This is a genomic window from Pseudomonas sp. R37(2017), from assembly GCF_002113375.1.
Classification (GTDB): Bacteria; Pseudomonadota; Gammaproteobacteria; order Pseudomonadales; family Pseudomonadaceae; genus Aquipseudomonas.
Genome location: NZ_NEHO01000005.1, coordinates 1 through 57,671, shown reverse-complemented (window position 1 = coordinate 57,671; position 57,671 = coordinate 1). Strand labels below are relative to the sequence as shown.

Sequence of the window (57,671 nt, the reverse complement as noted above, 5' to 3'; positions counted from 1 at the left end):
CGCTCCTACAGGGATTTGTGGCGAGACATGGATCCGAGACTCAACGCTTCTCCTGATTGCGCGGCCAGCTCAGGCTGAAGCACGCCCCGCCCAGGCTCTTGCTCTTGCCGATCAACGCGCGCCCGTCATGCCAATGGATGATGCGCCGCACAATGGACAGGCCTAACCCATGGCCTCCAGACGCGCGGGTACGGCTGTCGTCGAGACGCAGGAACGGCGTGAAGATCTTCTCCCACGCCGACTCCGGCACTCCAGGCCCGTCATCCTCGATATCCACTCGGCATCGTTGCTGCCCCACCTGATAGCTGATGGTCACCCGTGATTGCGCATGGCGCATGGCGTTGCTCACCAGGTTCTGGATCGCCCGATGCAGAAAGCGCGGCTCAGCCTCGACCCAAGCGTCGTCGTTATCGGCCGCCGACAGGCAGAGCCCGCGCTGCACCGTGACGTCGGCGCGCAACGGCGCCAGTTCCTCAATCACCTGATTGACCAAGGCATCCAGGTCGATTCGCTGAAAGTTCAGCGCCGGCGAGCCCTGCTCCAGCCGCGCATAGGTCAGCATCTCGTCCACCAGCCGGTCGAGGTCCTCGATGTCGTGGTCCATGCCCTGGCAGTATTTTTCCAGGGCTTGCGGCGTGGTCGCCGAACCTATCATTTCCAGGCCAAAGCGCAGGCGCGCCACCGGCGTGCGCAATTCATGGGACACCGCGCGCACCAGTTCGCGCTGGATCGCCAGCAACTGTTGCAAGTGCTCGGCCATGCCATTGAACGCCGAGGCCAACCGCCCCACCGAGTCCGCGCCACGCGCCGGCACGCGGGTCTCCAGGCTGCCCTTGGCAATGCGCGTGGCGGCGGCCTCGAGGCCACGCAAGCGGCGCTCCAGTTGACGCACCAACAGGTAAACGATCAATCCGATCAGCGTCAGGCCCAGCGCGGCGATCAGCACCAGCCACTCCGGTGGATACGGATTCATCTGATACAAGGGGCCGATTTCCAGGACCCACGGAGTGCCGACCATGCCGGCAAACACCCGGATCGAATCGCCCCCCTTGCCCAATGCCATCACGGTGTCGCCCTCGGACACCCGGCGGCTTTGGTCTTCGTCCATGTCGGCCTCGTCCACCGTGACCAGGCGCAGATCGAAGCCGAACCCCTTGTTTTCTTTCAATTGCGCCAGGCGCAATGGCTGATCGGCGACCGGGGCGCGTACCAGCTCATCGGTCAACAGGTAGATGGTCGCGCGAGCCAGTTGCTCACTGATCTGCTGCACCTCCCCGGTGAGCATCAGTTGTTCCTTGTCGCTGACCAGCTTGTAGACCTTCGCCGCGTGCGGTCCGGTCTGCTCCACCAATGCCTGGCCGTGCAACACACGGGTGCGCTGGGTCAGGTCGAGGTCAGTCTCGGCAAAGGTTTTCAGCGCCAGCGGAATGCCCAGCAACCGCTCCCACACCAGCAAGGCACGGTGGCGTTCGGTCTGGTTCATCGGTTGCAGGTTGTCGGCCATCAGCGAAAACGTGCCGTGGGCCAGGCGCTCGCGGTATTGCTCGCTGCGCACCTGATTGAGCATGTGCAACGCCAGCACGCCGAGCACCGCCACCAGAATCAACGCGGCGCACATGCCGCCATAGATACGCAGGAAGATCGAGTTCACAGGGTCTGGTCTACGCAAGCCTCGGGAACGAACAGATAGCCTTTGCTGCGCACGGTCTTGATCAGCCGTGGATGTTCCGGGTCATCGCCGATTTTCGGGCGGATGCGCGAGATGCGCACATCGATGGAGCGGTCCTGACCGTCATAACCGATACCCCGCAGCGCGGTGAAGATCTCCTCCCGGGACAGAATGCGCCCGGCATTGGCCACCAATAGCCAGAGCAAGTCGAACTCGGCGCTGGTCAGTTCGATGCCGGCCCCCTGCAACCAGGCTTCACGCAGGGCGTTGTCGACGATCAGCGGGCCGAACTGTAGACGCCGCTGTTTTTCCGGGGCGACTTCCGGTGTTTCACTGCGACGCAACAGGGCCTGGATGCGTGCCAGCAGCAAGCGCGGCCGCACCGGCTTGCACACGTAGTCGTCAGCGCCCAGGTCCAGGCCGAGAATCTGGTCAGTGTCATCGGTACGGGCGGTGAGCATCAGGATCGGGCCGTCGTAGCGTGAGCGGACCTTGCGGCAAATGCTCAGGCCGTCTTCGCCGGGGAGCATCAGGTCGAGAATCACCAGATCCGGTTGCTCCTTGATGATGCGGTTCGCAGCGAGGGCGCCATCCCCTTCGATCGATACGCGCAGGCCATTGGCTTCCAGGTAATCGCGGGTCAGTTCGGCCAGTCGCTGGTCGTCCTCCACTATCAATACCTGCCAGGCTTCTTGCTCCACGGGTGACCTCTGCTTGCCAAGAACACTAATAAAGAAGGATCCACCCGTCTTTTTGTAATGATTCGGGAGGATAAACATGTATACACGCTGGGCCGATTGTATAAACGCCGCCCGTCGAGAACACAAGCGGGTAAATGCGTTCGGACGACACGGTTTTTTGTGATAGGGTTCGCGCCCTTGAAAATCCGATCGAGCGTTTTCAATCGTAGAAAATCGCTGAAAAAAGGTCCGGTCCAGCAGCGTCGCGGCCTACACGCCGGTTCCCTCTTTCACACACAATTTACGCACAGGTTTATCCACAGGCAGTACGTTGCACCCCTACCTAAAACGCATTATCTTGTAGCTCTGCGCTAAAAAAACCCTAGATATAGGGTTTTGCGCGAAAAACCAAACACAAACCAGACACCAATTTCAAGCGCTTTTATTGCCTCTGTCCGGTTGAATCAAACGTATTTTCGAAAGACCAAACCGCCCATGCGGATGGCTACCGTGTTTCGGCCCCGAGTGGTGAAAACGGTACGGGTGTTGCAGTCCAAACTGTCACCTGCAAAGGACCCCGGTTTCAGGCCCAAGGCGTGAAACCAAAGACTTCGGCATGGAAGCGGCGCCCGATAAAGCCCCCTTCCTACTGTCCCGAAGTTGTTATGCCCGGCGTTCGCCGGTTGTAGTGCTTCTGGACGGAACGGTGGGCGCCGTGATGGTGCCCAAACAAACATAGAGAATGTGGAGACACTCCCCCATGCAAACCGACACAACTCGCGAGAACCCGCAGGGCACCTTGCCGCAGGCCGCTGATTCGAATTCGGATCTGTCCGCCACCGCGCCTGGCCAACTGCGCGTGATCAAGCGTAACGGCACTGTCGTTCCCTACACCGATGACAAAATCACCGTCGCCATCACCAAAGCGTTTCTCGCAGTTGAGGGCGGCACCGCTGCCGCCTCGTCGCGAATCCACGACACCGTTGCCCGCCTGACCGAACAGGTCACCGCGACCTTCAAGCGTCGCATGCCATCGGGCGGCACCATCCACATCGAAGAAATCCAGGACCAGGTCGAACTGGCCCTGATGCGTGCCGGCGAGCAGAAAGTGGCGCGCGACTACGTGATCTACCGTGATTCCCGTGCCAAGGAGCGCGCCGCGCACACCCCGGCCGAGGAAGCGGTCAACGCTCACCCGTCGATCCGCATCACCCGTGCCGACGGCAGCCTGGCGCCGCTGGACATGGGCCGCCTGAACACCATCGTCACCGAAGCGTGCGAAGGCCTGGAAGAAGTCGACGGCGACCTGATCCAGCGCGAGACCCTGAAGAACCTGTACGACGGCGTGGCCCTGAATGACGTCAACACCGCCCTGGTGATGACTGCCCGTACCCTGGTTGAACGCGAGCCGAACTACTCGTTCGTGACCGCGCGCCTGCTGATGGACACCCTGCGTGCCGAAGGCCTGGGTTTCCTCGGCGTTGCCGAGAGCGCCACTCACCACGAAATGGCCGACCTGTACGCCAAGGCCCTGCCTGCCTACATCGCCAAGGGTGTGGAGTACGAGCTGCTGAACCCTGAGCTGGCCAGCTTCGACCTGGAAAAACTGGGCAAGGCGATCAACCACGAGCGCGACCAGCAGTTCACCTACCTGGGCCTGCAGACCCTGTACGACCGTTACTTCATCCACAAGGATGGCGTGCGTTTCGAACTGCCGCAGATCTTCTTCATGCGCGTGGCCATGGGCCTGGCGATCGAAGAAAAAGACCGCGAAGCCCGCGCGATCGAGTTCTACAACCTGCTGTCGTCCTTCGACTACATGGCTTCGACCCCGACCCTGTTCAACGCCGGTACCCTGCGTCCACAACTGTCGAGCTGCTACCTGACCACCGTGCCGGATGACCTGTCGGGCATCTACCACGCGATCCACGACAACGCCATGCTGTCGAAATTCGCTGGCGGCCTGGGCAACGACTGGACGCCGGTTCGTGCGCTGGGTTCGTACATCAAGGGCACCAACGGCAAGTCCCAGGGCGTCGTGCCGTTCCTGAAAGTAGTGAACGACACCGCCGTTGCCGTTAACCAGGGCGGCAAGCGCAAAGGCGCTGTCTGTGCCTACCTGGAAACCTGGCACATGGACATCGAAGAGTTCATCGAACTGCGCAAGAACACCGGTGACGACCGCCGTCGTACCCACGACATGAACACCGCCAACTGGATCCCTGACCTGTTCATGAAGCGCGTCTTCGATGACGGCAAGTGGACCCTGTTCTCGCCATCCGAAGTACCGGACCTGCACGACCTGACCGGCAAGGCCTTCGAAGAGCGCTACGAGTACTACGAAGCCCTGACCGAGTACCCGGGCAAGGTCAAGCTGTTCAAGACCATCCAGGCCAAAGACCTGTGGCGCAAAATGCTGTCCATGCTGTTCGAAACCGGCCACCCATGGCTGACTTTCAAAGACCCGTGCAACCTGCGCAGCCCGCAGCAGCACGTCGGCGTGGTCCACAGCTCGAACCTGTGCACCGAGATCACCTTGAACACCAACAAGGACGAGATCGCCGTTTGCAACCTGGGCTCGATCAACCTGCCGAACCACATCGTCGACGGCAAGCTGGACAGCGCCAAGCTGCAACGCACCGTGAACACCGCCGTGCGCATGCTCGATAACGTGATCGACATCAACTACTACTCGGTGCCGCAAGCGAAGAACTCCAACTTCAAGCACCGTCCGGTCGGCCTGGGCATCATGGGCTTCCAGGACGCGCTGTACCTGCAGCACATCCCTTACGGTTCCGACGCCGCCGTCGAGTTCGCCGACAAGTCGATGGAAGCGGTCAGCTACTACGCAATCCAGGCGTCCTGCGACCTGGCCGATGAGCGTGGCGCCTACGACACCTTCCAGGGTTCGCTGTGGTCCAAGGGCATCCTGCCGCTGGATTCGCAACAGATCCTGATCGAAGCCCGTGGCCAGAAGTACATCGATGTCGACCTGAACGAATCCCTGGACTGGGCACCGGTTCGCGCCCGGGTACAGAAAGGCATCCGTAACTCGAACATCATGGCCATCGCACCGACCGCGACCATCGCCAACATCACCGGCGTCTCGCAGTCGATCGAACCGACCTACCAGAACCTGTATGTGAAATCGAACCTGTCGGGCGAATTCACCGTGATCAACCCGTACCTGGTTCGCGACCTGAAGGCTCGCGGTCTGTGGGACTCGGTCATGATCAACGACCTGAAGTACTACGACGGTTCGGTGCAGCAGATCGAGCGCATCCCACAAGAACTCAAGGCCCTCTACGCCACTGCGTTCGAAGTGGACACCAAGTGGATCGTTGACGCGGCCAGCCGTCGTCAGAAGTGGATCGACCAGGCACAGTCGCTGAACCTGTACATCGCCGGCGCATCGGGCAAGAAGCTCGACGTGACCTACCGCATGGCCTGGTACCGTGGCCTGAAAACCACTTACTACCTCCGCGCCCTGGCCGCGACCAGCACCGAGAAGTCGACCATCAACACCGGCAAGCTGAACGCTGTTTCCAGCGGCGGCAACCACGGTGAAGATTCGGTCCTGGCAGCGCCCGCCGGCCCTGCTCCAGTGCCGAAGGCTTGCGCCATCGACGAGCCGGATTGCGAAGCTTGCCAATAAGCTGAGCCGGTAAGCGTCGCAAGGCGCTTACTCGAAACCCCCGATCAGCCTCTGGCGGGTCGGGGGTTTTCTTTTGCCTGCCTGCAGGAGCGAGCATGCTCGCGATGGCGGCACAGGCACCGCGGGGTGTCAGACAGCCAGCGTCATCGTTGACGACCATCACGAGCATGCTCGCACCTACAGGTTTTCGGCGAACACAAAAAAGCCCCTCTTTCGAGGGGCTCCTTGCACAGCGCTGTCCAGCATCAAGTCATCTGAATGATGGTCTGCATGATGGTGCTCTCGGTGGAGATAGTCTTGGCGTTCGCCTGGTAGTTGCTCTGCCCCTTGATCAAATCGACCAGTTCGTTGGTCAGGTTGACGTTGGACTCTTCCAGAGAGTTGGAAACGATCGAACCCAGGGTGCCAGTCTCTGGCGCGTCGTAACCCGGGATGCCCGACGTGTAGGTCTCTTTCCAGCTCGTGCCGCCTACCGGCTGCAGGCCTTGCTCGTTGGTGAAGCTGGCCAGGGAAATCTGGCCGATCGGCTTGGTCTGGTTGTTGCTGAAGTTGGCCAACAGCACACCGCTGCCGTCGATGGTCAGGTTGGTGATCTGGCCAGTGGCATAACCGTTCTGCGATGGAATCGAACGCGCACTGTCGGCGTTGAACTGGGTGGTATTGGCCATGGCGATGGTCAATCCAGCCGGATCGGCGGAAGCGCCGTTGGCGGTCCAGACGCCATTGGTGACACTGCCCGGGGTCCAGTTGGTGATTTTCAGGTCACTGCTGACCACCGAAGTCGGAGGCGTGGTTGGCGGCGTCACGGGTGTACTGACCGAAGTCAGTTTGCCGGTGGAGTCGAACGACATGGTCGATGCAATTGGATCGGTAACGGTAGGATCACTGCCATCGGGGTTGCGACCATCGATCAGCGTGTAGGTATCCCAGGTGTTCGCTCCCGTCTTGACCATGTATTGATCCATGGTGTGCTGGTTACCCTGGGTATCGAAAACCGGGGTACTGAACGACTTGGTAAAGGTCGCGGTCTTGGACGGATCGAACTTGTTGGCCGCAACCGTCTGGTCGATCACCGGCGACGTGGAGTTCAGGTTGATCGTCGAGGACACGCTGCTGGTGGACTTCGGCGCCAGGTTGGAGGTGTCGATCCGCAGGTCGGTCAACACGCCGTTGACGATCTTGCCGCTGGAGTCCACACCGTAACCTTGCAGACGGGAAGTACCGTCGCTATTGGTGACGTAGCCGTCCTTGTCGGTCTTGAACGTACCGGCACGGGTGTAGGTCAGCGAACCGTTGTTGCTCAGGACAAAGAAACCGTTGCCCTGGATACCCATGTCGAGCACGTTGCCGGTGTTGTTCACGTCACCCTGGCCGAACTGCTGGGAAACGTTGGCCAGGCGCACGCCGTTGCCGACGGTCTTGCTGCCGGTACCCAGGCGGGTCGCCGAGTACACGTCTTCGAATTCTGCACGGGACGACTTGAAACCGGTGGTCGCGACGTTGGCGATGTTGTTGCCGGTAACGTCCAGTTGTTTGTTGGCTGCAAAGAGACCGCTAAGGCCGATATTGAAAGACATCATCCACTCCTTTATGCCGGGTTAGTCGGCTTTACATACCAATGGTTTGTACTTTGGACAGGGCAACGCTGCCCAGCCCGGCCAGATTGAGCATCAACTCACCACCGGTCTGGCTGATGGTCACGCTGTTGACGGTCGCGGGCAGATTGGTGATCAACGCGACGGACTTGCCATCGATGGTGGTCGTGGCGCCGAAGGTGTAGGTGCCGGCAGGCACCGTCTCACCCGCATCGTTCTTGCCGTCCCAGATGAAGCTGGCGTTGCCGGCCTTCTGCGAACCGAGGTCGATGGTGCGCACGGTCTTGCCGCTCGAATCGGTGATCTTCAGGGTGGCGGACGCCACCGAAGACGGAACCACCACCGTCCCGCTGAGGCTCTTGGTGGTATCGACCACGGCCTTGTCACCTGGCGCGATGACCGAACGCCCCACCAGCGACGACGCTTGCAAGGCCTGGGACGAGTTGTAGTTGCTGGCCAGGCCGCTCACGGTGTCGTTGAGCGTGGTAATGCCTTCCAGGCTGCTGAACTGCGCCAGCTGTGCCACGAATGCACCGTTGTCCTGAGGCTCCAGCGGGTTCTGGTTTTTCAACTGGGTCACCAGCAACTGCAGGAACGCATCCTTGCCCAGGGCCTGGTTGCCCGAGGCGCTGCCGGCTGCCGACGCGAGGCCGTCAGTGGTGGTATTGGTCTTGATCGACGAGTTGGCCAGGATGTCGTTGAGGCTCAAGCCACTGGTGGAATCGGTAACACTCATCTGAGTCGCCCCTTATCACTGACCGAGGGTCAGAACCTTTTGCATCATGGTTTTGGCGGTGTTCATCATTTCGGCGTTGGTCTGGAACGAACGGCTCGCGGAAATCATGTCGGCCATTTCTTCGACCACGTTGACGTTCGGGTAGTAGACGTAGCCTTTGGCATCGGCCGCCGGATGGTTCGGCTCGTAGCGCGCCTCGAGGTTGCTCTGGTCTTCGACCACGCCCAGCACCTGCACGCCCTGACCGGCAGCGTCCTGACTCTGGAACAGCGAATCGCTGCCGCCGCTCTGACCGCCCTGGAACATGGTGGCGAATACCGGATGGCGCGCGCGGTAGGTCTGATCGATGCTCGACGAGACCGTCTCGGCGTTGGCGATGTTCGAAGCGACGGTGTTCAAACGCGTGGTCTGCGCACTCATGCCGCTACCGGCAATGTTGAAAACACTGGATAGAGACATGGCTTACTCTCCGCGCAGGGCTGATACCAGCCCTTTGAATTTGCTGTTGAGCAGGGTGAAGCTGGCCTGGAAGCCGATTGCGTTTTCCGCGTAGTTCGACTGTTCCAACTGAGCGTCCACGGTGTTCTGGTCGATCGACGGTTGCATCGGCGTGCGATACAGCAACGACTCGTCGCCATTGCCCAGGCCTTCAGCCTCGATATGACGGCTGTTGGTCATGTTCAAGGCGAAGGTGCCGCTCCTGGTTTTCTCGTTCTGCTCGGCGAGCACTTTCGAGAAGTCCAGATCCCGAGCCTTGTAGTTCGGGGTATCGGCGTTGGCGATGTTGTTGGCCAGGACTTCGGCACGCTGGGCGCGGAAGCCCAGGGCTTGTTCGTGGATACCGAGCGCTTTATCGAAGCTGATGCTCATGTCGGGAAACCTTCGGGTGACCTGATTTTCGTAGGATCAAGTTAGCAAGCCCCATGCCAATTCAGAAAACCCCGGAAACCGGGGCTTTGCCGGCCATGGCAACGGGGCAATGCCAGAAAAGCGGCAACGGTTTTCCGCCGCCTGCCGCTTTTCTGCCGCTTGCCAGGCTTTCCGGGACACCACCAACCCCTGTGGGAGCGGGCTTGCCCGCGAAGGCGTCGTGTCAGTCGGCAACTACTTTTCTGATCCACCGCTTTCGCGGGCAAGCCCGCTCCCACAGTGAATACAGTGCCGGCAAGAAATCATCAGGCAGAAAAAAACGGGAGCCCCCGAGGGCTCCCGTTCTTGATGACGCCGGAAAAATCACTTCGCCTGGTAAATGATTCCCGGGCTGCACTGGACCATCTGGTAATGATCAGGCAAACCGTTCAGTGCCTCGGAAGCACCAAGGAACAGGTAACCGCCCGGTTTCAACGTGCTGTGGATGCGCAACAGGATGTCCTTCTTCACCTCGGCGGAGAAGTAGATCAACACGTTGCGGCAGAACACGATGTCGAACTTGCCGAGGCTCGCGTAGCTGTCCAGCAGGTTGAAGGAGCGGAATTCCACCCGGCTCTTGATCGGCGCCTTGATCGCCCAGCGCCCCGGCCCTTTCGGATCGAAATAACGCTGCAGGCGCTCGGGCGACAGGCCGCGACCGATGGCCAGGCTGTCGTACTCGCCGGTCTTGCAGTTGTTCAGCATGGTGCCGGACAGGTCGGTGGCAACGATCTGCACGCCCATCCTCAACTGGCCCATGTTGACCCGCTCGAACTCGTCGATGGACATCGACAGAGAATAGGGTTCCTGGCCCGACGAGCACGCCGCCGACCAGATGCGCAGGCGCTGGCCGGGACTGGCCTTGATCGCTTCGGGCAGTACCTTGTTCTTCAAGACTTCAAACGGGTAGGTATCACGAAACCACAGGGTTTCGTTGGTGGTCATGGCGTCCACCACCTGCTCGCGCAAACCGCTGCGCGGCTGGGTCTGCATGCGCTGAACCAGCTCGCCCAAAGACTTGATACCTTGCTGTTCCATCAGTTTGTTGAGACGGCTGGAGACCAGGTACTGCTTGTTTTCACCGAGCAAAATGCCACAGGCTTTTTCCAGGAATACCCGGAACTGTTCGAAATCCAAATTACCCGTAGACAATGATGCCGCCTCTATAAATCGTGTTGACTGCCAGGGCGCAGGCCCCTAGCTGATATCTGCAGCCTTGATCCGGTCGACTACCCGGGATGCCAGGTCATCAGGACGGAATTTGGCCAGGAAGTCATCGGCACCGACCTTCTTGACCATCGCCTGATTGAATACCCCCGACAACGAAGTATGCAGGATGATATGAAGCTTTTGCATGCGCGGGTCGTTGCGGATTTCCGCCGTCAGGGTGTACCCGTCCATCTCCGGCATCTCGATGTCGGAGATCATCATCAGGAACTCTTCTTCCGGCTTCTTGCCCTCGTCGACCAGTTTGCGCAGGTAGTCCAGCGCTTGCCGACCGTCGTTCAACGCCACCACTTCGACGCCCACCGTTTGCAGGCAGCGCGTGACCTGCTTGCGCGCCACCGACGAGTCATCGACCGTCAGCACACGCAACGAAAGCGCCTTGTGCTGGGTTTCGACATCCACCACGCCGACGGAAATCGCCTCCGGCGTCGGCGCCACTTCCGCCAGCACCTTCTCGACGTCGATGATTTCGACCAACTGATTGTCGACCCGCGTCACCGCCGTCAGGTAGTGATCGCGTCCGGTCCCCTTGGGTGGCGGATGGATCTCCTCCCAGTTCATGTTGACGATGCGCTCCACCGAGCGGACCAGGAAACCCTGGGTCTTGGTGTTGTACTCCGTGATGATCACGAAGGGATTGTTCTTGTCCTTCAAAGCACCGGAGCCGGTCGCCATCGCCAGATCAAGGATCGGAATGGTCGCCCCCCGGATGTTCGCCACGCCGCACACGACTGGACTGGACTTGGGCATCAGCGTCAGTTGGGGGCATTGCAGCACCTCCCGAACCTTGAAGACGTTGATCCCGTAAAGCTGCTGGCCGTCGAGACGGAACAACAACAGCTCAAGGCGATTCTGCCCTACCAGTTGCGTGCGCTGGTTTACCGAATCCATTACACCAGCCATGCCCAGACTCCTAACGCCAAGTGTTGTTGCGACGCACCTTCATCACTAAACGGCACGGCGCTTGCTTTTTTAATCGTTATGAACACAGAACCGACATTTTTCCGACGCCTGACCACACCGTACCGTAAATTCCTCGGTGTGCTGGCGGCTGTTTGCCTGTTCAACACTGGCAGCCCTGCCCTTGCTGACGCGGTTACCTTGCCTGACATGCTTATCGGCGTCACTCAGGGCTTTCTTGAATTCACCGTAGAAGACTATCTGGCGACCAGTCAAACGGAAGGTCGCTACGAGATCCAGGTCAACCAACTGGATCCGCGCATGCACATGCCCATGTGCGACAGGGAATTGACAGCAACGCTTGAGAGCCCCAAGCCGATCGGACGCGTCACCGTGAAGGTCCGTTGCGAGGGGGCCTCCCCCTGGACCGTGTTCGTACCCGCTCAAGTCCGCCTGTTTCGCGATGTCGTGAGCAGCGCCCGGCCACTGCGTCGCGCCGCCATTGTCGAGCCGGAGGATGTCGTGCTGCGCGAGCGCGATATCAGTCTGATCAGCCAGGGCTACCTGACTTCCCTCGACCAGGCGATCGGGCAGCGACTGACCCGACCAATGGTTGCCGACCAGGTGATGACCCTGGTGCATATCGAACAGGCCGAGGTCATCCGCAAGGGTGATCAGGTGGTGATTACCGCCCGCAGCGGTACGCTCAGCGTGCGAATGCCGGGCGAAGCCCTGTCGAACGGCAGCCTGAGCGAACAGATCCGGGTGAAGAATCTCAACTCCCAACGGGTCATCAAGGCGCAGGTCATGGCGCCAGGGCAGGTGGAAGTGTCCATGTAAGGCTCTCTGTTCATCGGAATGTGGCGCTGGCCGCGGCGGTTCCCTAGACTGTGCTCCATGCAGGGCAAGCGCTGGCGCGCGCAAGGTTCATTGATAAATGAGCCTAAAGTTTTCCAGGGAATGGCCGAAACCATGGCAAGCGTCCAAATTCCCAGAGGTTTTTTATCATGGTCATCGACTTCAGCCGTTTGAACAGCTCCTCGCCCCTTACGGGCAGTACACGTACCAGCGCCAGCAAGGACAGCGCCGAAACCGGCACATCCGCGCCGCTGGAGTCCGCGGCCGAACAGGCCGGCACCGTCAAAAGCGGGGAATCGGTACATCTCAGTGATGAGGCTCAACAGTTGCAGAAGGTCAATGACAAGCTGCGCGATCAGCCCGCCATCGATAAAGCCCGCGTGGCCGAGTTGAAAGCAGCGATTGCCGATGGCAGCTATAAAGTCGACAGCAACCGTGTAGCCAGCAAACTGCTCAACTTCGAAGCCCAGCGCTAGGCTATCGCCTGCGCCAGGCTTTTGGACGCTTAAACCCCAAGGCCAGCCATGCACGACACTCATTTACTGCAACTGATCACCGACGACTTCGCTCCAGCGCAACACTTGCTGGATTTACTGCAGACCGAATCCCTCGCATTGCATGGCCGCAACATGCCATTGCTCGAGGACATCCTGGCGCAGAAACAGGCACTGGTCGTTTTGCTCGAACAGCATGGCCGCAAGCGCAGTGAAATTCTCGCCAGCCTCGATCTGCCGACCAACCGTGGCGGTCTTGAACAATTGGCCAGCCAGTCGAGCATTGGCGACCAACTGCTGGCTCAAAGTGACGTGCTGACCGATCTTCTGGCCCAGTGCCAGGCCATCAACGCCAACAACGGTCAGTCGATCCTCACTCAGCAGGCCGCTACGGCCACGCAGCTGAAAATCCTCACCGGCGGTGAAACCCCGGCGCTTTACGATGCCAGCGGAACATTCTCCAAGCTTGCTAAGCCGCGACCGCTCAGTCAGGCTTAGGCCGCTCGATGAGCCCGCTCTATCCAAGACGCGAAAGATGCTGGCAAAATGCTGGCCAGTCGTAGTCAAATTTTGTCTGGAGATTGATTAACCGTGTCCAATGCCTTATCCGTGGATGATGCTCCGCAGCCACCCAAGGTGCTCTCCACGCCCTTGGAAATCTCCAGCAACCTGCGCCAGCTGCTCGAAAGCCATGACCCGCTGGTCATCACGTTCCACGAGCGCAGCCAGCGTTTCCAGAGTTATCTGGTGGACCTGGACCGTGACAGCAATATGATCGCCCTGGACGAAATGATCCCCCGCGATGGCGAACGCTATCTGATGGCGGGCGAACCATTCAGGGTCGAAGGCTTCCACGAAGGCGTGCGGATCGCCTGGGAAAGCAACGGCCAATTGACCATCGACGAATCCGGTGGCAGCCGCTGCTATCGCGGCCCCCTGCCCGATGAAGTGTCGTACCACCAGCGCCGCAATGCGTTCCGCGCGGCATTGAAGTTGGCACAACTGGTCGACGTCAAGCTCGACGGCGAAAAACTCAAGGCACCCATCAGCGGCAAGCTGCTGGATATTTCCGCTACCGGGTGCAAATTGCGTTTCGACGGCGACATCACCGGCAGCCTGCAACTCGGCCAGGTGTACGACCGCTTCAACGCCGACCTGCCCTTTGGCAAGATGACCGCTCCGGTCGAGTTGCGTTATCTGCACTTCGAAGAAAAGATCTCCACCACCTTCGCCGGCCTTCGCTTCCACAACATGAGCGGGCTGGTGCAGCGCCAGGTCGAGCGCTTCGTCTACCAGTTGCAACGCGAAGCACGTCGCTTCGACAAAGACGATCTCTGATAGAGCGCTTCAACAAAAAACGGGCAGTCCCTTGCGGTGACTGCCCGTTTTTTTATGCCCTCGATTTAAGGCTTGGCCTCGCTGAAGCCAGGGTCTCGCCCTGTATCAGGGTCTAGCGGTGGCTCATCGGACTCAGCTTCGGCTACATCAGCCTCAGGTTCTGATACAGGCTCCGGCCCGGTACTCACCGGATTTTGCATCTGATCCTGCACCACCTGCTCATCGACACGCGGGTCGAGGCAGGCCACCAGCGGGGAACTCGTCATGTTGTCCGGCATGGCCACGTGATGCAGAGGCGCATCTTCCACCTGATGCAGATTGGTCACGGCTTTCGGGCGAATCCGCCACACCAGCACCAACGCAAAGAAACTGAAGAAGGCGTAAAGCATCTGGCTGCCGAACAGCTTCATCAGCACACCCGCCACCAGCGGCCCAATACTCGCGCCAACACCGTAGGTCACCAGCAACATGGCCGTCAGGGAAACCCGGCGATCGCCTTCGACATGGTCGTTGGAGAACGCCACCGCCAACGGATACAGGCAGAACTGCATCAGCGAACAGATAAAGCCGGCGATAAACAGCACCTCCAACGGCACCTGCGGCATGATCGCCAGCGGCAGCGCAGCCAGGGCCAGGCTGAAGGCGAAACTGCGAATCAATACAGCCCGATCGTAGCGGTCGGACAACCAACCCAACGGCCACTGCACCAGCAACCCGGCAAAAATGCAGCTACCCATGAACAGACCGACCAGCTCCGTGGATAGCCCTTGCTGTGAGGCATACAGCGGCGCCAGACCATAGAACGAACCGACGATCAGGCCTGCCCCGAGCACCGTACTCAACGACTGTGGCACGCGCTTGATAAAGAACCGTGGTTCCATGGGTGCCGGATGCAAGGGGGCCGGGTGGATCCGTCGGGTCAACGCCACCGGCACCAGGCACAGGGCAAAACACAGGGCGACCAGCAACAGCAGTTCCAGCCCCAGCGCCGGGTGCATGACCAGAATCAGCTGCCCCATCACCAGGCCCAGGTAAGAAGCGATCATGTAGCCGCTGAACACCAACCCGCGCTGCCTGGCATCGGCCTGTTCGTTCAGCCAGCTCTCGATCACCATGTACTGGCACATCATGCCGAGACCGACGATCACCCGCAGGAACAGCCAGGCCGGCAGAAAATCGATCAGGCCATGCCCCAGCACCGCCGCCCCGACGATCCCGGCACAGGCCGAATAGGCCCGGATATGCCCGACCCGGGCAATCAGCCGGTGACCGATCTTGCCTCCCAGCACCAGGCCGAAATAGTTGGCGGCCATCAACGCACCGACCCACAGGCTGTCGACATGGTCGGCTGCCAGGCGCAGGCCCAGGTAGGTACTCAACAGGCCCGAGCCGATCAACATCATCAGCGAGGCGAAATACAGCGCTCGAAAGGATTTCCAGATTTGGCGCAACGAGCGGCTCCTTGCAGTGAGTATCGGCTATCGCTAAACGATAGCCGGATGTCGACGGATCGTCAGGCCTGGGCGGCTAAAACACGCCGTTCCCAGGGAGTAATTTCATCTTGGAAGCTGGTCAGCTCCAGGGTCTTCGAAGCGATGTAGCCTTCGATGAATTCCGCACCGAACAGTTCCTTGGCCAACTGACTACGTTTCAGACGCTCAAGTGCCGCATGCAAGGTACAGGGCAACGAAAGATTGTCCGGCACTTCGAACTCACCCTGGATCGGCGCGCTCGGCTCCAACGCGTTCTCGATGCCATGCAAGCCCGCCGCCAAGCTCGCGGCAATCGCCAGGTAGGGGTTGGCATCGGCCCCCGGCAAGCGGTTCTCGACCCGCCGAGCCACCGGCAAACTGGCCGGAATACGCAGGCCGGCCGCCCGGTTGTCGTGGGACCAGCAGGCATTGTTCGGTGAGGCGTATGGGTGGCACAAGCGCTGATAGGAGTTCACGTTCGGTGCGAACAACGCAGTGAAATCGGCCATGCACTTTTGCTGACCGGCAATGAAGTGACGGAAGGTGGCCGTCTCTTGCCCCGCCTCATCGCTGAATACGTTACGCCCCGAATCAATTTCGATGACACTCTGGTGGATGTGCATCGAACTGCCCGGCGTATGCGCCAGCGGCTTGGCCATGCACACCACGCTCAGGCCGTGCTTGAGGGCAACTTCCTTGAGCAAGTGCTTGAACAGGAGCGTCTGGTCGGCCAGCAACAGCGGATCACCATGCAGCAGATTGATCTCGAACTGGCTCACGCCCATTTCATGCATGAACGTATCGCGGGGCAACCCCAGGGCCGCCATGCACTCATAGACCTCATTGAAGAAGGGGCGCAACCCATTGTTGGAGCTGACGCTGAACGCCGACTGACCGTCTTCGCGACGACCGTCCAGCCCCAGTGGCGGCTGGAACGCCTGGGTCGGGTCGGTGTTGGGGGCGAAGACAAAAAACTCGAGCTCGGTCGCCACCACGGGTGCCAGGCCGAGGGCTGCATAACGGGCAATCACCGACTTGAGCTGACCACGGGTCGACAGTTTGGAGTGGGTGGTGGTGCCCAATTCATCCGCGTCACAAATGGCGAAGGCACGCGGCGGATTGCTCCAGGGCAGACGGTGGATTTGCGCAGGGTCGGGAATCAGCGCGAGGTCGCCATCATCGCTGCCGTAAAAACGTGCCGGCGGGTATCCGCCCATGATGCATTGCAGCAGCACACCCCGCGCCAGCTGCAAACGTCGACCGTCGAGAAATCCCTCGGAGGTCATCACTTTGCCCCGTGGAACGCCATTCAAATCCGGCGTGACACATTCAACTTCATCAATGCCCGTCAATCGCTGCGCGAGTGAACTCAGGCCAACGGTCGTCATGACGCTATCCTTGTTATTGTGCGAGCCGCGAACGGCGACCGTACAAAATAGGCGCCGCGTGTTCGGAATATCAAGCAGCGTCGATAAATAAGCTGCCGCTCAAGGCAGGTAAATTCGAAACACTCCACCACCCAACGGGCCACCATTGCTGATTTCGGTACGCCCGCCGACGCCGTTGCGTTGATGCAACGCGGCGATGCGCCCGGCAAAGTACAGGCCCAACCCGGTGCTGCCTGTGGTTTGATTGATGCCCTGGACGTAATCGGCCTGACGCTCGATCATCTGCGCCGGATACCCCGGGCCATCGTCATTGATGGTCAACACCAGTTGCCCGGCTTCGTCGCTGACGCTGATCAGAACGGCATGCCGTGCAAAGCGGATGGCGTTGTTGATGCAGTTGGCCAATACCGACGCGATCAACTCACGGTCGAAGAAGCCCAGCGGGCTCAGCGGGTCCACGTCATAGGTGGCCATGATGCCGCGACTGGCGAACACTTCCTGATGGCAAGCCAGCTGCGCTTCGATGAAGTCGTCCAGTTCATGGTAGGCCGGCTGCAACGGCAACTGGTTGACGCCGAGCTTGTACAGCCCCAGCAACTGCACCAGCATGCCGTTGAGGTGGGCGAACTCGAAGTCGATCACGCCCTGTTCCGGCGTCTGCCGCGCCGACTCCGGCAGTCGTGCCAGCCACTGGCTGTGGGCCTGCATCAGCATGGCCAGCGAGTTCTTCATGTCGTGCACGGTAGAGGCGATCACCGTGGAGAAATCCAGTGCCTGCTCATTGGCATTCATTGACCAAACGCCTTGCTTTTAAGCTTCTGATAACGCGGATAACGCGCGTCGGAGTCGGGCATCAGGCCGACCGTTTTCAGGCAGGTCCGGCATTCCTCCAGCTCGGTTGAAGGAGCACTGGTATCGGTGCCGTGCAACAACGACTGCGCCAGGTTCAGGGCGATACTGATGTTCTTCGGTTGCATCGCCAGGGCTTTGCGGAACACCTGCCGGGCCTCCACCAGATTGCCGGTCTTGTACACGCGCACACCCTGACGGTTGAGTTCCGCCGCGGCGTTGCCGGCATTGAGGATGCTCGGGTCATCGGTCTGCTTGGCGATGTCCTTCATGACCGCCGGATCGTCGCCGTAGATTTCCACACAGTTTTTCAGCATCGCAGTGCCGGCTTCGGCCTGCCCGAGCATTTTCAGTTGCTTGGCCACCAGCAACGCCGCTTCGGCGCTCATGAATTGCTCCATGCCATCGAGGCGTAACAGCGCCTGCTCGGTGAGCTTGTCGGCAGTTTCTGCATCGTTGATCAGCATGCTGGTGGCTTTCATCAAGCGCGCACGGATTTGCAGGCCCGGGTCGCCAGGGTTGTCCTTGGCCACTGCGCTCAGCGTGGTATTGATTTCCAGTCGGGTGCGGGTATCCAGCCCCCTGTCGCTGCCCTTGCTGATCAAGGCGTGAGCCAGGCCGAGGTTGTTTTCAGGATCCTTGAAACGTGACTGTGCGCCTTGGGCTACAGCCTGGCGATAGGCTTTGGAGGCGGTGTCAAAGTCCTCGTTGGTCATCGCCAGCTTGCCGAGCAATGCTTGCCGGCGCACCGCCAGCGGCGACAGGCGAATCGCCTCTTCCAGAACGCGCTGCGCCCCCTTGGTGTCCCCTTCTGCGACCAACACGTCAGCCATGCCGTCATACAGCGACGGCATCATCGGGAAGACTTTCAGGGCTTTCTCGTAAATGCCTTTGGCCTGCGCGACCTGGCCGCGCTTGAACAGCAACTTGCCCAAGCCGGCAAATGCCCAAGGCAATGGTCGGTCGGCGATGATGCTGTCGTACAGCCGCTCCAGTGCTTCGTTCTGGTTCAGGTCACGCAAGGCATCGGCACGATAGCGCAGGCACAAGGGCGAAAAACGGATGTCTTGCTTGCACAGGGCGATGCAGGCATTGAGCACCTCCATCGGCTTGCCGCGGTCGAGGGCCTGCAGGATCGGCTTGAGCAGGGTCTTGCGCTGTTCCAGGCGCTCCAGGCGCTGAGCCAGGCTGGAACGGTTGAACGGCTTGGTCAGATAGGCATCAGGCTCGTGCTCCAACGCACTGAGCACCATGGCCTGGCTGGTTTCAGCAGTGACCATGACGAACACGGCTTCATGGCTGATCAACTTTTCTTCCATCAGGTCTTCGAGCACCTGCTGGCCGTTCTTCTTGCCATCACCCAGGTGAAAGTCCTGAAGGATGAAGTCGTACTGCTTCTGCGAACACATTTTCAGCGCCTGTTCGCCGGTATCGGCAGTGTCCACTTCCTTGACGCCCAGCTCGCGCAGCATCGACCTGACCGAACTGCGGAAGTCCGAGAAATCATCGACGATCAAAAAACGCTTTTGGTGATACGACAGCATCGAAGATTTCCAGGCAATTTAAGAAGAAGAACCCAAAGGCAAATACACGGACGGACTCAGCTTCGCAGCCCTTGATTTGGCGTGCAGATGATAACGGGTGGCACTAGGCTATCAAACACCTTCTCATAGAGATGAGCCCCCCCAAGCCAACCGCGAAAGGCCAAGTGGCCCCTGACTGTCCGGGTTATCGGCCAACAGTGGTGTTCCCTTGAGAACCTTCCCCGCCACTCGCTCCGAATATGTGAAGACGTCACTGAAAACGAGACGTCACGCACAAAAAGGCGCCGACCACTGCACCCAGCGCAATTCACTGATTTCGCAAAGGCCTGACTTTCAAGGGGTCCAGGCAGGCAGACAGCGCCGATTATTTGACCAAACCAAAATCAGCGCTCCTAAGTGCGCGCCATTCGTCGACTAATTGACGATTTTGATCAGGATCAGACCTTGGCAACTGGCCATCTTTTGCAGGCCTAATGCCTTGATTTTCGAGGAATAGCCCTCCCCGTCGAGAGCATCGCTCAGGCCTGACCGCACAGGGTTTTTATCGAGGACTGACGGGTGGTCAGGCGGGCAGCGCTCCGGGCTGACCTAGAATCAGTTGAGAGGCGCGAGGGAGTATTTGATCATGTGTAATTCATTGATAATTATTCGTATTTATTTTCTCTCTCGGGACTTGTCTGCCTTTTGGAAACGTTCGCCGTCCTTACCGTCGTACCTGATGGAATTGGTTCAGGGGCCATCGATTGCCAATGCCTGGGCGGGCACCCTCGCAGCCTCCCTGCGCTCGAATCTGTCTCTCGAACGCGGTGACCGAATGAGTACGTTGCTGTCCACAAAGGCCAGCGGATGGAAGCCCTCGGTCGTTTTCCAAGGGGGTCAGGATCATGATGACTGACCTGGAAAAGCCAATAGGCGTGATGTTGATCGATTGTCGGCCCCTCGTACTAATGGGTCTTCACGACTTGATTAATGCCAGAAAACCCCGAATGGAAGTGACAGGACAAGCCACCACCTATACCCATGCGCTGGATCTCGCCGATCAGTTGCAGCCCAATGTGATTTTTTTCAGTTTCTTTCCCGATGCGCTGAATCCTCTTGAGGTCATCGCGGGACTCACCCGCAGCGCCGAAATGAAAGTGCTGCTGCTCAAGGGGCTGTACGAAGCCGTCCCCGCTGCCCAGGCGATAGCGGCTGGCGCTCGCGGGATTGTGCTGGCGGAAGACCCGACGGACTCGATTATCCAGGCCATCCTCAAGGTCCACCATAGCGACATCGCCATGGATAGAGCCTGGGCAGGCGGCCTTTCCGGCTATGCCGCGACCGGGCATGTACCCTTGAAATGCCATCTGGAGCAGGCGAAACAAGCGCGGTTGACGCTGCGCGAGAGAGAACTGATTTGTGCGATCGTGGGCGAACCGTCCGCCAAATATGTGAGCATCGCCGGGCGCCTGGGGATCAGCGAGCACACCGTGCACAATCACCTCAGCAACATTTATCAAAAGCTCGATCTCATCAATCGCATCGACTTGCTGATGTATGCGCTGAAGCACGGGCTCACCAACCACGAAGCACCGCCCAAGTCCACCTGGGTGGAAATGGATTGAATTTACAGCCAATACAAGCCGGTCTGCCCCTCGCTTTCCGAGGGGTTGGCCGTTACTGTGTCGCCTCCCTGTCGATCATCTGGCGCAGGGCGCCCGGAATGGCAATGCCGTTCTCGCTACATCCTCGCTCGTCAACCTGAATCTACTCGTCGCGCCCCTCAGCCTTGTGCTGCTCGGGGGGCGATCATGCGCAATTCGTATTGGAACCGCAGAAAAAAATGCGAGGGTGGTTACCCAGACCACCCTCGCATTCGTTCACGCGCGCGAGACCTCAGGCACTGCCAAAAAAGATGTCGCTAGCCTGAAGATCAACCCCGACCAAGGTGATGGTCGTGGTTTGTCCGCCGGTCTCGGCAATCGTCACGACGCTGTTTGCGTCAGTGTTGTTGATCGATTGGACCACGGCGTTCGGATTGCCGTTGAGCACCAACCTGTCTTGCACGCCTGGGCCCACATCGAAGCCGGTGACCTGGTACCGGTTCTCATTGACTGACAGATCGATGTTGAACGCATCCTGCTTGCCGATCGTGCCAACCAGCGTGAAGTCGAAGGCTGCGTTGCCCGGGTCGTTGGCGAACAGGTTGGCGTCAAACGTACTGGTCGCCGAGTCCCCATCCTTGTCCGTCAGCGTCGCGCTGAACGCCAGCTGGACATCGCTGGCCAGGCTCTCGCTCTGCTGGATGAACTGGATCACCGGAATCTTCACGTCGCCCCGGCCCATCGTCAGCTGAACAGCGTCGATCAGGGTCGCACCCTCCTTCTGGACGAGGAAGGACACCTGTCCGCCTGCCTCCGGAGTCAGGGTGTTCACCTCGACGCGGTTCGAAAACGTGCCATCCGCGTAGTAGATCCTGTAGTACAGGTCTTCGGTCGCGGTGTTGTAACCGGCCACGGAGTTGTCGATGAAAACCTTCATTCCCGTCAGCAGGCTCTCTGGATTGATGACGAAACTTTCATCGGCTGCGCTGATTGCCGCCAGGTTGTCTCCCTGGAAAACGTTATTGGCGACGCCGATACCGGACGTGCTGACGTTCATGGCCGCCGGGTCTATGTACGATGGCAAAGGCGTGGTCTGCAGCGCCGCTTCGGTGGGGTCGGGTGCTCCTATCCCGATGCCGGTGAGGATGTCCGCCGTCGATGCCAGCGCCTTCGCGGAAAAGAACACAATCTCCTCGGAGGTCGAAGGAATGGCCGGGTTACTCGTCTGCGGAATCAACAATGTGCGTACCGAGTCCGGGCCGCCGGCAGCGAGCGAGCCGTCGGCACTGCTGAGCACAATCGTCGAACTGAAGCCCTGTACCAGATCCAGTGCATAGCGGCCATCGCTGTAGGCGGTCAGGGTGTAGTCGACAGTGGTGTTCGCCGTTGCGGCGTTGTTGTCGAAATCACCGGTCAAGGTTCCTGCGAACCGGTATGCGCCATTGACATCCGGTGATGGCGACAGCTCGTGGAGCGTGCCGGTCCCGGTCGTGGTCGAGTTGTCAGGCCTGACAAGAGTGAATTGGTCATTGACCAACGAGATATCCAGACCGGCCGCCCCCAGCCCGTCGGCTCCCGTCGCCATGTTCCAGAACCCGGATTGCGCAAGGACGCTACCGGTCCCGATCAGGTGGCCGAAAGCGAGTGCCGGCCCATCGTCCTTGAACACCAGGTTCTGCCCGATGTTCAGGGTCGCCTGGGCGCTGTCGCCATCCCCGTCGGTCTTGATTGCCGTCAGCGTCACCAGATTGTCCGAGGTCAACGACTTCGAATCATCGGGATTGCCTGGGTCGGAATGCACCACGGCGCGGATCTGATCCAGCGTGACGCTGCCATTGGCGGCGACGCTGACCGTGAACACCAATTGATTGCCGGTGGCCGTGCGGCCTTCGACCACGGTGCCGTTGAGCGACAGGTTGACCGCCTCGCCCGAGGCTGAATCCGTCAGCCCGGAAGCTCCGGCCACCACGCCCAGCGCATAGCTCAGGGTGCCAGCCCCATCGGCGCCAAACGCCGAATTGAAGTTGGCGGCGAAGCTCTGGGTGGCGTTGGTCGCCAGCAGCGTTTCGTCCACGGTCAGCGTCGGTTCCACGCCGGTGGTGCTGATGCTCGGCCCATCGTCCTTGAACAGCAGGTTCTGTCCGATGTTGAGGGTCGCCTGGGCGCTGTCACCTTCCTTATCGGTCTTGGTGGCCGTCAGTGTCACCAGGTTGTCCGAGGTCAGAGTCGTCGAATCATCGGGATTGGTGGCGTTGGCATGCACCACAGCGCGGACCTGATCGAGCGTGACACTGCCATTGGCGGCCACGCTGACCGAGAACACCAGCAGGTTGCCCGTGGCCGTGCGGCCTTCCACTACCGCACCGTTGAGCGACAGGTTCACCGCTTCACCCGTGGCCGTATCGATCAGCCCGGAGGCTCCGGCGACCACGCCCAGTGCATAGGTCAACGTGCCAGCCCCATCGGCGCCAAACGCCGAATTGAAGTTGGCGGCGAAGCTCTGGGTGGCGTTGGTCGCCAGTACCGTTTCGTCCACCGTCAGGGTCGGTTCCACACCGGTGGTGCTGATGCTCGGCCCATCGTCCTTGAACACCAGGTTCTGCCCGATGTTCAGGGTCGCCTGGGCGCTGTCGCCATCCCCGTCAGTCTTGGTCGCCGTCAGCGTCACCAGGTTGTCCGAGATCAAGCTCGTCGAGTCATCAGGATTGGTGGTGTTGGCATGCACCACAGCGCGGACCTGGTCGAGCGTGACACTGCCATTGGCGGCCACGCTGACCGTGAACACCAGCAAATTGCCCGTGGCCGTGCGCCCTTCCACTACGGTGCCGTTGAGCGACAGGTTCACCGCCTCGCCCGAGGCTGTGTCCGTCAACCCGGAAGCTCCGGCCACCACGCCCAATGCATAGGTCAGGGTGCCAGCTCCATCGGCGCCAAACGCCGAATTGAAGTTGGCGGCAAAACTCTGGGTGGCGTCGGTTGCCAGCAGTGTTTCGTCCACGGTCAGCGTCGGTTCCACGCCGGTGGTGCTGATGCTTGGACCGTCGTCCTTGAACAGCAGATTCTGTCCAATGCTCAGGGTCGCCTGAGCATTGTCGCCGTCCCCGTCGGTCTTGGTCGCAATCAGCGTCACCAGGTTGTCCGAGGTCAGGCTCGTCGAATCATCGGGATTGGCTGGGTCGGCATGCACCACGGCGCGGACCTGGTCCAGCGTGACGCTGCCATTGGCGGCCACGCTGACCGAGAACACCAGCAGATTGCCGGTGGCCGTGCGCCCTTCCACCACGGCACCGTTGAGCGACAGGTTCACTGCCTCGCCCGAAGCCGTGTCGATCAGCCCGGAAGCTCCCGCCACCACGCCAAGCGCATAGGTCAGGGTGCCAGCCCCATCGGCACCAAACGCCGAGTCGAAGTTGGCGGCGAAACTCTGGGTGGCGTCGGTTGCCAGCAGTGTTTCGTCCACGGTCAGCGTCGGTTCCACGCCGGTGGTGCTGATGCTCGGCCCGTCGTCCTTGAACACCAGGTTCTGCCCGATGTTCAGGGTCGCCTGGGCACTGTCGCCGTCCTTGTCGGTCTTGGTCGCCGTCAGCGTCACCAGATTGTCCGAGGTCAAGCTCGTCGAATCATCGGGATTGGTGGCGTTGGCATGCACCACGGCGCGGACCTGATCCAGCGTGACGCTGCCATTGGCGGCCACACTGACCGTGAACACCAGCAGGTTACCCGTGGCTGTGCGCCCTTCCACCACGGTGCCATTGAGCGACAGGTTCACCGCCTCGCCCGAAGCCGTGTCGATCAGCCCGGAAGCTCCCGCTACCACGCCCAGCGCATAGCTCAAGGTGCCAGCCCCATCGGCGCCAAACGCCGAGTCGAAGTTGGCGGCGAAACTCTGGGTGGCGTCAGTCGCCAGCAGCGTTTCGTCTACGGTCAGGGTCGGTTCCACGCCGGTGGTGCTGATGCTCGGCCCGTCGTCCTTGAACACCAGGTTCTGCCCGATGTTGAGGGTCGCCTGGGCACTGTCGCCGTCCTTGTCGGTCTTGGTCGCGATCAGTGTTACCAGGTTGTCCGAGGTCAGACTCGTCGAGTCATCGGGATTGGTGGCGTTGGCATGCACCACAGCGCGGACCTGATCGAGCGTGACACTGCCATTGGCGGCCACGCTGACCGAGAACACCAGCAGGTTGCCCGTGGCCGTGCGGCCTTCCACTACCGCACCGTTGAGCGACAGGTTCACCGCTTCACCCGTGGCCGTATCGATCAGCCCGGAGGCTCCGGCGACCACGCCCAGCGCATAGCTCAGGGTGCCAGCCCCATCGGCGCCAAACGCCGAATTGAAGTTGGCGGCAAAGCTCTGGGTGGCGTCGGTTGCCAGCAGCGTTTCGTCCACCGTCAGCGTCGGTTCCACGCCGGTGGTGCTGATGCTTGGCCCGTCGTCCTTGAATACCAGGTTCTGCCCGATGTTCAGGGTCGCCTGGGCACTGTCGCCATCCCGGTCGGTCTTGGTCGCGGTCAGCGTCACCAGATTGTCCGAGGTCAGACTCGTCGAGTCATCGGGATTGGTGGTGTTGCCGTGCACCACGGCGCGGATCTGGTCGAGCGTGACACTGCCATTGGCGGCGACACTGACCGTGAACACCAGCTGATTGCCCGTGGCCGTGCGGCCTTCGACCACGGTGCCGTTGAGCGACAGGTTCACCGCCTCGCCCGAGGCTGAGTCCGTCAGCCCGGAAGCTCCGGCGACCACGCCCAGTGCATAGGTCAACGTGCCGGCCCCATCGGCGCCAAACGCCGAGTTGAAATTGGCGGCAAAGCTCTGGGTGGCGTTGGTCGCCAGTACCGTCTCGTCCACCGTCAGCGTCGCCTCCGTGCCGGTGATACTGATGCTGGGTCCGTCATCTTCGAAGATGATCCTGGAGCCGATTTCGGTGGTCACTGTGTTGGTCTGCAGTACCTTGAAACCACCGATGTCGAAGTCGGCGTGCGTCTTGTCACCGTTCTTGGCCGTCAGCAACCCGGCGTTCTCGATCAGCACGCGGTTGTGGTCGGTCGCCGTGCCGTAAGTGATCTGCGAGTCGGTCGGAATGCCAGTGATCAGCACCGTGCCGTCGGCGTTGTAGGTGATGACGGCATTGGTGACAATGGCGCCCGCGAACGTCTTCACGGTGACACTGCCGTTGGTGATCGCGATCTTTTCGCCGTCGTCGTTGGCGTAGCTGTTGATGAAGTTGACGCCGCTCTGCGACCCGCTGACGTTGTCGGCGTTCTTGAAGGCAGTGAGCAAGATTTTCGCGGTCGTGCCGCCCGTCTCCTGCACGACTCGGAAGGTCGCGGCACGAGCGCCGAAGTACTGATTGAAATCGATGTTCGATTCGACACCCGCCTCACCCGGGCTCAGGTTGGGGATCGTGACGTCCGCCCTGGCACCGGTGACGAAGCTGAAGCGCAGGCCTTCCTGTTCGGTGATCGCCTGGTTATTGGTACCCAGGGTCGTGTTGCCGCCGCCCTGGCTGCTATTGACCGTGTCGGCACTGGTGATGGCAGCGCTGCTTGCCGACTGATCCAGCGGGTTCTTGCCGGTGACGATGATCGAGACGCCGGGAATCCGGCCGTTCACATCGGCCGTCGCGCCCTGGGTCGTGAACATCAGGAACAACTGCTGGCCCGACGGCGCCCCGGCCAGGCTGAAATCCGTGTCCTCGCTGGTGCCGATGAAGACCTTCTGATTCAGATCGATCGAATCGTCGGGGGTGTTGGTATCGCCGTGAAAGAGCGGCTGGTACAGCACCGTCCAGATCTTGCCGCCCGAGACCGGTGCACCGGTCTCCTCGATATAGGCAGCGAAGACGATCGCGCCATTGGAGTCTGCGGTGCCATCCAATGCGGCTGCGCGACCGAGAAGAACGTTGTTATTCGCCGTATCGGTATAGAGGAAGATGCTGACACCGCCAGCAGTGTCGCGTCCGCTATCCACGCCATTGAGCAGGGTGCCGTCGGCGTTGGTGAAGCGGATATCCGTGATGACTCCGCCGGCAGAGGGCGTGATCGTGAACGCATTGAGGCCGGTGTTTGAACCGTTGTAGCCACTCAGTGCGGTGCCCATCAAGGTTTCTGTCGCAGCGGTTGCAGCCAGCCGTGTCGCCAGCAGGCTGGAAAACGCCAACGGCAGGGTCAATGATGTGTCGTTGTCGTCAGCGTCTCCGGCAGGAGCTGGAGTGGCAGCGCCGTTCTGCAACCCGGCCGTTTCGTCCAGCGTGACGGTCACACCGGTCGCCACTGCACCCGGACTGCTGTCCGTGAATGACATTGTCGCCACGACGTCATCACCGGTACCGATCACACCATCGGCACCCGCAGAGGCCGCTGTGAGCAAAAACGTCGCGCCTGCCGAGTCGTCGGGATTCACGTACCACGAAGTCTTGACACTGCCGTTGACCTGGCCGTCGAGATCGCCGGCGCCGCCGTCTGTCACGTACCAGGGCTCGTGCCCCGCGCCCGTATTGGTATCGAGTACGTCGTCGGATGTCCCCCACACGCCATCCGCGCCGGCACCGATGGCGTGCTCCACCTCCAGCTTCACTGTGCTGCCGGCGGCGAAACCGCTGGCCGTGATGAAGGCGGTGCTACCAGGTGCGTAGTCTTTAAGGTCGGTGGTGACGAGCGGAGTGTACAAGCGGGGCGGGTCGCTCACGTAGGTAAAAGTCCAGTCATGATTGACGGGTAAAAGATGTTCACCGACGTTATTGGTCAGGTCATTCGTTGACGATGAGGTTTTCTTGCGCATAGTCATGAATTTCTCCTGAGTGGGGTCCAGTCATCGGGGGCGACCTTGGACCTTAGTCTGATCTGGTGATCACAACTATGAACAAGCACCGCAGGCCGCACATCGGCGGATACTCCCAGACAGAATGGGAGATTCAGACTACGAGGGAGAGGAGACGAAAAACGCGAAGGCAGCGTCGATGGCTTCGATAAATTCCTGGCACCTGAATTTGTCGAAGGTTATCTACAACTCGTGAAAAAGCAGCGTTGAAACAGGCGGGGGCGCTGAAAATATGGTGTCCCAGGGCAGGTTCGAACTGCCAACCTTCCCCTTAGGAGGGGGATGCTCTATCCAATTGAGCTACTGAGACACAAGTCGGCCGTGAAGAAACGCGGCGCGATGGACGGCGTGCATGTTAACGGCCGGGCCCGCATTTGTCATGTCGTCCGTAGGCTTTTTAAGTGTAGGCACAAGCCTCGGCCGTGCGCGGAGTTGTTTACCGTGCAAATTGCATCATCGTCAAAAAGCCACCCTTGCAAATTGCAGCAGAGCGCTTTACCAAAAAATAACTTAATTCATTGTTTTTAAAGAATTTAATTGTCGCTAGACTCTGACATGCGCGCTGCTTCCGCTGTTCTCACGGAACAACCGAGGCCCGTGCCATGAACCGCACCCTTTTACTCGTGAATGCGAGGAAATCATCCCGATGCCTACCCCGCCTGCCGAACGTTTGGTTTTTTGAATGACCCCCACCAGGAGCACAACATGTCCAAATCAGCCGCGAGTTTCTTCATCCTCGCTTTGTTGAGCGGCATTTTTCATCTGGCATTGACCCAGGACATGGTCGTCACCGTCCCCCTGATCGCCTGCGGTGTATTCAGCGCTCTGTTCGTGCTCGCATTGATTGCCGGGCGCAAGATCAAGTTTGATCCGGTGCTGCGTTAATCCCGGCAAGGCAGGTCTGGCGGAGGGCCTGCCATCCATCCTCATTTCCCCCCTCTATACGACTTCCCCTAGTAAATCGGCCATTTGCCACTATTCTGTAAAGGTAAGGAACAGCGATCGAGTGCGTTGTTTCTGCCCCCTCGGAACCTTTCGTCGGGCGGAGAAAACGCCAAGGGATACGGCCCGGTCGAACTTTTCAAACCAGTCCGCATTTCTGATAATTGGTGCTGGCAGAACGCCTTTACCCGGCTCAATATTTGTCACAGAATTGACGCCAAGGATCTGGCTGGTTTGAGGCATGATGCGCGCCTCTATCAATTAAGGTTGAACATTTGGTCAGAGCGCTTGTCCTACCAGACATCCTGCGGCCAATCCCGAAAACCGCTCCCCTGAACTAACCGGTTAAATATATGCGCCCATTGAAACAGGCAATTTATTCCAGCCGTACGGCTGACAAGTTCGTCGTACGTCTGCCAGACGGAATGCGTGAACGCATTGCCGAGGTGGCTCGCAATCATCATCGCAGCATGAACTCCGAGATCATTGCGCGCCTTGAGCAGAGTCTTATTCAAGAAGGCGCACTGGGAGAAGAGCTGAGCATGCGCCTGGACAGCCCCGAGCTTTCCTTGCATGAACGCGAGCTGCTGCAGCGCTTCCGACAGCTCTCCCATCGACAGCAGAACGCCCTCGTTTCGCTGATCGCTCATGACGCTGAAATGGCCGCCGACGCGTCCTGATTCAGCCAGAAAGCTCAAGCCAGCCTGATCGCTGGCTTTTTTTTGCCCGAAATTCAGGCTAAAAAAAACCCGTCAAATGACGGGTTTTCAATGATCAGGGCATCAGAGCAGGAAGATTGTCGCCAGCCCGAGGAAGATGAAAAAACCACCGCTGTCGGTCATTGCAGTGATCATCACGCTGGCGCCCATCGCAGGATCGCGCCCCATCTTCGCCAGGGTCATCGGAATCAAGACCCCCATCAATGCCGCCAGCAACAGGTTGAGCGTCATCGCGCCAGTCATCACCACGCCAAGCGACCAACTGCCATACAGCAGATAGGCGACCACACCGATCACCCCGCCCCAGATCACGCCGTTGATCAGCGCTACCGCCAGCTCCTTGCGCATCAGGCGCGAGGTGTTGCCGGTGCTCACCTGGTCCAGCGCCATGGCCCGAACAATCATGGTGATGGTCTGGTTACCCGAGTTGCCACCAATGCCCGCCACAATCGGCATCAACGCCGCAAGCGCCACGAGCTTCTCGATCGACCCTTCGAACAGACCGATGACCCGGGAAGCCACGAAAGCGGTAATCAGGTTGATCGCCAACCAGGCCCAACGGTTACGCAGGGATTTCCAGACCGACGCAAAAATGTCTTCTTCTTCACGCAGACCTGCCATGTTGAGAACTTCGCTTTCGCTCTCTTCACGGATCAGATCGACCATTTCATCGATGGTCAGACGGCCGATCAGCTTGCCGTTCTTGTCGACCACGGGCGCGGAGATCAAGTCGTAACGTTCGAACGCCTGGGCGGCATCGTAGGCGTCTTCATCCGGGTGAAAGCTCACCGGATCGCTGGCCATCACCTCGGAAACCTGTTTGTCCGGGTCGTTGACCAGCAAACGCTTGATCGGCAACACGCCCTTGAGGACGCCGTCGTAATCGACCACGAACAGCTTGTCGGTGTGGCCCGGCAACTCCTTGAGACGGCGCAGATAACGCAAGACCACTTCAAGGCTGACATCCTCGCGGATGGTCACCATCTCGAAGTCCATCAACGCACCGACCTGCTCCTCGTCGTAGGACAGAGCCGAACGCACGCGCTCGCGTTGTTGCTGGTCGAGGGTCTCCATGAGCTCATGGACGACGTCTCGCGGCAGCTCGGAGGCCAGGTCAGCGAGTTCGTCGGCATCCATGTCCTTGGCGGCCGCCAGGAGCTCGTGATCGTCCATGTCGGCGATCAGCGATTCACGAACCGAATCGGAAACTTCGAGAAGGATGTCGCCGTCGCGATCGGCCTTGACCAGCTGCCAGAGCGTCAGACGATCGTCCAACGGCAAGGCTTCAAGGATGTAGGCAACGTCGGCGGAGTGCAGGTCATCGAGCTTGCGTTGCAACTCGACGAGATTCTGCCGGTGGACCAGGTTCTCGACCCGGTCATGATGCGGGCCTTCCTGGCGGTGAGTCAGGTCTTCTACTACCCGCTGGCGCTGCAGCAGTTCAATCACCTGGGCCAGGCGATCCTGCAAGCTTTCCTGCGTTTTCTTTACTTCAACATCGGACATAGGCGAACTCCACTCCCAGCAGCGGGGCACGCCGGAAGGATCAATCAGTCAATTCATGATTGGTGAAACGGGGTACTGAGTAACTACTGGGTAAGTCCATGGAGGTATTCCACAAGCCCCGGCGGGGCTGACGGGCGCAATGATACACCGCTTGACGGTTTTAAACGTTAAAAAATCTCGGCTGAAACAAGCGCTTGCACAACAAACCTGAGCATTGTCCTGATCCATGAAAATGCGACGACGCAATCTGAAAAGAAAACACACACGCCCTCGAAAATTGTAGCCGCTACCCTTGAAAAGGAACGTCATGGAGGACGCCTGATGCCATCAATTTCACCATTCCTTTTATTGTTCAGCCTGCTCATCTCCCCTCCCCTGGCGCTCGCCACCACCGTTCACCGCTGCGAGGCGGCCAATGGGCGCATTAGCTTCACGACACTGAGCTGCGCCCCGGGAGAAAACGTTTCACTTCAGGACGTCCGCACCTTTACACCTGGCAGCACGAGGGCGCTTCTGCCGCCAGCCGACCGCCGCGAAACATCCGGAACGAAAACCCAAAGGAAAGAGGCGACCATAGTCGGTCAGGCGCAGGACAAATGTGGAAACCTGATCAGTGCCAGGGAGCGCCGGGAGGCGATCCTCAATCAGCGAGTAATCGCTGGCATGAGCCAGCAAGACGTCGAAAGCGCGCTCGGCAAGCCGGACAAGATCATTATTCGCAATTCAGCCACGAGCTACCGTTACGACACACTGCGAGGCCGCAGCGCAAACGTAGCGTTCGATGAGAAGGGATGCACGAAAGGAAAAGCCAAATCCCGGAAAGCAAAAAGCCCGCATTGAATGCGGGCTTTCTGTTGTATGGTGCACTCGACAGGATTCGAACCTGTGACCGCTCGGTTCGTAGCCGAGTACTCTATCCAGCTGAGCTACGAGTGCAATTTGTGTTTTTATACCAGATCACAACTGGTTGAAGCCAAGTTACCTACATTGCTGTAACTAACTCTTAAATGGTGCACTCGACAGGATTCGAACCTGTGACCGCTCGGTTCGTAGCCGAGTACTCTATCCAGCTGAGCTACGAGTGCATTTGTTGCCGCGCATTATAGGCCGTCTAATCTCTATGTCAAGCACTTTTTCTAGTAATTTCAACAACTTACCGAAGAAGCCAGATTACAACGTACTAAGCAAATAATGGCGGAGAACGGGGGATTCGAACCCCCGACACCCTTGTGAGGTGTACTCCCTTAGCAGGGGAGCGCCTTCGGCCACTCGGCCAGCTCTCCGCAACACGGGGCGTATATTAACCAGCTTCTTCCCCGTTTGCAAACATAAAAAACGATAAAAATTAATGGCTTGGTTCTTCGTCCTTCTCTTTCTTGATACGCAGGTAAATTTCTTCCCGGTGAACAGCCACCTCTTTGGGGGCATTAACACCGATGCGCACTTGATTTCCTTTGACGCCGAGCACGGTCACGGTGATTTCGCCATCACCGATAATCAGGCTTTCTGCGCACCGACGAGTCAGAATCAGCATACCTTTCTCCTCACGCATTACATTTCAGGGACAACAGTCTGCAAAAAAAAGGCACTCGACCCACAACCGGAGCGGTCGCAGCCCTACATGCCTGAGTATTGACTAGCGCGAGCAAAAGAACAGGCTCGGAGGTCACGCCATTCAAAAAAACAAAAGGCGCGGTCAGACCGCGCCTTTTGGCAAACGCATCACTCGCCCTGGCGGGCCGGTGCGTCCAGTTCGAAAGCCGTGTGCAGAGCGCGCACAGCCAGTTCCAGGTACTTCTCTTCGATCACTACGGAGACTTTGATTTCCGAAGTCGAGATCATCTGGATGTTGATGCTTTCCTTGGCCAGGGATTCGAACATGCGGCTGGCCACGCCTGCGTGAGAGCGCATGCCAACGCCGACGATCGACACCTTGGCGATCTTGGTGTCGCCCACGACTTCACGGGCACCCAGTTCGCCCGCGGTTTTTTCCAGCACGGCTTGCGCCGCCTGGTAGTCGTTGCGGTGCACGGTGAAGGTGAAATCGGTGGTGTTATCGTGCGCGACGTTCTGCACGATCATGTCGACTTCGATGTTCGCGGCACTGATCGGGCCGAGAATCTTGAATGCAACGCCCGGGATATCTGGCACGCCACGGATGGTCAGCTTGGCTTCATCGCGGTTGAAAGCGATACCGGAAATGATCGGCTGTTCCATGGTTTCCTCTTCATCAATAGTAATGAGGGTGCCCGGACCCTCCTTGAAGCTGTGCAGTACGCGCAGCGGAACGTTGTATTTGCCGGCGAACTCGACCGCACGGATCTGCAACACCTTGGAACCGAGGCTGGCCATTTCCAGCATCTCTTCGAAGGTGATCTTGTCCAGACGCTGGGCCACGGACACTACACGCGGGTCAGTGGTGTAGACGCCATCGACGTCGGTGTAGATCTGGCATTCGTCAGCCTTCAGGGCTGCCGCCAGCGCCACGCCGGTGGTGTCGGAACCGCCACGACCGAGGGTGGTGATGTTGCCGTGCTCGTCGACGCCCTGGAAACCGGCGACAACCACTACACGACCTGCCTTCAGGTCACCGCGAATCTTCTGGTCATCAATCTGCAGGATACGCGCTTTATTGTGCGCGCTATCCGTCAGAATCCGCACCTGGTTGCCGGTGTAGGACACCGCCGGCACGCCGCGCTTGATCAGCGCCATGGCCAACAGGGCAATCGTCACCTGCTCACCGGTGGAAACGATCACGTCCAGCTCGCGCGGAACCGGTTGACCGTCGCCACTGATTTGCTTGGCCAGATCGATCAGACGGTTGGTTTCGCCGCTCATTGCTGACAGCACAACCACCAGGTCATCGCCGGCATCGCGGAATTTCTTAACCTTGTCGGCGACCTGCTCGATTCTCTCGACAGTGCCGACCGAGGTGCCTCCAAATTTCTGTACGATCAAAGCCATTTCAAAGCCGCCTCTGCCCATGAAGGGCGCCCAAATAATCACTCAAACAGCGTTGCGGCCCGCCACTAGACTGCGAGCCGCAAGTACTGCCTTATAGACCCTGCTCTACAAACGGAACGGTCAGGGCCAGCGCCGCGTCCAGTGCGCCAGCGTCGGTACCGCCGCCTTGCGCCATGTCTGGACGACCACCACCCTTCCCGCCCACTGCCGCAGCGGCTTGCTTCATCAAATCACCGGCTTTGAGTTGGCCAGTCAGGTCTTTGGTCACGCCTGCAACCAGAACGACCTTTTCCTCATGGACACTGCCGAGCAGGATCACTGCGCGACCGAGTTTGTTTTTCAGTTGATCGACCAGCGCCAGCAGCGCCTTGCCATCCTGACCGTCCAGACGCACGGCCAGCACTTTCACGTCCTTGACGTCCAGCGCCTGGGCCGACAGATCGTCGCCCGCGGCACTGGCGGCCTTGGCTTGCAACTGCTCGAGTTGCTTCTCCAGCAGACGGTTGCGCTCCAGCACAGCCGACAGCTTGTCGATCAGGTTGTCGCGGCTGCCCTTGACCAGGCTGGCCGCTTCCTTGAGTTGTTCTTCCGCCGCGTTCAAGTAGGCCAGCGCCGCAGCACCGGTGACTGCCTCAATACGACGAACACCTGATGCCACACCGCCTTCGCTGACGATTTTCAGCAGGCCGATGTCGCCGGTACGATTGGCGTGGATACCGCCGCACAGCTCGACAGAGAAATCGCCCATGCTCAGTACGCGCACGTTGTCGCCGTATTTCTCGCCGAACAGCGCCATGGCGCCTTTCTGCTTGGCGGTTTCGATATCGGTTTCTTCGGTTTCAACCTCGGAGTTCTTGCGAATCTCGGCGTTGACGATGTCTTCCAGCGCCCTCAACTGCTCAGGCTTGATCGCTTCGAAGTGGCTGAAGTCGAAGCGCAGACGCTGACTGTCGACCAACGAGCCTTTCTGTTGAACGTGATCGCCCAGCACCTGGCGCAATGCCGCGTGCAGCAGGTGAGTGGCCGAGTGGTTCAGCGACGTGGCATGACGCACTTCGGCATCGACATGAGTCTCGACCGGAGCACCTACGATCAGGCTGCCCGAATCCAGCACACCGTGGTGCAGGAACGCACCGCCGGTCTTGGTGGTGTCGCGCACGTCGAAACGCGCAGCGCCAGCCTGGAGGAAGCCGCAATCACCAATCTGACCACCGGATTCGGCATAGAACGGTGTCCGATCGAGAACGACCACGCCCTCTTCGCCTTCGCTCAATACGTCGACCGACTGCCCTTCTTTATACAGAGCAACGATTTTCGCAGAACCGCTGTGAGCGACGTAACCGGTGAACTCGGTGTCCACATCGACCTTGACCAGGCTGTTGTAGTCCATGCCGAAGGAGCTAGCGGAACGGGCACGGACGCGCTGGGCTTCCATCTCACGCTCGAAGCCTTCTTCGTCGAGGGTCAGGCTGCGCTCGCGAGCGATGTCGCCGGTCAGGTCCATCGGGAAACCGTAGGTGTCGTAGAGCTTGAACACCACGTCGCCCGGCACCACGTCGCCCTTGAGCTCGGCCAGATCCTGCTCGAGGATCTTCAGGCCCTGCTCCAGGGTCTTGGCGAATTGCTCTTCCTCGGCCTTCAGCACACGTTCGATGTGCGCTTGCTGGGATTTCAGCTCAGGGAAAGCTTCGCCCATCTCGGCGACCAGGGCCGCGACGATCTGGTAGAAGAAGCTGCCCTTGGCGCCCAGCTTGTTACCGTGACGGCAGGCACGACGAATGATCCGGCGCAGCACGTAGCCACGGCCTTCGTTGGACGGCAGCACGCCGTCGGCGATCAGGAAACCGCAGGAACGGATATGGTCAGCTACGACTTTCAACGAAGCCTGGGCGTCGTTGGTGCAACCGATGGCCTTGGCCGCTGCGTTCAGCAGGCTCTGGAACAGGTCGATTTCATAGTTCGAGTGAACGTGCTGCAGCACGGCACTGATCCGCTCCAGGCCCATGCCGGTGTCCACCGACGGCGCTGGCAGCGGGTGCAACACGCCATCGGCGGTGCGGTTGAACTGCATGAACACGTTGTTCCAGATCTCGATGTAACGGTCACCGTCTTCTTCCGGCGAGCCCGGTGGGCCGCCCCAGATGTCGGCGCCGTGATCGTAGAAAATCTCGGTGCAAGGACCGCACGGGCCGGTATCGCCCATGGTCCAGAAGTTGTCGGAGGCGTACGGCGCGCCCTTGTTGTCGCCAATGCGCACCATGCGCTCGGCCGGAACGCCGATTTCCCTGGTCCAGATGTCGTACGCCTCGTCATCGCTGGCGTAGACGGTGACCCAGAGCTTTTCCTTCGGCAGGTTCAGCCACTTGTCGGAAGTCAGGAAGGTCCAGGCGTAAGTGATGGCGTCACGCTTGAAGTAATCACCGAAGCTGAAGTTACCCAGCATTTCGAAGAAGGTGTGGTGACGGGCGGTATAACCGACGTTTTCCAGGTCGTTGTGCTTGCCGCCGGCGCGCACGCATTTCTGGCTGCTGACCGCGCGGGTGTACGCGCGCTTTTCCTGGCCCAGGAAGCAGTCCTTGAACTGGTTCATCCCCGCGTTGGTGAACAGCAGGGTTGGGTCGTTGCCCGGAATCAAAGAGCTGGAGGCTACACGGGTGTGGCCTTGCTCTTCGAAGAAGCGAAGGAAGGCTTCACGGATTTCTGCGCTTTTCATTAGGTTCTTCCACGGAGGCTGCGGCCAAAGGCCTGTTCGAAACGTCAACAGACGAAACGACGGCAAAGGGCCGCATTATATCGGCCCTGCGCGCGGGGTACAGCGTGTTTATACGATAGAAACGGTCAATTGGAGCGCTAACGCTATCACTTGCGTGAAAAGTCGACGAATGTCGCGACGACTTGCTCGATTTGCGCACGGTTGACGTCCATGTGGGTGACCATGCGCAGACGAGCGGCGGCACTGAGCCTGATCCCGCGCTCGGCGGCAAAGGCCTTGAGCGCCTCGGCCTGGTCGCCCATCTGCACATATACCATATTGGTCTGCACCGGCTCGACTTCGAAACCCGCCCCACGCAGGCCTTCGGCCAACCATTGCGCGTTGGCATGGTCATCGGCCAGGCGCTGAACGTTGTTATCCAGCGCATACAGGCCCGCCGCCGCGAGAATACCGGCCTGACGCATACCGCCACCGACCATCTTGCGCAGGCGCCGGGCCTTGCCGATCAGCTCGGCCGAGCCGCACAGCACCGATCCGACTGGCGCGCCCAGGCCTTTGGACAGGCACACCGAGACCGAATCGAAATACTGGGTGATTTCCCGGGCATCCACACCCAGCTTCACCACCGCGTTGTACAAGCGAGCGCCGTCCAGGTGCAGCTGCAAACCATGTTCGCGGGTAAAACTGCGCGCCCGGGCCAGGTATTCCAGCGGCAGGACCTTGCCTTGCATGGTGTTTTCCAGCGCCAACAAACGGGTACGGGCGAAGTGGAAGTCGTCCGGTTTGATTGCCGCCGCGACCTGTGTCAGGTCCAGCGACCCATCGGCCTGCACTTCCAGAGGTTGCGGCTGGATCGAGCCGAGCACTGCCGCACCACCACCTTCGTACTTATAGGTATGGGCCTGCTGGCCGACGATGTACTCGTCGCCGCGCTCGCAGTGGGCCATCAAGCCCAGCAGATTGCTCATGGTCCCGGTCGGCACGAACAGCGCCGCGGCAAAACCCAGGCGCTTGGCCAGTTCGGCTTCCAGATGGTTGACCGTCGGATCTTCGCCATACACGTCATCGCCGGTGGCGGCTTTGGCCATCGCGTCGAGCATGGCGGCGGATGGCTGGGTGACGGTGTCGCTGCGAAGATCGATAACGCTCATGAGTCTGGCCTCGGTAGCAGGGGAAATCCCTTTCAGGAAAGAATTACTGCGGGCATCGAGACGATTAATCAACCCTTGCGTAGGAAAAGGCCGATTAAACCAACGGAAAAGTCGATGACAATCATCCAAAAGGGGTCATGCGTATATCGGAAATATGTGTTAAAAACGCTGCGCCGCCAAACATTCCGGCGGCAAAAAACGTTCTCAGGGCGGGGTGCAACTCCCCACCGGCGGTAATTGCGCGCAATGCGCATAGCCCGCGAGCGCTTGGTGACAGCACGGCTTCGGCAGTGCCTGACAGCAAGGTCAGCAGACCCGGTGTGATCCCGGGGCCGACGGTCATAGTCCGGATGAAGAGAGAACGGGATTGGCAGCAAAGGGCCGTTCGCAGGCACTCGTGCAAGCGTGCGCACCCTCGGATCCCCTTCGATTCATAACGCCCTGTTTTTCACATAAACAGGAGTCAGAACATGCAACCCACCGCAATCGACAGCAAAAGCAAACACCCTCATGGCGAGCGCGTAGCGTTCATCCAGGCCTGCTGGCACAAGGACATAGTCGATCAGAGCCGCAAAGGCTTCGTCGCCGAAATGATCGCCCAGGGCTATCAGGAGTCCGACATTGACTTCTTCGAAGTCGGCGGCGCCTTTGAAATGCCCCTGCACGCGAAGTTGCTGGCCAAGACCGGCCGTTATTCAGGCATAGTCGCGGCCGCCCTGGTGGTGGACGGCGGGATCTACCGCCATGAGTTCGTCGCCCAGTCAGTGGTCAGCGGCCTGATGCAGGTTCAGCTGGAAACCGAAGTGCCGGTGTTCTCGGTATCCCTGACCCCGCACCACTTCCATGCTGGCGAAGAGCACCAGAAGTTCTTCTTCGAGCATTTCCTGCACAAAGGCCAGGAAGCGGCGAGGACTTGTGCGGATACGCTGAAGAAGGTGCGGATGTTGCAGCGTGCTGAGCCTCGCGCAGTGGCCGTATAAACACGAAACCTGTGGGAGCGGGCTTGCCCGCGATGAAGTCATGTCAGCCAATGAAGAAGTCGACTGCCAGGACGCCATCGCGGGCAAGCCCGCTCCCACAATGATTTATGTCGGGTTCAAGGGAGCGTCAGGCCAGGTTTTCGCCGTCGGTCGGTACAACCAGGATGCCGGCACGCAAGCCATTCTTCACCTTGGGATTCGGGAAGATGATCCGGGCGCCCTCTTCCTCGATGATCCAGCGGGTGTTGGCGATGTCTTCCGCCAGCAGGTAACCCACTTCCAGCTCTGAAAAGTTCTCGATATCCGCTGGCAGGTTCAGACGGAAGCTGTCGCTGTGCTTGATGATTTCCCGTGCCACGCTGTACAGCTGCAAACCGTCGAGTGGCGCTTCAGTCAGTTCCGGCTCGGTGCCCTCGATGATCTGCTTGAGGCGCGCCTCCAGCAGCGAGACATTGACCCCGGCGTTCTGTCCGAACGGCCGCGCCTTGCCCAACTCCAGGGTAAAGGCCTCGGCACCGAGCTTGTCGTAGGTATAGGAACTGAACACGATGGACGGTTTGTTCTGCAACAACACCGCTTCCATGCCGGCGGCGCGCAGGCGCGCCAGCTGATGACGCGAATGCTGGCGGTCTTCTTTCCACGGATACAAGGCGAACTGCTCGATTTTCGAGCCACGAATCGCCGTGTGCAGGTCGTAGTGCAACCGCTCCCGATCCGGCAGGCTGAAGAAACTGGCGGCCAGGCGCTCCAGTTCACAGGCGCGCAGGGCTTCGGAACCACTGCTTTGTTCGTGACGGCCATTGAACAGCCGATTGACGTCCTGCTCGATAAAACGTTCGCCTTTGCGAATCGCTTCAGGGTTGCCGAACAGGAACAGAATTCGTGCACGCGGCTTCAAGTCACCACGGGCGATGTCGTGCAGCAGGCGATCGAGCAACTCGATCGGTGCTGTTTCATTGCCATGGATCCCCGCCGACAGCAGCAGATCCAGGCCATTGTCACGCGCTTCAGGTGGCCGGACTTCCAGCGCACCTTCGCTCAACCAGCGCATGCGCACGCCTTCGACAGTCAGTTGAGTCTTCTCCGCCGGTTCGCGGCCGGCGAGGGTCAGTTCAAGCAGTTTGCCGAGGGCGAGCATAGAACGGTTTCCTTAGTGGTCGTGATTGCAATCCGGGCCGTGAACGTGGTCCTCGTCGGTGAGGTCCGCAGGTTCCATCTCCAGTTGCAGACTTACCAGATTAGTCGCCAATGGGCGCAGCAGCAGGTTGGCGTACTCTTCATCGTCTTCTTCGACGTCCACGCCGATCAACAACTGGCCACGGCCGTCCTGCTGGATCCACAGCTCTTTGCCTTGCCACATGACCGCAACGCGGGTGCAGGAAGTTTGCAGTTGCGTGCCGTCGGTGTCTTCAAGGATCAGCTGCAGGGTATCGCTCATGTCTTTACGCTCTCGTTTGAGATGAAGCGACGCGCCGCCATGCAAGGCGACGCGTCGTCGATCAATTGATCTGGAATGGATAAACCGCGCCCAGTTTAAGGATTTGCGTCAATTCATCCAGTGCCGTCCGGCATTCAAGCAGCAATTGCGGGTCCGCCAGATCATTTTCGGTCATGCGGTCGCGATAGTGCTTCTCGACCCATTCGGTCAGAGTGCCGTACAACGGTGCCGTCATGATAACCCCTGGGTTGACGGCCGCCAGTTCGGTTTCGTTGAGTGCGACGCGCAACCGCAGGCAAGCCGGGCCACCGCCGTTCTGCATGCTCTGCTTGAGATCGAAGACCTTCACTTCGCGGATCAGCCCGCCGGAGCTGGTCAAACCCTGCAGATACTGCCAGACACGCTCGTTGCCACGGCATTCTTCTGGCACGATCAATAGCATGGACCCGTCAGGACGTGACAGTAACTGGCTGTTGAACAGGTAGGAACGCACGGCATCTTCCACACTTACCGCGGAACGCGGTACGCAGATCGACTGAAATTTCCCACCGACTTTGGCGAGTTTGCTCTGCAACTCGGCCAGCATCTTTTCGGTCTCGAGGAACGCGTCCTCGTGATAGAACAGCACTTCACCATTGCCCACGGCGATCACGTCGTTGTGGAACACGCCCTGATCGATCACCGATGGGTTCTGCTGGGCGTAGACCACGCCGTCATCGCTCAAGCCGTGCAAACGGGCAACGGCCTGGGACGCTTCGAGGGTCTGGCGCGCCGGGTACTTCTGCGGTGCCGGGTAGCGGGTGTCGAAGGCGCTGCGGCCGAACACGAAGAACTCAACGCCGGCTTCACCGTACTCGCGACAGAAACGCGTGTGGTTGGCCGCGCCTTCGTCACCGAACTGCGCCACGGCCGGCAAGGCGGCGTGGTGGGCGAAGTGTTTCTGGTCAGCGAACATCGCCCCCAGCACGCGGCTGGTGGTCGGGTGTTCGATGCTGCGGTGATATTTGCAGTTGAGGTTGGCGGCGGTGAAATGCACACGGCCGTCAGCCGTGTCAGCGCTCGGGCTGACGGTGGCGGCGTTGGCCACCCACATGCTCGAGGCCGAGCAACTGGCCACCAGCAGCGGCATCGCGTCTTTGGCAGCGCGCTCGATCACTTGCGCGTCGGTGCCGCCAAAGCCCAGGCGACGCAGTGCGGCCACATCCGGGCGCTCTTGCGGTGCCAGCACGCCTTGCTGGAAACCCATTTCCATCAGCGCTTTCATCTTCGCCAGGCCTTGCAGCGCCGCTTCCTTGGGGTTGGAAGACTGCTGGCTGTTGCTCTGGGACGCGACGTTGCCGTAGGACAAGCCACCGTAGTTATGGGTCGGCCCCACTAGACCGTCAAAATTGACTTCACAGGATTTCATCAGCGAGGCTCCACGAGAATCTGTTGTTATAGGCTTCTAGTAACAATTGAGTAAGACCGGGTCGCGGTCTTCGCGAGCAGGCTCGCTCCCACAGGTTTGGTGATGTTCACAAATTTTGTGTACGACTCAAATCCTGTGGGAGCGAGCCTGCTCGCGAATGGGCGTTACGTCATTTTCACGCCAGGCGTCAGGGCCGCCGGCAACACCAGGCTCGGCGTTTCCAGCGACGCCACCGGGTACGCGCAGTAATCCGCCGCGTAGTAGGCGCTGGCGCGGTGGTTGCCCGAAGCGCCGACGCCGCCGAATGGTGCGCTGCTTGCCGCACCGGTCAGTTGCTTGTTCCAGTTGACGATACCGGCCCGGCTCTCCAGCCAGAACTGCTGGTAACGCGCCTCGGAATCCGACAGCAGACCGGCGGCCAGCCCATACGCGGTGTCGTTGGCTTCTGCGATCGCCGCGTCAAAATCAGCGTAGCGGATCACTTGCAGCAACGGGCCGAACAGCTCTTCGTCCGGGCGATCGGCGACAGCCGTCACGTCGAGAATACCCGGCGTCAACAGCGCCGACTGAGCCTGAGGCTGAGTCATTTCCAGCAGCGCCACAGCACCATTGGTCAGCAGATGCTTCTGCGCATCCATCAGCGCTTTCGCTGCGCCGAGAGAGACCACCGAGCCCATGAACGGCGCCGGTTGCTGATCGAACGCACCGACTTCGATGGTTGCACTGACCGCCACCAGGCACGCCAGTAGCGAGTCACCCCAGGCACCCTGCGGCACCAGCAAGCGGCGGGCACAGGTGCAGCGCTGGCCAGCGGAGATGAAGGCCGACTGGATGATGGTGTACACCGCCGCGTCCAGATCGGCGACCTGATCGACCACCAGCGGGTTGTTACCGCCCATCTCCAGCGCCAGGATCTTGTCCGGACGACCGGCGAACTGCTGGTGCAGGTGATTGCCGGTGCGGCTGGAACCGGTGAAGAACAGTCCGTCGATACCTGGGTTCGCCGCCAAGGCGATGCCGGTTTCGCGAGCACCTTGCAGCAGGTTCAACACGCCCGCCGGCAGACCGGCTTCGATCCAGCACTTGACCGTCAGTTCGGCGACTTTCGGCGTCAGCTCGCTCGGCTTGAACAGCACGCTGTTACCCGCCAGCAGTGCCGGCACGATGTGGCCATTCGGCAAGTGGCCGGGGAAGTTGTAAGGGCCGAACACCGCCACCACACCGTGGGGCTTGTGGCGCAGTACGGCAGTGGCGTCGCCCAGCGGGCCGCTCTTCTCACCGGTACGTTCGCGGTAGCTCTGCACCGAGATGGCAATCTTGTTGACCATGCTGGTCACTTCGGTCGCCGCTTCCCACAGGGGTTTACCGGTTTCTTCGCCAATGGTGCGAGCCAGTTCGTCCGCGTGATTTTTCAGCGCGGCGGCAAAGGCTTCCAGCACCGAGATACGTTCTTCCAGGGTACGCCGCGCCCAGCCCGGGAACGCCTGACGCGCAGCTTGCACAGCCGACTCGACCTGAGCGGCGGTGGCACCGACGCCGGACCACAGCACCTGTTGGGTCACCGGGTTCAGCGACTCGAAGGCTTCGCCCTGACCGGCCAGCCAATCACCTGCGATGTAAAGCGACTTCATTATTTCGACTCCCGAGCTGCGGACAACGCCACGGCGCGCACTTGATCGCCAGCGTTGAGTTGAAGACGTTTGGCGGTCAGCGGATCGACCACCAGGGTGCCGGCGGCCAGACGTGCCGGCGCAGCAGTGATGCGGCAGTCTTCGCGCTTGCGGTTGTGAATGATGAATGGCGTGGCATCGTCACCCGGCGTACCAACGGCCAGCACCAGTGCCTGACTGTCACGCACGGCGCGGATCTTGCCGGTTTCGCACTCGATGGCAGGACCTGCGTCGAAAATGTCGACGTAGCCCTGGTAGCTGAAACCTTCGCTCTTGAGCATGGCCAGCGCCGGCTCGGTGTCCGGGTGCACCTGACCGATGACGTTGCGCGCGTCCGGCGACAGGAAGCAGGTGTACAGGGGGAATTTCGGCATGAGTTCGGCGATGAACGCCTTGTTGCCCACACCGGTCAGGTAGTCGGCCTGGCTGAACTCCATTTTGAAGAAGTGCCGGCCCAGGCTTTCCCAGAACGGCGAACGCCCGGTTTCATCGGAAACACCGCGCATTTCGGCAATGATCTTGTTGCCGAACAACTGCGGGAATTCGGCGATGAACAGCATCCGCGCCTTGGACAGCATGCGGCCGTTGAGGCCGCTGCGGTAATCGGCGTGCAGGAACAGCGAGCACAGCTCGGAGTTGCCGGTCAGGTCGTTGGCCAGGAACAGCGTCGGGATTTCGCGATAGATGTTCAGCTCTTGCGAAGCGCTGACCGTCAGACCGACCCGGAAGTTGTACCATGGTTCACGCAGACCGACAGCGCCGGCGACGGCGGAAATACCCACCACGCGACCGTCATCGTCTTCGAGTACGAACAGGTAGTCCGCATCGGCCCGTCCGGCTTCGCCGCGAAAGGTCTTCTCGGCCCAGCCGACCCGATGGGCCAGCCGCGCTTCGTTGGCAGGCAAGGTGGTCAGGCCGGTGCCGGTGCTGCGGGCCAGGTCGATCAGAGCGGGTAAATCGCTGCTGCGTACGGGACGAACGATCATGCTATCTCCTCAAACGGGTCGCTTGCGCAACCCGTGAAACTTCGCTGCTTTCCAGGCAATGCCTTGGGGATTAATGCTGGTGTTAAACCGCCACCAGCCGCACGCTGGCACCTTCACCAACGCCCAGGGCTTCGGCCGCTTCCAGGTCCAGGGTCACCGGTTTACCCGGCGCATAGTCGAGTTCGAGCATGACCGCGCGGTAGTCCTGCAACTGGGCATTGGCCACCAGGTACTGGCGACCGACGCCCTTGACCGGCTCGCCGATCTTCACCGGCACCACTCGGCTCTGGGCGATCGAACGGATCCCCGAGACACGGGCATGCAGGGTCGGCCCACCGTCGAAAATGTCGATGTAGTGATCGGTCTCGAAGCCTTCGCGCATCAGGATGTCGAAAGTGATCTGCGCCCGCGGGTGCACCTGGCCCATCGCTTCTTGCGCGGAATCCGGCAACAGGGGTACGTAGATCGGGTAATGTGGCATCAGCTCGGCGAGAAACGTACGGCTCTTCAGGCCGCACAGACGCTCGGCTTCAGCGTAATTGAGGTCGAAAAAGTTGCGACCGATGGCATCCCAGAACGGCGAGTCGCCATTTTCGTCGCTGTAACCGACGATCTCGGTCACCACGGAATCGGCAAAACGCTCCGGATGGCTGGCCACGAACAGCAAACGGCCACGGGAGTTGAGTTCCGACCACGGCGAACCCACCAGATCGCGCTGCACGTAGAAACTGGTCAGCAAGCTGTTGCCGGTCAGGTCGTGGCACTGGGAAAGCACGTGGATCTTGTTGTGGATCTTCAGTTCGCGCGAAGCGTGCACGAAGGTTTCGTTGCGAAAGCTGTAGAACGGCTCGGAGTAACCGGCCGACGCCACGATGGCCGAGCAACCGACCAGCTTGCCGGTGGCACTGTCTTCGAGGACGAAGAAATAGCTTTCCTCACCGTTGAAGCTCACTTCGGCGGCGAACGAGGCTTCGCTTGCCGCGATCTTGTCGCTCAGACGTTCAACGTCATCCGGCAAGGAAGTGACACCAATCGGGCTGTCCGCAGCCAGACGCTGTACCTCGCCCAGATCAGCCATTTGCGCGGGGCGCATCACCAGCATGGTGTCACTCCTTTTTCTAAAACTCTTTGAGGAAAATAAGCCGGCCCCACTGTAGGAGCGAGCATGCTCGCGAAGGTGAATCAGGCACATTGGTGTCGACTGACACACCATCGCGAGCATGCTCGCTCCTACAGGAATGCGGGCCCGGCGTGAAAATTTGGATCGACGCCTGAAATGCCAGGCGCCGAAGGGTCTATCAGGCTTGTGTCAGTTTTGCAGCAGCACGTTCGAAGCGGTCCAGGCCGGCCTCGATATCGGCGTCTTCGACCACCAGGCTCGGGGCAAAGCGCACCACGTCCGGGCCGGCTTGCAGAATCATCAGGCCTTCCTGTTCGGCGGCATTGAAGATGTCCTTGGCCTTGCCTTTCCAGGCGTCGCTCAGCACGCAGCCGATCAACAGACCGAGGCCACGAACCTGGGTGAACAGGCCGTATTTTTCGCCGATCTGCTCAAGGCGCGCCTTGAACTTGTCGTGCTTGGCGTTGACGCCGGCCAGCACTTCAGGGGTGTTGATCACGTCGATCACCGCGCCCGCGACAGCACACGCCAGCGGGTTGCCGCCGTAGGTGGTGCCGTGGGTGCCGACGACCAGGTGCTTGGCCAACGCTTCGGTGGTCAGCATGGCCGCGATCGGGAAACCACCGCCCAGGCTCTTGGCGCTGGTCAGGATGTCCGGAGTCACACCGTAGTGCTGGTAGGCGAACAGGTGGCCAGTACGGCCCATGCCGGTTTGCACTTCGTCGAACACCAGCAGTGCGTTGTGCTCGTTGCACAGTTCGCGAGCGCCTTGCAGGTAAGCCAGGTCGGCCGGCAGTACGCCGCCCTCACCTTGAATAGGTTCCAGCACCACGGCGCAGGTCTTGTCGGAAACGGCGGCTTTCAGTGCAGCCAGATCGTTGTACGGCACGTGGGTGATACCGGTGATTTTGGGACCGAAGCCATCGGAATACTTGGACTGGCCACCGACGTTCACGGTGAACAGGGTGCGGCCGTGGAAGCTGTTGAGCGCCGCGATGATTTCGTACTTCTCGCTGCCATAACGGTCGAACGCGACACGACGGGCCAGCTTGAACGCGGCCTCGTTGGCTTCGGCGCCGGAGTTGCAGAAGAAGGCGCGCTCGGCAAAGGTGGCATCGACCAGCTTGTGTGCCAGGCGCAGGGCCGGCTCATTGGTGAACACGTTGGACACGTGCCACAGCTTGTTCGCCTGTTCGGTCAAGGCACCGACCAGCGCCGGATGCGCGTGGCCCAGTACGTTGACGGCAATCCCGCCGGCGAAGTCGATCAGCTCGCGACCGGACTGGTCCCAAACGCGGGAACCGGCGCCACGCACAGGAATGAAGGCGGCAGGCGCGTAGTTGGGAACCATTACCTGGTCGAAATCGGCGCGTTGTACCGCAGCGTGCTCAACGGACATCGGAGTCTCCTGAAGAGAAAACACTCGCCTGAAACTGGCGAGCGATGGGGGGATTGTAAGGACAGTTTTCGGCCCGGCCTTGTCGCCAAGCGACAACTTCTTATAGCGCAAACCCCGGATTTTCCCGGGTTTACGGCAATGCGACATATAGGGTCGCAAAGGCGCAGTTTAACTGGCGGCGGGAGTTTACGGCAGGTCGCAGTGCTGCACCCATGCCGATTGAATGAATGCGATAGCCATGTACCGCGCGTCGCTGATCGCCCACTTCAAAAGACCAATACCGATTTCGGCGTAGACGCCGTGATCGAACAGGCTGAAATGGGGATCTCGACGTCGGAGGATTGCGAACCGGACGAATATTCGCCAGGTGGATTAACCGCGCTCCGGCGGCACCGAAGACAATTCGAACGGACTGCTGCTGCGCCGCTGGTTGCGATCTTCCCGCGGCGTGGCGCCGAAGAAATTGCGATAGGCGCTGGAGAAGTGTGGCCCCGAGGAAAAGCCGCAAGACAGGCCGATCTGGATGATCGACTTGCTGGTTTGCATCAACATTTGCCGCGCCTTGTTCAGGCGCAGTTCCAGGTAATACTGGCTCGGCACACGATTGAGGTACTGCTTGAAGATCCGCTCCAGTTGCCGACGGGACACGCACACATGCTGGGCGATTTCGTCAGTGGTCAGCGGCTCTTCGATGTTGGCTTCCATCAGCAACACAGCCTGGGTGAGCTTTGGATGGCTGGAACCGAGACGGTTCTGCAACGGAATACGCTGACGCTCACCGCCTTCGCGGATACGCTCGACCACCAGTTCTTCGGATACCGCACCGGCCAACTCCGCACCGTGGTCGCGGGCCAGCACCGCCAGCAACAAGTCGAGCACCGACAGGCCGCCGCACGCGGTCAGGCGATCGCGATCCCAGTCGAACAGGTGACTGGTGGCGATGACTTTCGGGAAGCGCTCGGCGAAATCGTCCTGCCAGCGCCAATGCACGGCAGCGCGATAACCGTCGAGCAAACCCAGTTGCGCCAACGGGTACACACCGGCCGACAAACCGCCGATGACGCAACCGGAACGCACCAATTGCTTGAGCGCGCTGCTGAGCGCCGGCGCCAATGCGGTTGGCGGTTCATCCGCGAGCAGGAACAGTTTCTGGAAATTTTCGAGCTTGCCCGCCCACGCCTCACCCGGCAATTGCCAGGCACTTTCGGTCGCGGGCTCGGCCTGCAGGAATGACAACTCGTAAACCACGTCCGGATGCACACGCTGGGCAACACGCAAGGCCTCCTCAGCCAGCGCAAGCGTCAGTGCTTTAGTGCTGGGCCAAATCAGGAAACCAATTCGATGGGCAGTCATGGTGGGCAATCCGAAGCGAAAAACGGTGATGAAGGCATGGGCCAATGCTAGCCCGTAAATGAACGCAAATCTCGAAGCCAGCAGAGATCTATATGTGGGAGCGAGCCTGCTCGCGAAAGCGGTAGATCAGTCGACATCCGTGTTGAATGTCACACCGCATTCGCGAGCAGGCTCGCCCTCACAGGGACCGGTGCCAGCCTCCAGGCTGCGAAGCATGCACTATCCCGGTGCGCAGCGGCAGTCCTGATTACTTCAGGCTGCCGGACAGGAATTGCTGCAAACGCTCGGATTGCGGGTTCACCAGCACTTCGCGCGGGTTGCCGCTTTCTTCGACCAGACCTTTGTGCAGGAACACCAACTGGTTCGACACTTCACGGGCGAAGCCCATTTCGTGGGTCACCACCACCATGGTCCGGCCTTCCTGGGCCAGGGACTGCATGACTTTCAACACGTCGCCAACCAGCTCCGGGTCGAGGGCCGATGTCGGCTCGTCGAACAGCATGACTTCCGGTTCCATCGCCAGCGCACGGGCAATCGCCACGCGCTGCTGCTCGCCGCCGGACATATGGCCAGGGTAAGCATCCTTGCGATGGGCCACGCCTACTTTGTTCAAGTAGTGCTCGGCTTTTTCGCGCGCTTCAGCCTTGGATACGCCGAGCACGTGAACCGGCGCCTCCATGATGTTTTCCAGCGCGGTCATGTGCGACCACAGATTGAAATGCTGGAACACCATCGACAGGCGCGAACGCATGCGCTGCAGCTGCTTCGGGTCGGCCGCTTTCAGCGCGCCGTCCTTGTTAGCCACCAGCTTCAACTCTTCGTTGTTGAGCAGGATCTTGCCCGCGTGCGGCTGCTCCAGCAGGTTGATGCAACGCAGGAAAGTACTTTTGCCGGAGCCACTGGAGCCGATGATGCTGATCACATCGCCGGCTGCCGCTTTCAGGGACACACCCTTGAGCACTTCGTGACTGCCATAGCGTTTATGCAGGTCTTGGACTTCAAGTTTGTACATGCGGTCGGTTCTCACAAAAACAGTCAGTCAGTGGTATTCAGTGCTTGCGCGGGGCCAGGTAGCCCAGCCAGCGACGCTCGGCCATCTTGAACAGCTTCACCAGGATGAAGGTCAGGCACAGGTAGAACACACCCGCGGTAATGTAGGCCTCGAACGGCAGGTAGAACTGGGCATTGACCGTGCGCGCGGCACCGGTGATGTCGATCAGGGTCACGATGGACGCCAGACTGGTGGTCTGCAGCATCATGATCACTTCGTTGCTGTACTGCGGCAGTGCGCGGCGCAGAGCCGACGGCAACAGGATGCGCTTGTACATCTTGATGCGCGACATGCCCATGGCCTTTGCCGCTTCGATCTCGCCGTTCGGCGTGGCACGCAGGCTGCCGGCGATGATTTCGGCGGTGTAGGCACTGGTGTTGATCGCGAACGCCAGACACGCACAGAACGTTGCGCTGGACAGCCACGGCCAGAGGAAACTTTCCCGCACGACTTCGAACTGCGCCAGACCGTAGTAGATCAGGAACAACTGCACCAGCATCGGCGTACCGCGGATCACATAGGTGTAGAGCCATGCGGCCATGTTGACGGCTGCGTTCTTCGAAACGCGCATCAGGCCCAGGGGCAATGCGCACAACAGGCCGAAGAACAGCGACAGCGCGAGCAGTTTGAGGGTGGTCACCAGGCCGCCAAAGTACAGCGGCAAGGCATCCCAAATGACGTTGTAGTCGAAGATCATAGATCAGCCGCCCTTACGCCTACCGAGTAGCGCTTCTCAAGGTGACGCAATGCCAGCAACGACACACTGGTGATCACCAGGTACATCGCCGCCACTGCGAGGAAGAAGGTGAAAGGCTCGCGGGTGGCATCAGCCGCCTGCTTGGCCTTGAACATCATGTCTTGCAGACCCACCACCGAAATCAGCGCGGTGGCCTTGGTCAGAACCAGCCAGTTGTTGGTAAAACCTGGAATCGCCAGACGAATCATCTGCGGCACCAACACCCGGAAGAACACCTGCAAACTGCTCATGCCGTAGGCCATGCCGGCTTCGGCCTGCCCCTTGGGGATTGCCATGAAGGCGCCACGGAAGGTTTCCGACAGGTAGGCACCGAAAATGAAACCCAAGGTGCCGATACCGGCGGCCAACGGATTCAGGTCGATGTACTCGTCATAGCCCAGCATCGGCGCGACGCGGTTGAGCAGGTCCTGACCGCCGTAGAAAATCAGCAGGATCAGCACCAGGTCGGGAACACCGCGAATCACGGTGGAATACAGGTCGCCCAGCCAGGCCAGCCAGCGCACCGGCGAGAGTCGCAGTGCCACGCCGATCAGGCCCAGCACAATGGCCAGGGCCATGGACGACAAGGCGAGCTGAAGCGTCAGCCAAACGCCATCGAGGATGACAGCCCCGTAGCCTTTCAACATGATTCAGGTCCTCGAAAATTAGGATGAAAAAATGGCGCAAACCTCAGAGATCCTGTTGCTTGCGCCATTTCTGACTTGTCGCCGGGACGTGTTACTTGCCGTAGATATCGAAGGCGAAGTATTTGTCCTGGATTTGCTTGTACTTGCCGTTCTCGCGAATGGCGGCGATGGCGGCGTTGAGCTTGTCCAGCTCAGCCTTGTCACCCTTGCGAACCGCGATACCTACGCCGTCGCCGAAGTATTTGACGTCGGTGAACGCAGGGCCGACGAATGCGAAACCTTTACCGGCGTCGGTTTTCAGGAAGCCGTCATCCAGAAGCGTAGCGTCTGCCACGGTACCGTCGAGGCGACCGGCAGCCACGTCGAGGTAGATTTCGTTCTGCGAACCGTAAGGCTTGATCTCGGCACCCAGCGGCGCCAGGACCTCGCGGGCGAAACGCTCGTGGATCGAACCACGCTGCACGCCGATGTTCTTGCCCTTGAGCTCGGCCAGGCTTTCGCTGACCTGGGTGCCGGCCTTCATGACCAGGCGAGCCGGGGTGTTGTAGTACTTGTTGGTGAAGTCCACGGACTTCTTGCGATCTTCAGTGATCGACATGGACGACAGGATCGCGTCGATCTTGCGCACTTTCAGTGCCGGGATCAGGCCATCGAACTCTTGCTCGACCCACACGCACTTGACCTTCATCTCTTCGCACAAGGCGTTGCCGATGTCGTAGTCGAAACCAACGATGCTGCCATCCGGCGCCTTGGAAGCGAACGGAGGGTAAGCTGCCTCGATACCAATTTTCAGAGGTTTTTCATCGGCGAAGGTTGGCAGGGACAGCACGGACAGTGCCAGGGCGCCAAGCAGCACGAGTTTCTTCATCTTGGGACTCCATCGGTAAAGGGCAAAACAGCAGAGTGAGCAACAGCCCAATATGCGAATGAGTGGAACCAGAAAGCGGTGCTGCGTCCTGGGAAGCGGGTGTTGAAATTCAACACGGGCAACGACGAGCGAGTGATCGGCATTCTAACGACAGGCCCGAGGCCGATATTTCTTCAATGCGACAACTAATTACAGAAGCATCGAGAAAGCCGTTTTGGCACGTTGACAGCCCTGCAAAATCATGCAGGAGCAAAAGACATTGAACCGATCTGTACTGCAAATTGCGGGCCTATTATTGGCAAACCCTTCTAATCCGGCAAGCGTAGCGTGGAGTCTTCTTTCCAATCGGTGGTTTTCAGGCCCGGATACGAAGCCTGGCGTTTCCCAATGCCCCGCATTGACGCGATGCGGTTACACATTCAGTAACCTGAAAGATTTAGGGTAACAGTAGGAAAACGCCGACAGAGGAACCCGATATTTATTGGTAGATGTTGCTGTAGCGCCTGCCAAAAGGTGATCGCGAGCATGCTCGCTCCTACAGGTTTCGTGGTGTGGCCCGGATCGCCTATACACCGCAATTCCCTGTAGGAGCGAGCCTGCTCGCGATGAGGCCAGCCCCGCCAACACAAATCCCCCAGACAAGAAAAAGCCCCACCAGGCAAAACCAGGCAGGGCTATCGATGACTCAGAACCGCTGCTTACGCGACATTCATGGTCTTGTGGGTATCAATCAAATGCTGCACCACACTCGGATCGGCGAGGGTGGAGATATCGCCCAATCCTTCATATTCGGCCGTCGCAATCTTGCGCAGAATCCGGCGCATGATCTTGCCCGAACGGGTCTTCGGCAGGCCCGGCGCCCACTGGATGACATCCGGCGAGGCAATCGGCCCGATCTCCTTGCGTACCCAGTTCTTCAGCTCCAGACGCAGCTGCTCGCTCGGCTCTTCACCATTTTTCAGGGTGACGTAGACATAAATGCCCTGGCCCTTGATGTCGTGCGGCACACCGACCACGGCGGCTTCGGCGACTTTCGGGTGAGCGACCATCGCGCTTTCGATCTCGGCGGTGCCCATGCGGTGACCGGACACGTTGAGCACGTCGTCGACACGCCCGGTGATCCAGTAGTAACCATCGGCATCGCGACGGGCACCGTCACCGGTGAAGTACATGCCACGGAACGTCTTGAAGTAGGTATCGACGAAACGGTCATGGTCGCCATACAGCGTACGCGCCTGGCCTGGCCACGAATCTAGGATCACCAGGTTGCCCTCGGCCTCGCCTTCGATGATGTTGCCCAGGTTGTCCACCAGGGCCGGCACCACGCCGAAGAACGGACGCGCCGCAGAACCTGGCTTGAGCCCGTGGGCCCCCGGCAGCGGGCTCATCATGTTGCCGCCGGTTTCGGTCTGCCACCAGGTATCGACGATCGGGCAGCGGGACTTGCCGACATTCTTGTAGTACCAGTCCCAGGCTTCCGGGTTGATCGGCTCACCCACCGAACCGAGCAGACGCAGGCTGCTGCCGTCGGCGCCGTCCACCGCGGCGGTGCCCGAGGCCATCATGGCGCGGATCGCGGTCGGCGCGGTGTAGAGGATGTTGACCTTGTGCTTGTCGACGATCTTCGCCACCCGAGTGATGTCCGGGTAGTTCGGCACGCCTTCGAACAGCAGCGTGGTCGCGCCGTTGGCCAGCGGGCCGTAGACGATGTAGCTGTGGCCGGTGACCCAACCGACGTCGGCGGTGCACCAGTAGATTTCGCCCGGGCGGTAGTCGAACACGCGCTCGTGGGTCATGGCGGCGTACAACAGGTAGCCGCCGGTGGTGTGCTGCACGCCCTTCGGCTTGCCGGTGGAGCCCGAGGTGTAAAGGATGAACAGCGCCTCTTCGGCCCCCATCTCTTTCGGCGCGCACACGGTGCCGGCCACTTTCATCAGGTCCTCGAACCAGATGTCGCGATGCTGGTTCCACTTGATGTCGCCACCGGTGCGCCGGCACACGATGACTTTCTGGATGCTGCTGGTTTCCGGGTTGGTCAGGGCGTCGTCGACGTTGGCCTTGAGCGGGATTTTCTTGCCGGCACGAATGCCTTCGTCGGCAGTGATCACCACTTTCGAGCGGCAGTCGATGATGCGCCCGGCCAGGGCTTCGGGCGAGAACCCGCCAAACACCACCGAGTGGATCGCGCCGATCCGGGTACAGGCTAGCATGGCGACCACGGCTTCGGGGATCATCGGCATATAGATCGTCACCACGTCGCCGCGGTGCACGTCCTGGCCACGCAGGGCGTTGGCGAACTTGCAGACTTGCTCGTGCAGTTCGCGGTAAGTGATGTGGCGGCTTTCGGCCGGGTCATCGCCCTCCCAGATGATCGCGACCTGATCGCCGCGCTCGGCCAGATGGCGATCGAGGCAGTTGTAGGAAACGTTCAGGGTGCCGTCGGCGAACCATTTGATGTCGACATGGTGATCGTCGAAGGAAGTCTGCTTCACCGTGGTGAAAGGCTTGATCCAGTCGAGACGCTTGGCTTGCTCGCGCCAGAAGCCGTCGGGGTTGACGACCGACTGCTGGTACATGGCCTTGTAGGTCGCCTCGTCGGTCAGCGTATTGGCCAGAACCTCGGGACGAACGGGATACAGGGAAGCCGCACTCATCTTTCTTACCTCGGTGGAATAGTTGTTTTTGTATGACCCTGTTGTAGCCGGGCCGGGCCTATAGAACCATTCGACGATGGTAGTAACAAGCCCCTACAAAATGCCCTGAATAGGCCGCAAACCCAGATGGAACGGGCGTACCGTGCCACACCGGGGGCCAACCGTCTTACTGCAAACGGAGTAGGAAAGCAGTATCCCCGGGGATTGTTACGAAATCTGTCAAAAGTGTTTATCAAAACCACGGCTATATGATCGAAAAGTCCACGCCTAAAATCTGTCACGCCAACAAGGCAACCTGATTAACCAAGTTGCAGCCCCCACGAAGGCAGTTAATCAAACACCCTGGTACTGAAGTTCCACACGCAATCTCAAAAGGATTGCGTGCCTCCCTTCGACTTCCAAAAGGTAAATTCGAATGAAAGCTTTATTAGTTCCGGCCCTCAGCAGCCTGTGCCTGACCGCCATGGCCGGCGAGGTCCCGACTGATGTCGCGCAGCAACAACCGGTAATAGAGGAATACACTTACTCCACCCATCTGGACATCGCCAAAGTTATCTCGATGAGCGAAGCCCCCAATGTGTGTGAAGTTGTGCCGATGAAAATGGAATACGAAGACTCCCACGGCCAACGGCATATCCTGCGCTACAGCATGATGGGCAACGGCTGCTCTAACGGCTGACCTCCTGCTTCACCTCTTCCCTCGAAAAGTCTCGCCCTACCCGCGCCGCGATCAGGCAGATGAAACACCGAACCAAAACAATCGATTAAATCGATTGTATTAAGCGTTTTTTTGCGCTTTTTAATCGAAATCGTAGGCGTAGAATCAACTGCAACCCAAGACAAACAACGCTTGTGAAACCGGAGCAACAACCATGAAAACCCAACTGATCCTCGCCCTGACCCTCTCCGTCCTGACTGCCAACACCTTCGCCGCCGATGGTTACGATCGCACCGGCTCCGCCGCATACACCACTGAAGCCTCTGTCGCTTCCGACGGTTACGACCACACCGGTTCGGCGTCTTTCGCAGCCGATGGTGCAGACCACGTTGGCGCAGGCAAACTCGCTTCCGACGGCTCTGATCACACCGGCGCTGCCCGCCTCGCCGCCGATGGTGCCGATCACGTGGGTGCCGCTCGCCTGAGCTGACCCGCCAGCGTGACCTCATAGCCCGACTCCGGTCGGGCTTAGTTGTGTCTGGAACCTGAGAAAAGCCCACCGAAACACAAGATGTAGTGAAAAAAGCCTTTTTTGGTTATTTATTGAACAAAAATAATCCGAGGCAAAAAATTAAGAAAAAAAATCTTCCCCCACCAACCTCGTTCAAAGCCCTGTAAACCCTCGCTCCGACCGAAAAACGGTCGACGTCGACCGATCCGCGAGCCATTTCGCCGCACCACAGCAGGCAAAATTTCCCTATAATGCGGCCTTAAACGGGCCTGCAATATCCCCTTACAGGGATGAAAAGCCAGTCTGAAGCCCCGCACAAGCGATCAAGGCTTGCTGCGCCCATCAGTGGCTCTCGGAACCCCGTACAAAATTCTGTTTGATGCCTGCGTATAGCTGCTGCAAAAAACGATTCCTTTAGATCCAACGCGGCCAGAAAGGCCGTGTGAAAAACCAACCTATCCATTTTCACACGGGCACTCTGGCCCTCACGCAGGAGACGACACGTCATGCTGAGCTGGGACGAATTCGACAAAGAAGACACGGAAGTAGCAGTCAAGAGCGCCAACACCGGCCACGCCGCTGAAGCCAACATGGACCGTCTCGACAGCGCCGGCGGTGCCGCCGCCCTGGAAGCCCGTGCCGTGACCGCAGCTGACTCCGCCGCCGTTGCCCGCGCCAAAGCCGCCCTGGACTCGCTCGACGTCGCCGAAGGCCTCGCCGAACTCGAAGGCGCCTCCGCCCGTGTCGCCGTTGACGAAAAGCGCATGATCAACTGCCGCGCCGACCTCAACCAGCTCGTGCCGTTCAAGTACGACTGGGCCTGGCAGAAGTACCTGGACGGCTGCGCAAACCACTGGATGCCGCAAGAAGTCAACATGACCGCCGACATCGCCCTCTGGAAAAACCCGGAAGGCCTGACCGACGACGAGCGCCGCATCGTGATGCGCAACCTCGGCTTCTTCTCCACCGCCGACTCCCTGGTTGCCAACAACCTGGTCCTGGCCGTGTACCGCCTGATCACCAACCCGGAATGCCGCCAGTACATCCTGCGCCAGGCCTTCGAAGAGGCGATCCACACCCACGCCTACCAGTACTGCATCGAATCGCTGGCCATGGATGAAGGCGAGATCTTCAACATGTACCACGAGATCCCGTCGGTCGCGAAAAAAGCCACCTGGGGTCTGAAGTACACCCGCTCGATCTCCGATCCGAAGTTCACCACCGGCACCGTCGACACCGACAAAGAGCTGCTGCGCAACCTGATCGCCTACTACTGCGTCCTGGAAGGCATCTTCTTCTACTGCGGCTTCACCCAGATCCTCTCCATGGGCCGCCGCAACAAAATGACCGGCGTCGCCGAGCAGTTCCAATACATCCTGCGCGATGAATCCATGCACCTGAACTTCGGCATCGACGTGATCAACCAGATCAAAATCGAAAACCCGCACCTGTGGGATGCCGAGATGAAGGAAGAAGCCTCGCAAATGATCCTGCAAGGCACCCAGCTGGAAATCGAATACGCTCGCGACACCATGCCTCGCGGCGTACTGGGCATGAACGCGGCGATGATGGAGGACTACCTCAAGTTCATCGCTAACCGTCGCCTGTCGCAGATTGGCTTGAAGGAAGAGTACCCAGGGACCACTAACCCGTTCCCTTGGATGAGCGAGATCATGGACTTGAAGAAAGAGAAGAACTTCTTTGAGACTCGGGTTATCGAGTATCAGACAGGTGGGGCGTTGAGCTGGGATTGATTCCCTGGCTCCTGATTCTTCAGCCAGCGTTGGAGTGCTGTTACCAAAGCCGGCCTGCTCGTACCAAGTCTATTGATGTAAAAAGCCACCTGACCCCACGGGCCAAGGTGGCTTTTTTGTAGGCGCTGTTTGAAGCGTCCATTGAATCCAGTAAGCGCTCAGTAACCTCCTCTTTTGATCCCCAGACTGCATAGCGCTGAGCTCTCAACTCTGGCGCCCCCGAAACAACGCATCTGACTGAATACCCAAAAGTAGCTGCATCAGGTACATGGATCATGTCCATTGAGCCGTGCCGGCTGGATCAGGCTCATAATCGCCAGCGCACTCATTGCTGCCATCGGTGATGCCAGTCAAGTTGCCGGCGGACGGCTGCGCAACTCGTCCAGACGGTTGCCGTGAACCACCATAAAACCAGCACTGAGGGACGTCGCGTCCGGCATAAAGGCTTCCTTGGAAAGTACAAAGGCCAAGGGCGAACCTTAGCATTGTCGGGAGACTGTGACAGCGTGGACCTGTCCGGTATTGCTGTATGAGTTTTTCTGCGGCCAAAAACAAAACCCCTACCTGCGTGCGCAGATAGGGGTTTTGGAATTTAATCTTGACGATGACCTACTCTCACATGGGGAAACCCCACACTACCATCGGCGATGCATCGTTTCACTTCTGAGTTCGAGATGGGATCAGGTGGTTCCAACGCTCTATGGTCGTCAAGAAATTCGGGTACTGAGT

The 57,671-nt window shown here is 59.6% G+C and carries 44 protein-coding genes, 4 tRNA genes, 1 rRNA gene and 1 riboswitch; of the genes, 13 read left to right on the top strand and 36 right to left on the bottom strand.

Annotated features, from left to right (window positions below):
- Positions 1-40: 40 nt before the first annotated feature.
- Positions 41-1,651: an ATP-binding protein gene (locus CAG47_RS10350; protein WP_085724772.1), complete on the bottom strand. Its 1,611-nt coding sequence runs from the start codon at positions 1,649-1,651 to the stop codon at positions 41-43.
- Positions 1,648-2,370 carry a response regulator gene (locus CAG47_RS10345; protein ID WP_085724771.1) on the bottom strand — a complete coding sequence of 241 codons (723 nt, stop codon included), beginning with the start codon at positions 2,368-2,370 and terminating at the stop codon, positions 1,648-1,650. Before CAG47_RS10345 ends, CAG47_RS10350 begins: the two co-directional genes overlap by 4 nt.
- Before the next feature lie 739 nt (positions 2,371-3,109).
- Between CAG47_RS10345 and CAG47_RS10340 the strand changes: the two genes are divergently transcribed.
- Positions 3,110-6,004 (top strand): ribonucleoside-diphosphate reductase subunit alpha, encoded by a 2,895-nt coding sequence (locus CAG47_RS10340; RefSeq protein ID WP_085724770.1) that lies wholly within the window; start codon positions 3,110-3,112, stop codon positions 6,002-6,004.
- A 245-nt stretch (positions 6,005-6,249) separates the two neighbouring features.
- Here the strand turns inward: CAG47_RS10340 and flgE are convergent, their stop codons facing one another.
- The 6 genes from flgE to CAG47_RS10310 form a co-directional block, all read right to left on the bottom strand.
- A complete protein-coding gene (gene flgE, locus CAG47_RS10335) occupies positions 6,250-7,581 on the bottom strand; it encodes a flagellar hook protein FlgE (RefSeq protein ID WP_085724769.1) in 1,332 nt (443 codons plus the stop codon).
- 31 nt (positions 7,582-7,612) lie between these two features.
- On the bottom strand, positions 7,613-8,335 hold the full coding sequence (flgD, locus tag CAG47_RS10330) for a flagellar hook assembly protein FlgD (RefSeq protein ID WP_085724768.1): 723 nt from the start codon (positions 8,333-8,335) through the stop codon (positions 7,613-7,615).
- Positions 8,336-8,350: 15 nt separating this feature from the next.
- Positions 8,351-8,794 carry a flagellar basal body rod protein FlgC gene (flgC, locus tag CAG47_RS10325; protein ID WP_007980123.1) on the bottom strand — a complete coding sequence of 148 codons (444 nt, stop codon included), beginning with the start codon at positions 8,792-8,794 and terminating at the stop codon, positions 8,351-8,353.
- A gap of 3 nt (positions 8,795-8,797) precedes the next feature.
- Positions 8,798-9,205 (bottom strand): flagellar basal body rod protein FlgB, encoded by a 408-nt coding sequence (gene flgB / locus CAG47_RS10320; RefSeq protein ID WP_085724767.1) that lies wholly within the window; start codon positions 9,203-9,205, stop codon positions 8,798-8,800.
- Positions 9,206-9,568: 363 nt separating this feature from the next.
- A complete protein-coding gene (gene cheR, locus CAG47_RS10315) occupies positions 9,569-10,396 on the bottom strand; it encodes a protein-glutamate O-methyltransferase CheR (RefSeq protein WP_007980127.1) in 828 nt (275 codons plus the stop codon).
- Between the two features lie 45 nt (positions 10,397-10,441).
- Positions 10,442-11,374 (bottom strand): chemotaxis protein CheV, encoded by a 933-nt coding sequence (locus tag CAG47_RS10310; RefSeq protein WP_015096472.1) that lies wholly within the window; start codon positions 11,372-11,374, stop codon positions 10,442-10,444.
- Between the two features lie 78 nt (positions 11,375-11,452).
- Between CAG47_RS10310 and flgA the strand changes: the two genes are divergently transcribed.
- The 4 genes from flgA to CAG47_RS10290 all read left to right on the top strand — a co-directional run bounded on the left by flgA (position 11,453) and on the right by CAG47_RS10290 (position 14,061).
- The gene (flgA, locus tag CAG47_RS10305) at positions 11,453-12,211 is read left to right on the top strand and encodes a flagellar basal body P-ring formation chaperone FlgA (RefSeq protein ID WP_085724766.1); all 759 of its coding nucleotides are present in this window, start codon (positions 11,453-11,455) and stop codon (positions 12,209-12,211) included.
- Positions 12,212-12,378: 167 nt separating this feature from the next.
- Positions 12,379-12,705 (top strand): flagellar biosynthesis anti-sigma factor FlgM, encoded by a 327-nt coding sequence (gene flgM, locus CAG47_RS10300; RefSeq protein WP_085724765.1) that lies wholly within the window; start codon positions 12,379-12,381, stop codon positions 12,703-12,705.
- Between the two features lie 48 nt (positions 12,706-12,753).
- Positions 12,754-13,221: a flagella synthesis protein FlgN gene (locus CAG47_RS10295; RefSeq protein WP_085724764.1), complete on the top strand. Its 468-nt coding sequence runs from the start codon at positions 12,754-12,756 to the stop codon at positions 13,219-13,221.
- A 93-nt stretch (positions 13,222-13,314) separates the two neighbouring features.
- On the top strand, positions 13,315-14,061 hold the full coding sequence (locus tag CAG47_RS10290) for a flagellar brake protein (protein ID WP_085724763.1): 747 nt from the start codon (positions 13,315-13,317) through the stop codon (positions 14,059-14,061).
- A 65-nt stretch (positions 14,062-14,126) separates the two neighbouring features.
- Here CAG47_RS10290 and CAG47_RS10285 read toward each other — a convergent pair whose 3' ends face one another.
- The 4 genes from CAG47_RS10285 to CAG47_RS10270 all read right to left on the bottom strand — a co-directional run bounded on the left by CAG47_RS10285 (position 14,127) and on the right by CAG47_RS10270 (position 19,314).
- Positions 14,127-15,512 (bottom strand): MFS transporter, encoded by a 1,386-nt coding sequence (locus tag CAG47_RS10285; protein ID WP_085724762.1) that lies wholly within the window; start codon positions 15,510-15,512, stop codon positions 14,127-14,129.
- 62 nt (positions 15,513-15,574) lie between these two features.
- Positions 15,575-16,819, bottom strand: coding sequence for a glutamine synthetase family protein (locus CAG47_RS10280; RefSeq protein ID WP_177408968.1), 1,245 nt, complete (start codon positions 16,817-16,819; stop codon positions 15,575-15,577).
- A 201-nt stretch (positions 16,820-17,020) separates the two neighbouring features.
- Positions 17,021-17,713: a sensor histidine kinase KdpD gene (locus CAG47_RS10275; RefSeq protein ID WP_085724760.1), complete on the bottom strand. Its 693-nt coding sequence runs from the start codon at positions 17,711-17,713 to the stop codon at positions 17,021-17,023.
- Positions 17,710-19,314: a tetratricopeptide repeat-containing response regulator gene (locus CAG47_RS10270; protein ID WP_085724759.1), complete on the bottom strand. Its 1,605-nt coding sequence runs from the start codon at positions 19,312-19,314 to the stop codon at positions 17,710-17,712. The genes CAG47_RS10275 and CAG47_RS10270 overlap by 4 nt, the downstream gene beginning before the upstream one ends.
- Positions 19,315-20,201: 887 nt before the next feature.
- Here CAG47_RS10270 and CAG47_RS10260 point away from each other — a divergent pair.
- On the top strand, positions 20,202-20,918 hold the full coding sequence (locus CAG47_RS10260; protein ID WP_085725064.1) for a response regulator transcription factor: 717 nt from the start codon (positions 20,202-20,204) through the stop codon (positions 20,916-20,918).
- Between the two features lie 271 nt (positions 20,919-21,189).
- Here CAG47_RS10260 and CAG47_RS10255 read toward each other — a convergent pair whose 3' ends face one another.
- Both CAG47_RS10255 and CAG47_RS10250 read right to left on the bottom strand, forming a co-directional pair.
- A complete protein-coding gene (locus CAG47_RS10255) occupies positions 21,190-27,681 on the bottom strand; it encodes a DUF5801 repeats-in-toxin domain-containing protein (protein ID WP_371917194.1) in 6,492 nt (2,163 codons plus the stop codon).
- Between the two features lie 266 nt (positions 27,682-27,947).
- Positions 27,948-28,024 (bottom strand) — tRNA-Arg (locus CAG47_RS10250).
- Positions 28,025-28,419: 395 nt separating this feature from the next.
- On the opposite strand from CAG47_RS10250, the gene CAG47_RS10240 reads away from it, so the two are divergent.
- On the top strand, positions 28,420-28,599 hold the full coding sequence (locus CAG47_RS10240; protein ID WP_085724758.1) for a PA3371 family protein: 180 nt from the start codon (positions 28,420-28,422) through the stop codon (positions 28,597-28,599).
- A 410-nt stretch (positions 28,600-29,009) separates the two neighbouring features.
- Positions 29,010-29,336 (top strand): Arc family DNA-binding protein, encoded by a 327-nt coding sequence (locus CAG47_RS10230; protein WP_003178899.1) that lies wholly within the window; start codon positions 29,010-29,012, stop codon positions 29,334-29,336.
- A 102-nt stretch (positions 29,337-29,438) separates the two neighbouring features.
- On the opposite strand, the gene mgtE is transcribed toward CAG47_RS10230, so the two are convergent.
- Positions 29,439-30,881, bottom strand: coding sequence for a magnesium transporter (mgtE, locus tag CAG47_RS10225; protein ID WP_085724756.1), 1,443 nt, complete (start codon positions 30,879-30,881; stop codon positions 29,439-29,441).
- A 321-nt stretch (positions 30,882-31,202) separates the two neighbouring features.
- Between mgtE and CAG47_RS10220 the strand changes: the two genes are divergently transcribed.
- Positions 31,203-31,721: a cell envelope protein SmpA gene (locus tag CAG47_RS10220; RefSeq protein WP_085724755.1), complete on the top strand. Its 519-nt coding sequence runs from the start codon at positions 31,203-31,205 to the stop codon at positions 31,719-31,721.
- Between the two features lie 19 nt (positions 31,722-31,740).
- Here CAG47_RS10220 and CAG47_RS10215 read toward each other — a convergent pair.
- From CAG47_RS10215 to ltaE, 7 genes are all read right to left on the bottom strand, one after another.
- Positions 31,741-31,817: transfer RNA gene (locus tag CAG47_RS10215), tRNA-Arg, on the bottom strand.
- Between the two features lie 72 nt (positions 31,818-31,889).
- A tRNA-Arg gene (locus tag CAG47_RS10210) sits at positions 31,890-31,966 on the bottom strand.
- Positions 31,967-32,073: 107 nt separating this feature from the next.
- Positions 32,074-32,164: transfer RNA gene (locus CAG47_RS10205), tRNA-Ser, on the bottom strand.
- Positions 32,165-32,226: 62 nt separating this feature from the next.
- On the bottom strand, positions 32,227-32,415 hold the full coding sequence (csrA, locus tag CAG47_RS10200) for a carbon storage regulator CsrA (RefSeq protein ID WP_002554426.1): 189 nt from the start codon (positions 32,413-32,415) through the stop codon (positions 32,227-32,229).
- A 188-nt stretch (positions 32,416-32,603) separates the two neighbouring features.
- Positions 32,604-33,845 carry an aspartate kinase gene (locus CAG47_RS10195; RefSeq protein WP_007971040.1) on the bottom strand — a complete coding sequence of 414 codons (1,242 nt, stop codon included), beginning with the start codon at positions 33,843-33,845 and terminating at the stop codon, positions 32,604-32,606.
- A gap of 91 nt (positions 33,846-33,936) precedes the next feature.
- Positions 33,937-36,558, bottom strand: a complete 2,622-nt coding sequence (gene alaS, locus CAG47_RS10190) for an alanine--tRNA ligase (RefSeq protein WP_085724754.1) — start codon at positions 36,556-36,558, stop codon at positions 33,937-33,939.
- A 146-nt stretch (positions 36,559-36,704) separates the two neighbouring features.
- Entirely contained in the window at positions 36,705-37,709 is a 1,005-nt protein-coding gene (gene ltaE, locus CAG47_RS10185) for a low-specificity L-threonine aldolase (protein WP_085724753.1), read from the bottom strand.
- Positions 37,710-37,905: 196 nt separating this feature from the next.
- A riboswitch (FMN riboswitch) is annotated at positions 37,906-38,076 on the top strand.
- A gap of 103 nt (positions 38,077-38,179) precedes the next feature.
- Between ltaE and CAG47_RS10180 the strand changes: the two genes are divergently transcribed.
- On the top strand, positions 38,180-38,689 hold the full coding sequence (locus CAG47_RS10180) for a 6,7-dimethyl-8-ribityllumazine synthase (protein WP_085724752.1): 510 nt from the start codon (positions 38,180-38,182) through the stop codon (positions 38,687-38,689).
- A gap of 127 nt (positions 38,690-38,816) precedes the next feature.
- On the opposite strand, the gene astE is transcribed toward CAG47_RS10180, so the two are convergent.
- The 13 genes from astE to acs all read right to left on the bottom strand — a co-directional run bounded on the left by astE (position 38,817) and on the right by acs (position 54,019).
- On the bottom strand, positions 38,817-39,827 hold the full coding sequence (gene astE / locus CAG47_RS10175; RefSeq protein WP_085724751.1) for a succinylglutamate desuccinylase: 1,011 nt from the start codon (positions 39,825-39,827) through the stop codon (positions 38,817-38,819).
- 12 nt (positions 39,828-39,839) lie between these two features.
- A complete protein-coding gene (locus CAG47_RS10170; RefSeq protein ID WP_085724750.1) occupies positions 39,840-40,127 on the bottom strand; it encodes a topoisomerase II in 288 nt (95 codons plus the stop codon).
- 61 nt (positions 40,128-40,188) lie between these two features.
- Positions 40,189-41,535, bottom strand: a complete 1,347-nt coding sequence (astB, locus tag CAG47_RS10165; protein WP_085724749.1) for an N-succinylarginine dihydrolase — start codon at positions 41,533-41,535, stop codon at positions 40,189-40,191.
- A 164-nt stretch (positions 41,536-41,699) separates the two neighbouring features.
- Positions 41,700-43,169 (bottom strand): succinylglutamate-semialdehyde dehydrogenase, encoded by a 1,470-nt coding sequence (gene astD / locus CAG47_RS10160; protein ID WP_177408966.1) that lies wholly within the window; start codon positions 43,167-43,169, stop codon positions 41,700-41,702.
- Positions 43,166-44,191, bottom strand: coding sequence for an arginine N-succinyltransferase (gene astA / locus CAG47_RS10155; protein WP_085724747.1), 1,026 nt, complete (start codon positions 44,189-44,191; stop codon positions 43,166-43,168). Before astA ends, astD begins: the two co-directional genes overlap by 4 nt.
- Before the next feature lie 82 nt (positions 44,192-44,273).
- On the bottom strand, positions 44,274-45,293 hold the full coding sequence (gene aruF / locus CAG47_RS10150; protein WP_007971023.1) for an arginine/ornithine succinyltransferase subunit alpha: 1,020 nt from the start codon (positions 45,291-45,293) through the stop codon (positions 44,274-44,276).
- Between the two features lie 196 nt (positions 45,294-45,489).
- Positions 45,490-46,710 (bottom strand): aspartate aminotransferase family protein, encoded by a 1,221-nt coding sequence (locus CAG47_RS10145; protein ID WP_085724746.1) that lies wholly within the window; start codon positions 46,708-46,710, stop codon positions 45,490-45,492.
- Between the two features lie 372 nt (positions 46,711-47,082).
- Complete coding sequence (gene argR, locus CAG47_RS10140; RefSeq protein ID WP_085725062.1) at positions 47,083-48,063, bottom strand: transcriptional regulator ArgR; 981 nt, start codon at positions 48,061-48,063, stop codon at positions 47,083-47,085.
- A 247-nt stretch (positions 48,064-48,310) separates the two neighbouring features.
- Complete coding sequence (locus tag CAG47_RS10135) at positions 48,311-49,075, bottom strand: ABC transporter ATP-binding protein (RefSeq protein ID WP_085717160.1); 765 nt, start codon at positions 49,073-49,075, stop codon at positions 48,311-48,313.
- Between the two features lie 37 nt (positions 49,076-49,112).
- Positions 49,113-49,811, bottom strand: coding sequence for an ABC transporter permease (locus CAG47_RS10130; RefSeq protein WP_085724745.1), 699 nt, complete (start codon positions 49,809-49,811; stop codon positions 49,113-49,115).
- Positions 49,808-50,497, bottom strand: a complete 690-nt coding sequence (locus CAG47_RS10125) for an ABC transporter permease (protein WP_085724744.1) — start codon at positions 50,495-50,497, stop codon at positions 49,808-49,810. The genes CAG47_RS10130 and CAG47_RS10125 overlap by 4 nt, the downstream gene beginning before the upstream one ends.
- Before the next feature lie 91 nt (positions 50,498-50,588).
- A complete protein-coding gene (locus CAG47_RS10120; protein WP_085724743.1) occupies positions 50,589-51,365 on the bottom strand; it encodes an ABC transporter substrate-binding protein in 777 nt (258 codons plus the stop codon).
- A gap of 698 nt (positions 51,366-52,063) precedes the next feature.
- Entirely contained in the window at positions 52,064-54,019 is a 1,956-nt protein-coding gene (gene acs, locus CAG47_RS10115; RefSeq protein ID WP_085724742.1) for an acetate--CoA ligase, read from the bottom strand.
- 415 nt (positions 54,020-54,434) lie between these two features.
- Between acs and CAG47_RS10110 the strand changes: the two genes are divergently transcribed.
- The 3 genes from CAG47_RS10110 (at position 54,435) to CAG47_RS10100 (ending at position 56,942) form a co-directional block, all read left to right on the top strand.
- Positions 54,435-54,698, top strand: coding sequence for a DUF2790 domain-containing protein (locus CAG47_RS10110; RefSeq protein ID WP_085724741.1), 264 nt, complete (start codon positions 54,435-54,437; stop codon positions 54,696-54,698).
- A 193-nt stretch (positions 54,699-54,891) separates the two neighbouring features.
- A complete protein-coding gene (locus CAG47_RS10105) occupies positions 54,892-55,167 on the top strand; it encodes a hypothetical protein (protein WP_085724740.1) in 276 nt (91 codons plus the stop codon).
- Positions 55,168-55,694: 527 nt separating this feature from the next.
- Positions 55,695-56,942: a ribonucleotide-diphosphate reductase subunit beta gene (locus tag CAG47_RS10100; protein ID WP_085724739.1), complete on the top strand. Its 1,248-nt coding sequence runs from the start codon at positions 55,695-55,697 to the stop codon at positions 56,940-56,942.
- A 596-nt stretch (positions 56,943-57,538) separates the two neighbouring features.
- Here CAG47_RS10100 and rrf read toward each other — a convergent pair.
- Positions 57,539-57,654: ribosomal RNA gene (rrf, locus tag CAG47_RS10095) — 5S ribosomal RNA — on the bottom strand.
- Positions 57,655-57,671 lie beyond the last annotated feature (17 nt).

Bases quoted from the DNA above. Each gene is read 5' to 3' on its own strand.
- CAG47_RS10220 (WP_085724755.1), top strand. From the start codon at position 31,203: ATGCCATCAATTTCACCATTCCTTTTATTGTTCAGCCTGCTCATCTCC.
- aruF (WP_007971023.1), bottom strand. From the start codon at position 45,293: ATGCTGGTGATGCGCCCCGCGCAAATGGCTGATCTGGGCGAGGTACAG.
- CAG47_RS10100 (WP_085724739.1), top strand. From the start codon at position 55,695: ATGCTGAGCTGGGACGAATTCGACAAAGAAGACACGGAAGTAGCAGTC.
- CAG47_RS10105 (WP_085724740.1), top strand. From the start codon at position 54,892: ATGAAAACCCAACTGATCCTCGCCCTGACCCTCTCCGTCCTGACTGCC.
- csrA (WP_002554426.1), bottom strand. From the start codon at position 32,415: ATGCTGATTCTGACTCGTCGGTGCGCAGAAAGCCTGATTATCGGTGAT.
- acs (WP_085724742.1), bottom strand. From the start codon at position 54,019: ATGAGTGCGGCTTCCCTGTATCCCGTTCGTCCCGAGGTTCTGGCCAAT.
- ltaE (WP_085724753.1), bottom strand. From the start codon at position 37,709: ATGAGCGTTATCGATCTTCGCAGCGACACCGTCACCCAGCCATCCGCC.
- CAG47_RS10270 (WP_085724759.1), bottom strand. From the start codon at position 19,314: ATGCTGTCGTATCACCAAAAGCGTTTTTTGATCGTCGATGATTTCTCG.
- CAG47_RS10180 (WP_085724752.1), top strand. From the start codon at position 38,180: ATGCAACCCACCGCAATCGACAGCAAAAGCAAACACCCTCATGGCGAG.
- CAG47_RS10255 (WP_371917194.1), bottom strand. From the start codon at position 27,681: ATGACTATGCGCAAGAAAACCTCATCGTCAACGAATGACCTGACCAAT.
- flgC (WP_007980123.1), bottom strand. From the start codon at position 8,794: ATGTCTCTATCCAGTGTTTTCAACATTGCCGGTAGCGGCATGAGTGCG.
- CAG47_RS10280 (WP_177408968.1), bottom strand. From the start codon at position 16,819: ATGACCTCCGAGGGATTTCTCGACGGTCGACGTTTGCAGCTGGCGCGG.
- CAG47_RS10110 (WP_085724741.1), top strand. From the start codon at position 54,435: ATGAAAGCTTTATTAGTTCCGGCCCTCAGCAGCCTGTGCCTGACCGCC.
- CAG47_RS10135 (WP_085717160.1), bottom strand. From the start codon at position 49,075: ATGTACAAACTTGAAGTCCAAGACCTGCATAAACGCTATGGCAGTCAC.
- astA (WP_085724747.1), bottom strand. From the start codon at position 44,191: ATGATCGTTCGTCCCGTACGCAGCAGCGATTTACCCGCTCTGATCGAC.
- CAG47_RS10130 (WP_085724745.1), bottom strand. From the start codon at position 49,811: ATGATCTTCGACTACAACGTCATTTGGGATGCCTTGCCGCTGTACTTT.
- flgB (WP_085724767.1), bottom strand. From the start codon at position 9,205: ATGAGCATCAGCTTCGATAAAGCGCTCGGTATCCACGAACAAGCCCTG.
- alaS (WP_085724754.1), bottom strand. From the start codon at position 36,558: ATGAAAAGCGCAGAAATCCGTGAAGCCTTCCTTCGCTTCTTCGAAGAG.
- flgD (WP_085724768.1), bottom strand. From the start codon at position 8,335: ATGAGTGTTACCGATTCCACCAGTGGCTTGAGCCTCAACGACATCCTG.
- CAG47_RS10295 (WP_085724764.1), top strand. From the start codon at position 12,754: ATGCACGACACTCATTTACTGCAACTGATCACCGACGACTTCGCTCCA.
- astE (WP_085724751.1), bottom strand. From the start codon at position 39,827: ATGCTCGCCCTCGGCAAACTGCTTGAACTGACCCTCGCCGGCCGCGAA.
- CAG47_RS10120 (WP_085724743.1), bottom strand. From the start codon at position 51,365: ATGAAGAAACTCGTGCTGCTTGGCGCCCTGGCACTGTCCGTGCTGTCC.
- CAG47_RS10275 (WP_085724760.1), bottom strand. From the start codon at position 17,713: ATGAATGCCAATGAGCAGGCACTGGATTTCTCCACGGTGATCGCCTCT.
- CAG47_RS10340 (WP_085724770.1), top strand. From the start codon at position 3,110: ATGCAAACCGACACAACTCGCGAGAACCCGCAGGGCACCTTGCCGCAG.
- CAG47_RS10310 (WP_015096472.1), bottom strand. From the start codon at position 11,374: ATGGCTGGTGTAATGGATTCGGTAAACCAGCGCACGCAACTGGTAGGG.
- CAG47_RS10230 (WP_003178899.1), top strand. From the start codon at position 29,010: ATGCGCCCATTGAAACAGGCAATTTATTCCAGCCGTACGGCTGACAAG.
- CAG47_RS10125 (WP_085724744.1), bottom strand. From the start codon at position 50,497: ATGTTGAAAGGCTACGGGGCTGTCATCCTCGATGGCGTTTGGCTGACG.
- CAG47_RS10170 (WP_085724750.1), bottom strand. From the start codon at position 40,127: ATGAGCGATACCCTGCAGCTGATCCTTGAAGACACCGACGGCACGCAA.
- flgE (WP_085724769.1), bottom strand. From the start codon at position 7,581: ATGTCTTTCAATATCGGCCTTAGCGGTCTCTTTGCAGCCAACAAACAA.
- CAG47_RS10260 (WP_085725064.1), top strand. From the start codon at position 20,202: ATGACTGACCTGGAAAAGCCAATAGGCGTGATGTTGATCGATTGTCGG.
- flgM (WP_085724765.1), top strand. From the start codon at position 12,379: ATGGTCATCGACTTCAGCCGTTTGAACAGCTCCTCGCCCCTTACGGGC.
- argR (WP_085725062.1), bottom strand. From the start codon at position 48,063: ATGACTGCCCATCGAATTGGTTTCCTGATTTGGCCCAGCACTAAAGCA.
- CAG47_RS10195 (WP_007971040.1), bottom strand. From the start codon at position 33,845: ATGGCTTTGATCGTACAGAAATTTGGAGGCACCTCGGTCGGCACTGTC.
- astB (WP_085724749.1), bottom strand. From the start codon at position 41,535: ATGAAATCCTGTGAAGTCAATTTTGACGGTCTAGTGGGGCCGACCCAT.
- CAG47_RS10240 (WP_085724758.1), top strand. From the start codon at position 28,420: ATGTCCAAATCAGCCGCGAGTTTCTTCATCCTCGCTTTGTTGAGCGGC.
- mgtE (WP_085724756.1), bottom strand. From the start codon at position 30,881: ATGTCCGATGTTGAAGTAAAGAAAACGCAGGAAAGCTTGCAGGATCGC.
- CAG47_RS10145 (WP_085724746.1), bottom strand. From the start codon at position 46,710: ATGTCCGTTGAGCACGCTGCGGTACAACGCGCCGATTTCGACCAGGTA.
- flgA (WP_085724766.1), top strand. From the start codon at position 11,453: ATGAACACAGAACCGACATTTTTCCGACGCCTGACCACACCGTACCGT.